We start from the raw sequence: 45608 nt of genomic DNA on the forward strand, positions 1-45608 counted from the left end.
CGCCATACCCGACTTTTTTGCTTTGTTACTGATGTTTTTTGCTATTAACTATCTATCTCTTATGTTTTTTTCTTATATTTGCATAGTATAAGGTATATACCAATTTGTAAAGAACAAAACATAACGAGTTATGAAAAGAACGATAATTGCCACATTCATAGCCATGCTGCTGTTGCCGATGGCAGCAATGGCAGACTCATACACATCGCTTTGGAAGAAATACGACGGCGCGGTGAGGAAGGACCATCCGCAGACGGTGCTGAAAGTGCTTGCGCAGATAAGCGGCAAGGCGGAGAAGGAGCGTGCCTACGGACATCTGCTCAAGGCGCAGGTGGCGCAGCTCGACTGGCTGTCGCAGCTCTCAAGAGACTCTATTCCGGTGGTTGCCGAACGTCTGAAGAGCTGTGGCGATGCTGCCGAGCGTAAGGGCGACCTTGTGCTGGCTGCCGTTTATCAGTCGGTGATGGGCAAGATGTACACCCAGTATCGCTACGCTTTCGACGACGCAAAGGAGCTTGGTGCCGAGTGCTTCCGCCGCTCTATGGAGCATCCCGAGGCGTTGGCTGCGGCTTACTGCACCAGCTATGTGCCGTTCGTCGAGGACGGTGTCGACTCGAAATACTACTACGACGACATGCTCCACATCATCGGCATCGCTGCCGGCGACTACCGCGGTATGCACGACTACTACGCTGCGCACGGCAAGCGCGAGGGAGCCTGTCTCACCGCTCTGCAGATGGTGAAGCAGAAGCACCGCAACGCCCAAGGCACACGCGTGAAGAAGTCGAAGTACATCATGTCGCTCGACTCGCTCATCAACGAGTACAGCGACCTCGTGGTGTGTGGCGAGGTGGCAATAGCTCGCTACGAGTTCATGAAGAACGCCGAGGATGTGACAGCCGAGGAGAAGAACAACTTCATCAACTACGCCCTTACCAAGTGGGGAGCATGGACACGCATGAACATACTGCGCAATGCTCAGCGCAGGCTGACACTGCCGTCCGTTCACGCTATGCTTGACGACGAGATAGCTCTGCCGGGCGTTACACGCAAGGTGATTGTCATGGGGGTAAACAACGTGGGCGAGCTGCGCCTTACGGCAAGCCGACTGGACATCACCGATGCTGATATGTACAACCTCAACAGCGATAAGGACTATGCCCGTTTGCGCCGTCATATCGTAGCCGGTGAGACACCTTCTACAGACGTGCGCCGATACGTCGGACTGCCGGCTTACAAGACCGTGAGCGACACGCTTGAGATTTCCGGACTGCGTTCGGGCTTCTATCTCGTAGAGCTTTCTACCGACAATGTCAACGTTCCGGTTGAACGCTGCCTGCTGCGCGTTTGCAATATCTATCCGCTCATAGAGGCTATGCCCGGCAACCGCTACCGCGTCGCAGTGGTCAACGCCACAACGGGCGAAGCAGTGCCTGGCGCAAAGGTCTCGATGAAATTTGCGAAGGACACAGCCAAGGACATACAGCTTGAGTCGCACTACGAGTGCGACACCAACGGCGAGGTGATTATCGACTTCGGCGACCGCGAGCCAGAGTCTTACTCAATATCCACTGCCGATGAGCCTGCCTTCCCCGTAACGCCTATCAACGACAGATTCTATTATCGTAAATGGAGAAGCGAGAGGGTAACTACAGCAACCGTCATCTACACCGACCGCAGTATCTATCGCCCTGGTCAGACCGTGCACGTAGCAGCAATCGCTTATAAGTATTACGGCGACAGTCAGCGTGGCGAGGTGCAGAAGCAGCAGACCATGTCACTCTGCCTATGCGATGCCAACGATGAAGAGGTGGCTACGACTACTGTCACGACCGACGAGTACGGCATGGCAGCTGCCGACTTCACCTTGCCACAGGTCGGAAAAACCGGAACCTATACGTTGTATAGCGATTGCGGCGATAGAGCGTACTGCGATTTCACCGTCGAAGAGTATAAGCGCCCGAAGTTCAGCGTGGAGATACAACAGCCTACTGTTCGCTATGCTGCCGGCGACACTGTGCGCCTTGCTGCCACGGCAAAGAGTTTTGCCGGTGTGCCTGTGCAGGGAGCGAAGGTGAGAGTGGAGGTAAAGCGCCTCTCGTCACGCTTCTGGCGTTGCAGGACTTATACCGATATGCCCAACGATAATGAGGCGACTACTATTTATACCGACACCTTACAGACCGCGGGCGACGGAGCGTTCACGGTGAATGTGCCTATAATAATGCCCGAACAGTACGATGAGTCGGTAAAGCGATACTTCAATTTCTTCGTTACGGCTTACGTCACAGATGTCTCGGGCGAGACACAGAGAGCAGAACTGTCGCTCCCATATAGCGACCGCCCCACATTGCTCACCTGCGACGTACCCGAACAGACACTCGCCGACGACCTGCGTACCATAAAGTTCACGTATCTCAACAACGCCGGCGAACCTATTGACGGCGACGTGACCTATTATATCGACAACGACCGCTACACATGCAAGGCTAACACCGAGGTAGCGTTTGACGGAAAGTCGCTCGCGTCGATGCGCCACCGCCTTGTGGCTTACTGTGGAACGGACACCCTGACGCAGTCGTTCGTCACCTTCACGCTGCAAGACCGCCGTGCGCCGATAGAGACACACGACTGGTTCTACGTGTCAGCGCGACAGTTCAAGAGCAAGTCGGCTCCTGTCTTCGTGCAGCTCGGTTCGAGCGACAGCATACAGCACGTTGTCTACACGCTCATTGCCGGCGATAAGATTATAGAGAACGGCAGAGCCGACTTGCGCAACGAGGTGCGCACTCGTGCGATAACATATAAAGAGGAGTGGGGCGACGGCATTACTCTCTCCGTAGCGTGGGTGAAGAACGGCAAGGCATATCTGCATACGGAGCGCATAGAGCGTCCGCAGCCCGACACACACCTCAACATCAAGTGGACAACCTTCCGCGACCGACTCGTGCCAGGACAACGTGAGACCTGGACACTGAACATTACCAACCCCGACGGTACACCGGCAAAGGCGCAACTTATGGCTACGCTCTACGACAAGTCGCTCGATCAGTTGAGGCAGCATAGCTTTAAGTTGGGTCTGCCTACGTACAACTATGTGCCATGGCTTTCCTGGAAGGCATACCGCTGCACCAAACTGCTCTTGTATAGCGAGATGCCGATGAAGTTCTTGTACGAACCGTCGATAGACTTCAGCCATTTCTACGACGTTGCGCGCTACATCGGAGTGGAAGAGTTGTGCTGTGTCACACGCTCCGACAACGCGAAGATGTATTCAAAGGCTGCCGTTTTGGAAAAAAGAGAGGCTTCTGATGCAGCAGAGGTAGGCGGTGAAGATACAAAGACAACCACTGCAGAGGTGCGTCAGAACTTCAGTGAGACGGCATTCTTCTTCCCCGGACTGCTTACCGACGACAAGGGCAACGTGCAACTGCAGTTCACACTGCCCGAGAGTGTCACCACATGGCAGTTACGCGCCCTCGCTCACGACGAGGCGATGAACAACGGCACAATCAGTGCTACGTCTGTAGCGAAGAAGACCGTTATGGTTCAGCCCAATATGCCGCGCTTCGTGCGTCAGGCAGACAAGGGTGTGCTCTCTACGCGCATCTTCAACACTTCCGAAAAGCAGGTCGGTGGCACGGTGCGCCTTGCGTTCCTCAACCCCGAAACCGAAAAGGAGGTATGGCATAAGGACGTGAAGTTCATGGTGGAGGCAGGCGGAACGTCAGTTGCCGACTTCGCTTTCGATATGTCGAAGATTGAGAACGACGGACTCCTTGTGTGCCGCGTGACGGCATCCGGTCGCGGATTTAGCGACGGCGAACAGCACTACTTGCCCGTTCTGCCCGACAAGGAGGTGGTTACAAACTCCCAGGCGTTCACCATGAACGAACCTGGGAAACTGAATATCGACCTCACAAAGCTCTTCACGGTGGCTGACAAGAACAACCGACTCACAGTAGAGTACACCAACTCGCCCGAGTGGCTGCTGATACAGGCACTGCCGTCGATGACCGCTGTTGAGGGCGACAACGCCATATCGTTGGTATCGTCGTATTTTGCCAATAGCATCAGTAACTTGTTGATGAATTCGTCGGACGCAATACGCAACATGGTCGAGCTTTGGAAAGAGGAGACAACGATTGGCGTAGATGAATTGCCGCTAAAGAGTAAGCTCGAGGGCAATGCCGAACTGAAGCAGACATTGCTCAGCGAGACACCATGGGTGATGGATGCTACACGCGAGACGGAGCAGAAACTGCGACTGATGGACTACTTCGATCCGGCTATAACGTATCTGCGACTCTACGACGACTTCTCGCGACTCTCTAAACTGCAGAACACCGATGGTTCGTTCTCGTGGTGGCAGGGCATGACTGGCTCGCCATACATGACGCAGAGCGTGCTCACAACGCTTGCGCGACTCGATAAGATGATGGGCGTGCAACCAGAGGTGAAGAGCATGATGGATGCTGCCTTCCGCTTCATGGACAAGCATATAGCACAGGAGGTGAAGGCGATGAAGGCAAGCAAGGACGTAAAGAACCTGCGTCCGAGCGAATTGGCTGTGGAGTATCTCTATGCTACGATTCTCGCAAAGCGCGAGCTCAAGGGCATGGTGAAGGACAACGCCAATTATCTCTTGAGGCTGCTCGCTCGGCAGACAGCGCAGTTTTCCATATACGGAAAGAGTGTGGCAGCCGTGGTGCTTGCCGGCAACAACTACCGTGCTGAGGCTGCCGACATGGTGCAGAGCGTAAAGGAATATACTGTATATAAGGAGCCAATGGGACGCTACTTCGACACACCGAAGGCACTCTACTCATGGTTCGACTACCGCATTCCGTCGCAGGTGGCTGCTATAGAGGCGTTGCAATCGGTTGCTCCGAACGATGTGCAGACCGTGAACGAGATGAAGCAATGGCTGCTGCAGTCGAAGCGTACACAGGCTTGGGACACACCTATCAACTCTGTGAATGCTGTCTATGCGTTCTTCGGTGGCGATTGCTCGTCGCTCGCTGCCAACAAGCCGATGGCTGTGCTGAAGCTCAACGGTCAGAAACTCGACATGCCGAAGGCTACGGCTGGTTTAGGCTATGTGAAGACCTCCAAGAGTGGCGACCGTATGAAGACGTTGAGCGTGGAGAAGCAGACAGAAGGCACGTCGTGGGGCGCAGTATATGCCCAGTTTGAGCAGCCTACAGCCGCTGTAGCTGACGCTGCGGAGGGCATGAGCGTAGTGCGCGAGGTGCTGAAGAATGGCAAGAAGATAAGTGCAGACGGCGCAACTCTCGCCGTTGGCGACCGCATAACGGTGCGCATCACCATAAAGGCGGAACGCGACTACGACTTCGTGCAGCTCGTCGACCGCCGTGCTGCCTGTCTGGAGCCGCTTGGTCAGCTCTCGGGCTACAACGGAGCCTACTACTGTGCGCCTAAGGACAACACCACGAACTACTATTTCGACCGCCTCTCGAAGGGAAAGCACGTCGTAGAGACCGAGTACTACGTAGATCGTAAGGGCGTTTATCAGACAGGCACGTGCGCAGTACAGTGTGCCTACAGTCCGGAGTTCGCAGCACGCACTAAGGCTATCGTGCTGAGTGTGAAGCGGTAGTTCTTAGTAGTTAAGGAGTTAAGAAGTTAAGGAGTTAAGGAGTTAAGGAAAGTAGTTAAGAAGTTAAGGAGTTGTCGCGCCCTACGGTCGCTAAGGAGTTAAGCCATTAGTTTTGCTTGATTTACAGCATTACAAGCATTTGGCTTAACTTCTTAACTTCTTAACTCCTTAACTCCTAAGAACTCCGTTTGCGAAACTTAAAAAAATACATATACATATGAAGAAGATATTTATTAGTGTCGCACTTTTGACGATGCCGCTCTTCGGAGCAATGGCGCAGAACATAGTGGCGACAAACGAGATAATCGACTGCGGACAGGTGATGTATCAATCGCCTGCCACCGCCGATTTTGAAGTGAGAAACAAGTCGAACAAGCCGGTCCGTATCATCGATGTGCGCACCAGTTGTGGCTGCACCAGTGTGGCATATCCGAAGGACAGAATAGAAGCAGGCGACAAGTTCATGGTCAGCGTCACTTACGATGCCGAGACAATGGGCCACTTCGACAAGTACGTCGGTATATATAGCGAGGGCGCAGACAAGCCGCTCGTGCTGCGCGTGCGTGGCAACGTGGTGCGCGAGATGGTCGACTATGGTGGCAACTACAACTTCATGCTGGGCAATATCAAGTCCGACTGCAACGACGTGGAGTTCGACGACGTGAACCGTGGCGACTGTCCGCAGAAGAAGATACACATCTTCAACGCAACGAGCACAACGGTGCAACCCGTGGTGATGCACCTTCCGCAGTATCTCACAGCAGATGTGTCACCCTCGAAGATTGCATCCGGTCATAGCGGCATTATCACTATGACACTCGACTCGCGCAAGCTCGGCGATATGGGACTGACGCAGACTTCGGTGTTCCTCGGTGCGTTCCCGGGCGACAAGGTGAACCGCGAGAAGGAGATAAGCGTCTCGGCAGTGCTTCTGCCCAAGTTCGACAACCTCACAGCGCAGCAGCTGGCCAATGCACCGAAACTCTACCTATCCACCGTAGAGCTTAACCTCGGCAAGTTCGACACGAAGAAGAAACTGAAAGGCGAGGTGGTAATACGCAACGACGGCAAGTCGGAACTGAAGATAAAGAGTCTGCAGATGTTCACCGTGGGCTTGCAGGTGTCGCTCAACAAGCAGACGCTGCAGCCAGGTGAGTCGGCTAAGCTGAAGGTGACTGCGGAGAAGAAGTTGTTGAAGACCGCACGCTCTAAACCACGTGTACTGATGATAACCAATGACCCCGACCAACCGAAGACAACCATTAAAATTGTAGCAGAATAGGCTCTGTACACGTTACTATAATAAGAAAGGTATTACGATCGTAATTGTAGCAGAATGAATTTAACAATAGAGATAGACGAGGGTAGCGGCTTCTGCTTCGGAGTCACTACCGCCATAAAGAAGGCGGAGGAGGAGCTTGCCAAGGGTAATGCACTCTACTGTCTGGGCGACATCGTACACAACGGCATGGAGGTAGAGCGACTGCACGAGCAAGGACTCGTCACCATTAATCACGACGACCTACGCCAGCTGCACGACGTGAAGGTGCTGCTGCGTGCGCATGGCGAGCCGCCGGAGACCTATGCCTTAGCGCAGCAAAACAACATAGAGATAATAGATGCCACATGCCCCGTGGTGTTGGCACTGCAGCGGCGCATCAAGCGCCAGTACGACGCGGCACCCGATGCGCAGATCGTCATCTTCGGCAAGCGCGGACATGCCGAGGTGCTCGGTTTGGTGGGGCAGACTGCGGGCAAGGCTATCGTGGTGGAGAAGGTGGAGGACGTGGAGCGCCTCGACTTCTCGCGCGACATCTACTTGTATTCGCAGACCACGAAGTCGCTCGACGGCTTCCATCGCGTCATCGACTACATACAACAGCACATTGAGGAGGGTGCCACGTTCCGCAGCTTCGACACTATCTGCCGACAGGTGGCTAACCGTATGCCGAACATCGCAGCCTTCGCCTCGCGCCACGACCTCGTTCTGTTCGTATCGGGACGCAAGAGCAGCAATGGCAAGGTGCTCTTCAACGAGTGTCGCAGCGTGAATGTGCGTAGCTATCAGATAGAAAGTGCCGACGAGATAGACATGGCATGGTTCACCGACGATGTGCACACGGTGGGCATCTGCGGTGCTACAAGCACTCCGAAGTGGCTCATGGAGCAGTGTAAGGAGCGCATCGCGCAGTATAAATAGACTGCCTCTCCGATGCGCACTGACCGTTGCGGATGTCTGCGCCGACCGATGCGGATGTCTGCGCCGACCGACGCGGATGTCTGCGTCGACCGATGCGGATGTCTGCGCCGACCGACGCGGATGTCTGCGCCGATCGATGCGGATGATAGAAATTGAGGTATAAGAATTATTGCTGTCCGCTAAAACTTTTCAAATAAAATAAATTAGGGCTGACACTTCTCACGAAGTATCAGCCCTTTTAGTTACATTTGTTTCTTGTAAATATTAATTCAAGTAACCATGAACAAAGGTACACATTTTAACGGACAGCCGATGTATGGGCAGCAATAGTTTTTTTAATGCAATTAACGTCTTTTATGTATAATGATTGGCTATATTAGAAAGAGTGTTGTATTTTTGCAAATAAACCGTTGCAGTTCGTTCTTATGGAACGCAAGATGAATGTCGGTCCTCAGGCAGGAAAGACCGTGCAGGTTGCTCACCCTCGCGCAAGTACTTCACGCTGACCGACGTTACCTACGAACAGACGACCGCCAAGCCCAAGAAAGGCAAGACCGAACCAACGCCAAAACTCAATGGAGGCGGTAGTTCAAGCGGTGACGACGGTCTTTAAATCAAGTTTTCGGAGTGATTGCCTCTTTCGGTATTCGCTCCGTGCCAATATTACATTAAAACTATAAACCCTAATAAAAAGAGGAATTATGAAACAGACAATTAAACCCATTGGGCAGGAAATCAATACTTTAGGTAAGGTGATTAACAACAAGGAACTTATGCTTGTACACCTGCATCTGAAAAGCGGAGAACAAATACCCTCACACGACCATAAAGGACAGGAAGTATTCTTCACTATTGTGGCAGGAACTGTGGAGGTTGTTCTTGACGATACCGAGATACATCGTATCAGCACAGGCACCGTTCTACATTTCCCCGGCGAAGCTCATGTAGGCGTAAATGCCATAGAAGAGAGTGATTTTTTCGTTTACCTCATCAACAGACAATAACGTTATGGATATGAAAAAACACCTGCCGAGTGCAGACCTTGAGAAACTCGGTAAAATACTCGAGATTAAAGAGGCATACCAACGAGGAGATATTTCATTGGAAGAGGGTAGAACCCGAATAAGAGAGCAAATAGGGGAAATCCGCCCTTATGAAATTGCATTGGCAGAACAGGAACTCAAAACCATAGAAGAGAACGAGTGCCGCAAGGAGGATATTCAAAAAATGATTGAGCTGTTTGATGAAGTGATGGACACCAATCGCCCAAATCTTCCTCTCAACCACCCTATCATGTGCTACTACAGAGAGAACGATGAAATGCGTCGCCACATGCTCGCCATAGAAGACCTTGTACAATATCCGATTATCAAGAATCAGTGGCTCGAATTGTACGACCAAATAGCGGCTTTTCGTACTCACCTTTCGCGTAAGCAGAACCAGCTCTACTCCATACTCGAACAGAAAGGATTTGACCGCCCCACGACTACGATGTGGCTGCTCGACGACTTTGTGCGAGACGAAATACGCGATGCTAAAAAACTTATTGAGGAAGACAAAGAAGAGGAATTTTTGGCGATGCAGTCTACCATTGTGGCAGATGTGCTGGATCTTTTACAGAAAGAAGAATCTGTACTCTACCCAACTGCTTTGGCAATGATTACTCCAGAAGAATTCGAACAGATGCGTTCGGGAGATTACGAAATTGGCTTTGCATGGATTGATGTAGAAGGATTCCAAAATACAGACAAAACAGAAACCCAGCCCACAACAGTCCCTGACGGTTTCGCCTCAGAACTATCTGCGCTTCTTAGTAAATATGGGCTGGGAGGAGGCGATACAGACCGAGTTTTCGACGTTACAACAGGCAAACTCTCCCTCGAACAAATCAACCTCATTTACAAGCATCTTCCTGTAGATATATCTTATGTAGATGAAAACGAACTCGTTCGCTTCTATTCAGATACCAACCACCGCATCTTCCCACGCAGCAAGAATGTTATCGGACGTGATGTGAAAAACTGCCACCCACGCACCAGTGTTCACCTCGTTGAGGAAATTATTGCCAAATTCCGCTCGGGAGAGCAAGATAGCGTAGATTTTTGGATTAACAAACCAGGTGTGTTCATCTATATTTATTATGTAGCCGTGCGTGATGCAGAAGGACGATTCAGAGGCGTACTCGAAATGATGCAAGATTGTAGTCGCATTCGTGAGCTTCAAGGTTCACGCACGCTGCTGACATGGTCAAATGACACACAAGGGGTAAAATCAATGGAGGATCAAAATTCTACTTCAGATGATACACCTGCTACAAAAGGAAACTCGGCAATAGAACTCTCTGCCAACACTCGCTTACAGGATTTGTTCAAAATTTACCCACAGTTACGGAAAGATTTGCCAAGCATGAATTCTGCTTTCAAAATGCTCAATTCGCCTCTTGCACGCATCATCATTCCTAAAGCAACTATTGCCATGATGAGCGAGCGCAGTGGCATTTCCCTTGATGACATACTTTTAATATTAAAAAAACTTATTGCTAAATATCAGAGAGAAAAATAAAATTCTTGTTTCCGAATAACAGAAAATAAGAGAGTGCAGATTGCAAACTGCCCCCTCGTTTTTCATTTCAGAGCCGTCTCAACTCACTGTCAAAAGTAACGAGGTGTTTTTCATTGGGGGGGCTTTGCTCCTTTCTTTGTCCGCCTGATGCTCACGAAAGAAAGGAGCGGTCGGCAGATTTGCCGACCGCTTTACTCTGTCTGTTCTTCTTGAACCGTTATCGGGTGAGCCTTGTTATCACTGAAATAATAAAGCAAAAGTTGTAATTTATAAAAACATCAATGAAAAATAGAGAATGCCCTTATTGTCATAAAAAGGTATCCTTAAGAAAATGCCTAAAGTATATAATAAAAGGAACAAAGTATTCTACCACTTGTAACCATTGTGGGCAACAATTATGGTTGGAAAAGGAACCGCTACCTTTTATGTATAGTGTTTCTGCAGGTTTTTTTATAATGTACTTGCCTATGCAATTTTTTCTCTATTATTGTAATCTGGGTTTTATTGATTCTGTTCTGTATTGCCTACCTATTGCTGTTGTTGCAGAGGCGATTTGTTCGATAGTGGTATTGTCTAAAATATATTTTAGGAAGTAAGTGCTAACCATAATTTAGTTGATTGCAAGTTGTACTGGATAGCAATAATAAGAAATATGTAGGGTTTCAAGTATAATAAAAAAGTCCGACAAGTGGATTGATCTTGTCGGACTTTTTGTATGTTATAAAAATGTATTCGTTAGAACTTCGCCATCTTGATAGCATCAATAGCGCATTCGTCGCCCTTGTTGCCATACTTGCCACCGCAGCGGTCGAGTGCCTGCTGCAGGTCGTTGGTGGTGAGCAAGCCGTAGATGATAGGTATCTCGCTTGTGGTGTTGAGGCGTGCGATGCCTGCCGTTACGCCCTGACAGATGTAGTCGAAGTGAGGAGTCTCACCGCGTATCACGCTTCCGAGGATTATCACGGCGTCGTAGCCTCCGTGGAGCACCATCTGGTGAGCACCGTAGATAAGCTCGAAGCTTCCCGGAACGGTCTTGATGTGTATGTTCTCGGGCAGAGCGCCGTGCTTCTCGAGAGTCTTTACGGCTCCGTCGAGCAGTGCGCCCGTTATCTCCTCGTTCCATTCAGCCACCACAATGCCGAAGCACATGTTACTTGCGTCGGGGATGGTGGTGATGTCGTACTGTGAGAGGTTATGGAGTGATGTAGCCATATTTGGTTATTCGATTACTCTGAAACGCGCTCGATGTACTTGTCGATCTCTGAGCTCTGTACCAAAGAAGAGTTTACGTACTTCTTCTTGATGTCCTGATAGAGCTTCAGAGCTTCGTCTTTCTTGTTCTGGCTTTCGAGAAGCTTGCCTGCCTGAAGGAGGAATGTAGGCGATATGCTGTTGTTTACGTCGTCAGCCTTGCTGTCTGCCATGTCGGCAGCCTTCTTCAGTGTGCTGATAGCCTTGTCTACGTTGCCTGTCTGTGCGTAAGCGTTAGCGAGAGCAGCTGTAGCGGTCGGGCTTACCATAGCGTCGCCCTTTGTAGAGAACTTCTCAAGGTATGTAACAGCCTCTGTGTACTTGCCGAGGTTGAAGTAGCTCAGACCTGCATAGAGGTTAGCGAGGTTGCCAGCGTCGGTGCTGCTGTAGTCGCTTGCGATCTTCACGAAGCCTACATAGCCTGCACCATCGCCGTTGAGAGCCTTGTCAAACTGCTCAGCGTTGAAGTACTGCTCGCCCTTTGCGATAGCTGTGCTTGCCTTGTCCTCACGCGGACCTGCTACGTAAGCGTTGTAAAGGATAGCACCTGCTACGACGAGGAGGATAGCTACCACACCGATGATTATCTGCTTTTTGAACTTCAAGAAGAAATCTTCTTTGTTGTTGGTGCTCTCTACGTGTGAGTTTGCACCAAAATCAATTTTGTTTGTCATTTGTTATTTTGTTTTTTTATTTTATCGGTTTATAGTTTGCAATGCAACACATTGCGAGGAGCAAAATTACTGATTTTATCTCATATATTGAAATTTATTCTGCCTTTTTTTCTTTTTTCAATAATAAATGGGGTAACTTTGCAGTAATACAACGTGTTGTTTCTATTTATAATGGCGACCCACGGTGGGTCTACAGGGTATATAATTACATGATATTACGCAATTTATCCATACTCAATTTCAAGAATATCGGTGAGGCTTCGCTTGAGTTCTCACCCAAACTCAACTGTTTTCTCGGTAGCAATGGCGAGGGCAAGACCAACTTGCTCGATGCTATCTATTACCTGTCGTTCTGTCGCAGTGCGTTCAATCCAATCGACTCGCAGATAATAAAGCACGATGCCGACTTCCTCATGCTTGACGCTGCGTATGCTACTGATGAGGATGAACCTGTGGCAGTGTACTGTGGCATGAAGCGTGGACAGAAGAAACAGCTGAAGCGCGACAAAAAGGCGTACAAGCGTCTTTCGCAGCATATCGGATTGATTCCGCTCATCTTCGTCTCGCCTGCAGACCAAACGCTCATCGCTGGTGGTAGTGAGGAGCGCCGCCGACTGATGGATATCGTGATATCGCAGTATGACAACACGTACATCGATGCTCTTAATAGCTACACGAAGGCACTTCAGCAGCGCAACGCTTTACTGAAGATGGAGCAGGAACCTGATGTTGCGCTGCTTGATATCTGGGAGCAGGAGATGGCACGACACGGTGAGACTATATTCCGTGCGCGTGAGGACTTCGTGGAGCGACTCGTGCCCGTGTTCCAACGCATATATCAGCACGTGTCGGATTGTAAAGAAATGGTATCGCTAAGGTATGTATCGCACGCGCAGCGTGGACCGCTATTGGACGTTATTCAGCGCGACAGGTTCAAAGACAGAGCTGTGGGCTACTCGCTGCATGGCGTGCATCGCGACGATTTGGAGATGATGCTCGGCGATTATCAGATGAAGCGCGAGGGCTCGCAGGGGCAGACAAAGACATTCGTGCTGGCACTGAAACTCGCGCAGTTCGATTTCCTGCGTCGCACAGCATCGCAGACTACACCGTTACTACTGCTTGACGATATCTTCGACAAGCTCGACTCGCATCGTGTGGAGCAGATTGTGAAGTTGGTGTCGGGCGACGGTTTCGGACAGATATTCATCACCGACACCAACCGCGAACACCTTGACCGCATACTCGATAGTGTAAGTTACGACTATCGCCTGTTCGACGTGAAGGGCGGTGAGATAGTTCCTCATCAACCGACTAATAAATAAAGTGTATGTTCAGACGTGACGTAAAGTCGATTAACGACTTGCTAAATATGTATCTGCGACGCGAAGGTCTTGAGACTCCTCTGCTGCAGCGGCGTGCTGTAGACGCTTGGGATAAGGTAGTAGGTGCAGGCGTGGCGCGGTACACTGGTGAGAAATTCATAAAGAACCAAACGTTGTTCGTAAAGATACAAAGTCCGGCACTGCGCCAGGACCTTACGATGATGCGCTCCCAATTGGTGAAGCGTATCAACGAGGCGGTGGGCAGCATGGTGATTGTTGACGTGCGTATTTATTAATAGCTGAACTTTCGAGAATTCAGGAGTTAAAGGAGTTAAGAAGTTAAGGAGTTAAGCCATTAGTTTTTTGTTTGATATGGCATTATAAGCAATTTAAGAAGTTAAGCCAAATGCTTTTAATGTTGTAAATCAAGCAAAAAAACTAATGGCTTAACTTCTTAGCGACCGAAGGGCGCGACAATTCCTTAACTTCTTAACTACTTTCGCTTGCGAAACTTAAGTTAATAGTATCTGCTGAGTGTTTCAGCATCAATCGCTGCATCCGTAAACACTTCAAGCAGCACGGGGCGATTGCCCTTGCGTGTCAGAAGTTCGCTTATTCCGTGTTGCATTTCTTCCTGATTGTGTGCCGCGATGTATTCCACGTTGTTCTGTGCGCAGATGCCCTTCGCCGTTGTCGTATGGCTTGCACCCACAAAGGTGTCAGCCACCGGACTGCGGTGGAGGTTGGGTAGCTGCTTGAAGATACCACCACAGGAGTTGTTGAGCAGCAGTATGCGTAGATTGCCACCTACGCAGTTGTTCCATAATGCGTTCTGATCGTAGAAGAAACTGAGGTCGCCGATGATGCAGACGTTCAGGTCGTGGTCGGTGAGCGAGAAGCCGGCAGCCGTTGACAGTGAGCCTTCGATGCCGTTCACACCGCGGTTGCACCACACGTAATGGTTGGCGTAGATGCAGGCGAGGCGCACGGCGGTGCTGTTGGCGTAGTGGGTATTCACGCATACGGCAGCCTCCTCTATCAGCTTCTCGAAGTATTTCACTACCGCCATCTGCGAGTATTCGGGCTCGTATGCGGCAGCGTGGTTTGCCCATTGACTGAGCAAGCTCTTCCACTTGTTCAGAAACATCGTTCTGCTCTCCTCGTTACGCCACGCCACTTCGTCGTCAGTGTGCAGGTCGCGGTGTGTATATATGTCGTAGAGCATGGGCATGAGCAGCGCAAGGTTGGCGTTGTCGCACGTCACGATGTGGCGCAACGACATGAGTGGGTCGCTCGCGTGCAGTGGGTCTGCCGTGATGAGGCACGACGGGGCATGTGTCTGCCGCAGCCATCGGCGCGTAGCCTTGCTGACCAGTGTGTCGCCAATATATATAATGTAGTCGGGCGTGTAGTCGGGAGAGAGTTCGGGATGCGCCGTGAGACACCTCACAGCCTCGTCGAAGTGGATTGTCTCGCCGCTGTTCGATAGCGGTTCGGCGAATACGACGAAGTGTTTTGTCAGCTCGTTGATGTCGAAGACGGAGCATCCGAAGCTGTCGGCAGCCATCTGTCCGACCACTATCAGCGGTCGTTTCGCCTGGTACAGTTCGTGTTGTAGAGCTTCGACGGTGGTGTCGGTGAGTGTCGCCTCGCTGTCGAGCATACGGAAGCGTCGCTCCTTCGGCAGTGAGGCAACGTCGAACGTGAAGAGCGGTTCGGTGATTGGCACATTGATAAGCACCGGAGCCGGCTGGCGGAATGTAGCAGCGTGCAAGGCTTCATTCACAAGACGGTTGCAGTACCAACGCTCCTCTTCGGTGCGCGGTTCGGGCAGCGACACGCTTCGGCGCACAAACCGATTGAGCGCATCGGGTTGTGGCAGAGTCTGACCGTCGAGCTGGTCGATCCATTGCTGCGGTCGGTCGGCTGCGACGACGATGAGCGGTACGTGCTGATAGTAAGCCTCTGCCACAGCCGGAGCGGTGTTGAGCAGAGCCGAACCCGATGTGACGCATACCACGGTGGGGTGCTTCGTGTTGAGGGCGATGCCCATGGCGTAGAACGCTGCCGAACGCTCATCGGTGATGGGGTGGCAGCGTATCGTGCCACACTCGTTGAGGTTGTGCACGATGGCAGCATTGCGGCTGCCCGGGCACACCACCGCATCCGTCACTCCCCATTCGAGGAGCAGCGATGTGAGTATGTTTATGTTTTCCTTGTTGCTGTACATTATTTCGTTTGTTGTCGCAAATGCTTTATATGTGCTTGAACAGTTGTCGCATGGTGTTCATCTTCGCCTCCGTCTCCTCCCACTCCGCCTGGCATTGGCTGTCCTTCAGCAGTCCGCCGCCGGCATACAGGCGATAGGCAGTGGCTTCGCTCTCGCCCTCTATCTGCATACAGCGCAGCGTGACGAAGAGGCGAGTGTCGCCGTTGGGGTCGAGCAGACCGGAGAATCCGCTATAGTAGTTGCGCTCTCCCGACTCGTTGTTGATGATGAAGTCGCGTGTGGCATCCTTCGGCATACCACAAACGGCAGGCGTAGGGTGCAGAGCGTTAATAAGATTGCCCAAATGCGCCGTGTCCTTCAGGTGGAAGCGTATATCGGAACGCAGGTGCACGAGGTCGCCGGCACGCACGGTGAACGGTCCTTCAACGTTTACGTCGTCGCTGAACTGCTCCACGCATTCGGTTATGTACGTCTCCACGTAGCGTTGCTCCTTTATGTTCTTTGTACTCCAGCGGATGTCGTCCTTGCCTATCGAACCACCCTCCACATCGAAGTCGAGGTTTGCGCCACTCAGCCGCATTGTTCCGGCAAGTGCCATGGTCTGCATTGCACCGTCGGTGCCGCTGATGAGAGTTTCGGGTGTGGCTATGAGCCATGTGCCGCTGCGCTCGGTTGAGAACAGCACTACGAACATGCGCGGATAGCGGTGGCAGGCACGTGCAAAGAGCGTGAGTGGGGAGAGTTTCTCCGTAGCGGTGAGTCGCGCACAGCGTGCCAGCACTATCTTCTGAAACGCATCATTCGTCAGCTGTCCGTGGTAATTGTGGAAGTCGACGGCATAGCGTTGGCGTTCCTTCTCGTAGTCGGCATCGAGCAGCATCGCTGATACGCCGTCGTTAGAGCTAAGATACGTTTGTTCGCCGTTCTGATTGTCTCCACTAAAGTTCAAGTCCACCTCCTCCCAATCGGTGGGCAACAGGAGTATAGGACAATCATCTGACGGGGTGAACGGAGCGATTACGAAGCCACGCCGTCCGTTCAGTTCGGCGAGCGACGCAATCTCTTCGGGTTCGGTCGACAGGCGGTTGCGGAAAACGTGCGTAGAGTGAGGCAGACGGAAATATACGTAGCTCATTCTATTTCGGTTTGTTCATCACAAAGTTAGTCACCTCTACCGACGAAATCAGATCGCCTGCCTCGTTGCGTATGTCCACATGCCACTGGTGCAGCGTCTTTCCTTTGTGTAGGATGCGCGCAGTAGCCGTCACGGTGTCGCCGTCGAGCACCGCTTTCACGTGACTGCCACTTACGTTGATGCCCACACATATATTGTTCGGACTGAGCGCAAGCGAGCCTACTCCAGCCAAGTTCTCGGCAAGAGCCAGTGAGGCACCGCCACTAAGAAAGCCGAATATCTGACGATTGCGTTCGTCTACTTTCATGCGACCTTGGCATGTGTCGGGGTCGGGTGTGGAGATGAACTCCATGCCGAGCGTGTTAGAGAGTCCGTCGCGTTTCAGTAGTAGTTCTTTTATCTTGTCTATGTTCATATCTGTTTGTTGTTAATTTCGTGTGATACAGTCAATATCCTTCTCTTATGAAGTCGAGTGCCTCGCGTATCTCCTCGTCGGTGGCGGTCTGGTTGATGCGTATGTCGCCGATGTCGTGGAGCAGTGTGAAGTTGATGGTGTCCGACGTGTTCTTCTTGTCGTGGCGCATGAGGTTGAGCAGAGTGGGGTAGTCGTCGCATGTGAACGCCATTGCACCGTAGTTCTCGCGTATGAAGCGAGTCGTTTGATGGAGACGGGCGGTTGGAAATCCGGCTTTGCGTGCACTGATGTATAGTTCGCCAATCAAGCCGAATGCTACTGCGTAGCCGTGCAGCAGAGTGTTCTTTGGTGCAGTTCTTGCTCTGGCAAGCGGCAATAGCTGAGCGGAGACAACTGCACCCCCTTTTTGTGCTTCTTGCTTTGTTGGTGCAGTTGAGACAACTGCACCCCCTTGTTGTTGCATTGAGAACTCCTCCAGGGCGTGACCGATGGTATGGCCGAAGTTGAGTGCTTTGCGGATGCCATGCTCGTGTGGGTCGTCGGCAACGATGTGTTCCTTCACGGCGATGGACGCAGCCACCATGCGCTGCAGTTCAGCGAGGTCGGGCTGCAGGATGTCGAAGTTGACGTGCTCTGCCCACATCTGCGCGTTGCTTATCAGCGAGTGTTTGAGCATCTCGGCGTAGCCCGAACAGAGGTTTGCGGTGTCGAGTGTGTCGAGGAAGCAAGTGTTGACGATGACGTAGCGTGCGTTGGCGAACGCCCCGACCTCGTTCTTCAGTCCGCCGAAGTTGATGCCCGTCTTGCCTCCCACCGCTGCGTCGACCATGGCGAGCAGCGTTGTGGGGATGTTGATGAAGTTGATGCCGCGCTTGAAGGTGGCAGCAGCGAAGCCGCCGAGGTCGGTCACCATGCCGCCACCGAGGTTCACGAGCAGCGAGTGGCGTGTTGCGCCGCCCCGTTGCAATGCTGTCCACACGTCGGCGAGCGTGGCGAGCGTTTTGTTCGTATCGTCGTGATGTATCGTTATGGTGGTGGCGTTGTGCTTGGCGAACAGCACTGCCACCTTCGGCAGGCAGCACTCCTGCGTGATGTCGTCGGTGAGAACGAAGACACGGTCGTGTTCCGTCTCGGCGATGGCTTGCGCCAGGTCGTGCTCTATGTCTTGGGATATTATCACTCGTTGTTGCATAAGTTCCTCATTCTTGTTATGTATTGGCTTGGTGTATTGCCGTCTGCTACGTTTTTGCTCACTTGCTGCCTATCTCCACGCGTGTCTTCTCAAATCCCATCGACCGCAACATCTGTCCGAACTGCTCCTTGGCGTTAAGTTGTGCAGCAGCGTAGTTCTTCTTTGTGAGGCAGCGTTGGCGCATCTTCTGGACAGCACGGTCGTACATCTCCTTACGGTCTACGCTCGACCACTTGCCCGAGGCGATGAACGAGCGTGTGCGTGTCTCGTCGATGAAGTCGTTGTCGAGCAGTCGCACGGGTGGAAGTTTTGCCACGAGCGTGTCGCCCGACATACTGAGCCATCCCTCTTTAGCGTCCTTCAGGTTGATGCCTAAGCGTAGCGTACCATAATATATGCGCACCAATTCGTCGTTGGAGAATATTCCGCGACGTACGGTGTCCACCAGTTCTTCATCGTTTATCTCGAGGAACGACCACTCGCCGATTTGTTCTATCGAACGTATCATAGTCGGTGTTACGTCAATCTTTTCGTTTTTCACTACATCCGGCACCGTGGTGTTGGTTGTTTTCACGACGGTCTTGATGCTGCTGATCAGATAGACGACGATGCTGACAATCAGCACGACGAATGTCAGTTTCAGCCATATAGATAGAGGTACACGTTTCAGAACCGCCATCAAGCCGAACCTCGATTTGTCAGTATGCGGCGTTGTTTGCTTATCTTGTTTTAGATTGTTCGTTTCCATCCTTTAGCCCTTATTTTATTCGTTCAGTTGTATAGATGTTTATCGCCTGTTCGCACCACCATTCTTCTTCTCTATGGTGCTTGCATCCACGAGCTGCTCAACCTCATGTGGTGTGAAGTTCTTGCGGAAGGAGATGATTATGTTCGGTTCGTCAAAGCCCAACTGGCGCAGCATGGGCATCAGAGCGTTAGTGGCTCCGATGCGTGCCTGCTCGATGATATTGCTTTTCGCTATGTCCTTGATGATGGCTTCGCGTCCCTGAAGCTCGTAGCTGGCAAGCTCCTCATCGCTGAAGTCGCGTCGCATCAGTGCCACATACTCCTTCACGTCATCGTGGTTGATGCGCGACGATGTGAGCACGATGTGTGGGTCGGGCAGTATCAGCTCTATGTGTGTCGGCGTGCGGCGCACATTGGCAGCCGAGAAGTCGGCGAAGTCGATGTAAGCCTTCATCGTAGCATCAATGGGTATTGCCACCTTTCGTTTGCCGAGAGGCAGGTTGATGTTATAATCCTTGCTGAACAGCTTGCCCTTCAGTGCGAGTTGGTCGTCGTGTGTCACAATCTTGTGCACACGATACTCCGTTGTGTACAGTCGCGAGCACTTCTGTACCTGCATCACCAGCATCGCGAGCGTATCTACACGCTCCTCCTGCTCTGGTCTTTTGGCAGGTGTGGGTGCTTCCGGTTGTTTTTCGTTGCCGCAAGAGAACAACAGTGCGACAGCAGAAAGGCAAAGTGTGAAATATAATTTCCTCATATTTATTTTTCTGATGTATATGCAAAAGTACGGTTTTTCTTTCAAAGGGCAAACGTATTTTATATGTATATGGAATATTTTTTATACCTTTGCCACTATACCAAACAAGATAAATATGAAAAAAGCAATAGGTTGTGTTGTGCTTTGTGCAGCAGCGATGCTTGTAGTGTCGTGTGCGGAGAAGCCGAAGAGCGACAACATAATAGTGCACAAACGTGCGAAAGTGCAGAAGAAAGGCACTCAGACAATGAGTGGCTATGAAGACAAACGTAATGTGGAATGGCTCGGATCTACGTATAAGGTGTGCGTAGAGCGTAAGTCGGACACCTCGTTGCCACAGGCGTTCGACGAGATGGGCAATAGCTACTACGACAACACCATCACGGTGTGCGTGCTGCGTAGCGACGGCTCGGTGTTCTTCGAGCGCACGTTCCTCAAGAGCGACTTTACGCAGTACATCAGCGATGCTTATGCCAAAGGGGCGCTGCTCGGTGTGGTATTCGACTGTGTGGAGGGCGAGAGTCTGCGCTTCGCAGCGAGCGTCGGTTCGCCCGACAGGATGAGTGATGAGTACGAACCGCTCGTGGTGAAGATATCGCGCATGGGTGCCGTGAGCATTGCGAAGGATACTAAGCTCGACACCGCAAGCGAGGACGAACTCGAAGACGAGGACGAAGGAGTATAAACAGGTCCGATTGGATGAGGATTTTTTTGTTGAAATGGCAAAGGTTTATAGGGCTGTTTTGTAGCTTCAAAGCAATGATAAAAACAAAGGTGACTAAAAGGGCTGAATTCCAAGCAAGGAATCCAGCCCTGATTTTTATGCTTAAAAAGTTTTAGCGGACAGCAATAATTATGAAGCGTTACTCGTCGAAATCAAATTCGTCGTCAAGGTCGTCGAAGCCGAACATAGCAGGCTCGGCGAAGGCATCCAGTGCTCGACGCTCCTTCTTCGTGGGGCGACCAGTGCCGCGTGCGCGGTCTACGAATCCGCTGATGCGACTCATCTCGAGCAGTTCGTACTGCTTTGCGTCGGTCACGTTCTCGTAAATCTCCGGCAGGAGCTTTGCGCCCACGCGCTGCTCTATCGTCTTCAATATCTTGAACGAGTAGGTTACTGGCGGCTTCTTCACGCTCACCACATCGCCCACCTTCACCGTGCGGCTCGGCTTCACGGTCACTCCGCCCAGCATGACACGACCGTTCTTGCAGGCGTTGGCAGCTATGGAGCGTGTCTTGAATATGCGCGCTGCCCATAACCATTTGTCTATACGTGCTACTTCCATGTTAAAAGTAAAAAAGACTTTTAAAAGTAAAAAAGTAAAAGAGTAAAAAGTAAAAAGCAAAGGCTTAGAAAGGTTTATTGAGGCTTAAAAAGGCTTAGCTAAACCTAACCTATTTGCTCTTCTTTCCGAGTTTGTTGAACTGGTTCATCGTGATGTTCAGTCCGGCAAGCACGAAACTTTTTATTATTTCCACCGCCTGGTCAATGCTCGGCTGCAGCGTCTCCATATCCTCGGCACTGTACTTGCCCAGCACCCAGTCTACCTGTGCACCGCGCTGGAAGTCGGCACCGATGCCCATGCGTAGACGGGCGTACTGTTGACCGATGAGCTGCTGTATGTTGCCCAGTCCGTTGTGTCCGCCGTTAGAGCCGTTGCCCTTCAGTCGGAAGTCGCCGAGCGGAATAGAGAGGTCGTCGACAACAACGAGTAGACGAGTCTGGTCGATGTTCTCCTTCTGCAGCCAGTAGCGCACGGCGTTGCCGCTGAGGTTCATGTATGTTGTCGGCTTGAGGATGAATACCTTTCTGCCCTTCAATGATGTCTCCGCCACGAAGCCGTAGCGTTTGTCTTCGAAGGTGGCACCTACTGACTTCGCCAGTTCGTCAACGACCATGAAGCCCGTGTTGTGGCGTGTGTGGTCGTACTCGGCGCCGGGGTTTCCCAAGCCTACTATTAAGAATTTGTCCATGATGTTGGGTTGTTGTGATGGGTTGTTATGTTGAGATGGTGAGATTTGTTATGTTGAGGTGTTGAGATTAGCAACATAATTAATCTCGACATATCTCAACACCTCAACATCTCTCACCATCTCACCAAATATAAAAAGCGCACGCGTCGTTGACGCATGCGCTTTTTATATTTCTATCTGATGTCATTAAGCCTGAGCCTGTGCAGCAGCAGACAGAGCGGCACGTGTCATCTTGATTGAGCAAACGATAACCTCCTTGCCTGTAACGATCTCAAGACCCTCGAAGTTGAGCTGACCAACCTTGATGCTCTTGCCAATCTGGAGAGCAGTAACGTCGATGTCGAGGTGCTCAGGAATCTGCTGATAAGGAGCCTTAACCTCAATCTTGCGGATAGAGAGGTTCATGCGACCACCGTCACGTACACCCTGTGCCAAACCTGTGAGCTTAACTGGGATACCGATTGTGATAGGCTTCTGGTCGTTAACCTCGAGGAAGTCAACGTGCAGAACTGCGTCAGTTACCGGGTGGAACTGGATCTCCTTGAGGATAGCTGTGCGTGACTCGCCGTCGATAACGAGGTTGATAACGTAGATGTGCGGAGTGTAGATAATCTTGCGGAGCTCTGTCATAGGAACTGCGAAAGCCATAGCTACTGGCTTGCCGTCCTGCTCTGCGAGGCCGTAAAGGTTGCAAGGAACAAGTCCTTCCTTACGCAATGTCTTTGAAGCTTTCTTGCCAAGGTCTGTACGCTTCTGACCTGTAACGTTAATCTCTTTCATTTGTGTTACTCTAAATTAAGTTGATAAAATAATGTTTATGCCTTAATTCGCCATCACACGAGAATTTTTATATTTCTGTACGGATGTGCTCAAAAAAGCGGTGCAAAGGTACGCATTTCTTCCGAATTGAGCAAAAAATACATTAAAAAATACACAATAATGTACGTTTCGCTTGGTGGTTCAGCCAAATTTAGTTATTTTTGCACCTGTTATTGAGACAAGGGTGTCGCAGTGTTTAGTCTGGTTTGCCCAGCGTTTCTTTAATCTATGCAAACAACAGCAAGATACGTATTTATAATAAAGTATATAAGAGAAGGATGATCAACCGCGAATTAATCAGAATTAAGATAGTTCAGTTAACCTACGCATACTATCAGAACGGAAACAAACTCATGGACAGCGCAGAGAAGGAATTGCTTTTCAGTCTGTCTAAGGCTTACGATTTGTACAATTATCTTTTGGAACTCATCGTTGCCATCACACAGGAGGAACGCAAGCGTGTAGAAGTAGCAACGCAGCGTGCATTGCGTGAGGGTGGAGAAATGCCGTCGCAGAAATTCGCTTATAACAAGTTCGCAGTGCAGCTTGAGGAGAACAAGCAACTCAACGAGTTTGCTGAGACACAGAAGCAGTCGTGGGCAAATAGTGTAGAGTTTGTGCGCGGTCTGTGCAATCAGATTGAGCAGAGCCAGGCATATATTGAGTATATGTCTGATACAGATAGCTCGTACGAGGCTGACCGCGAATTGTGGCGCAAGCTCTATCGTCAGCTCATCCAGGAGAACGAAGACCTTGACCAGCTCCTCGAAGAGCAGAGTCTTTATTGGAACGACGATAAGGAAGTGGTGGACACATTCGTGCTCAAGACTATCAAGCGCTTCGAGCCAGAGAATAAAGCAAAGCAGGAACTCCTGCCGGAGTATAAGGACATCGAGGACAAGGACTTCGCTGTGAAGCTCTTCCGCGCCACAATACTCAATGCCGATTTGTATCAGCGCTATATGAGCGAGACATCGCGCAACTGGGACTTCTCTCGTTTGGCATACATGGACGTAGTGATAATGCAGATTGCCATCGCTGAGATGCTTACGTTCCCGAACATTCCGGTGAGCGTAACCATCAACGAGTACGTCGAACTCGCCAAGCTCTACTCAACACCGAAGTCGGGCTCGTATATCAACGGTATGCTTGATGCCATAGCACGCTACCTCATGTCGACAGGCAAGCTCCTGAAGACCATTGAGGACCGTCCGCAGCGCCGTCAGGCACCACGTCGCCCAGCCACACCGCGTCTCAACCGCGCACAGCAGGCTCTCGAAGACGGCGAAGTGCTCCGCACACGCTACGCTGAGCAGGCTGAGCAGGCTGTTCAGGAGCAACAGGAAGAGAAGACAACCGACGCAGAGTAAGGCGGAAGACAAAGAGAGAATATCGCAAGAAAACAATAATATTAATGTTGTGATGGCGAAATGTTGAAGCGCAGGCAAATGTCAACGGCTCAACCGTTCAACACACAACTTACCTAAAACAAGAAAACAACAATGATTACAACAGTACTCGCTGCAGAAGCAGCACAGCAGGGTAGTGGCATGGGTATGCTCATAATGATGGTAGCTATCTTTGCTATTATGTATTTCTTCATGATTCGCCCACAGCAGAAGCAGCAGAAGAAGATTCGTGAGTTCCAGAATGCACTCAAGGAGGGCGACAATGTGATGGTAGGTGGTGGCATCCACGCTACAGTACGCCGTGTAGACCTCACAGCCGGCACCGTAGACGTAGAGATCGCTCGCGGCGTTGTCGTTACAGTAGACAAGGCAGGCGTGTTCGCTGACGGCACACAGCAGCCACAGAAGTAAAACGAAAGCCATAATAAAGGTCTTTGAATCGTTCCTTATAATAATATATAAAGGAGCGACGCTTAAGAGTCCGATTCATTAATAGAAACTTCGACCGCCAACGGCTTGAAGTTAATTCATTAATCGATGATTCGATGGAAAAACGCTTGACGCAAATAATCAATATGGTCAGAAACTTCCTGTTCAGCTCAGCTAACAGGGAGTTTCTGACTTTTTTCTTCTTTCTCGTATTGAGCACCATCTTCTGGCTGATGACCGCGCTCAACGAAACATACGAGAGGGAGATAGGCGTACCCGCGTACCTTGTGAACATACCGAAGAATGTGGTCGTTACAAGCGACATGGAGGACACCGTGCGCGTAACCGTGCGCGACAAGGGCTTTGCACTCCTTGCCTACACGTATGGCGAAGGCATACGCCCCATCAACGTAAACTTCCAGTCGGCTATCACACGTCAGTCGGGCTACGGCGTAGTGTCGTCGCAAGAGCTGATGAAAATGATTAATCAGCGCTTCAGCGGATCATCGAAGATAGTGCAGGTGAAACCCGATCGTCTCGACTTCCACTACAACTACGGACTGTCGCGTCAGGTGTCGGTAAAGATGGCTGGACACGTAGTGCCAGGCAAGTCGTTCTACCTCGCTCGCACACGCTTCTGGCCCGAGAAAGTCACAGTCTACGGCAGCAAGCAGGCACTCGACTCGCTGCGCTTTGTGAAGACTGTGCCAATCAACATCACCAACTTCAACGACACCGTCCTACGGACAGTAGCGTTGGAGACGATAAAGGGTGTGAAGATAGTGCCCAACACTGTGCGCATAGGGCTCTACCCTGATATCCTCACTGAGGAGAATATCGAGGTGCCAATCACGGCTATCAATATGCCTGAGGGCAAAGTGCTGCGCACCTTCCCACAGCGTGTGACGGTGAACTTCATCGTTGGCGCAAGTATGTTCCGCAGCATCTCGTCTGAGCAGTTCGCTGTTGTTGTCGATTACAACGAGATAATCGACCACCCGTCGGACAAGTGCAGCATACATCTGCGAGAAACTCCGCAAGGCGTGCGCAACGCCCGACTGAAGATGACGCAGGTCGATTATCTTATTGAGGAGCAGTAGGGTGTTGAGATGGTGAGGTGTTGAGATGTTTACATTTCAACTTCTAAAGATTATAAACAATGAAGATAGCAATAACAGGCGGAATAGGGTCGGGTAAGAGCTACGTCTGTCGGCTCTTGGAGCAGCGTGGCATAGCGGTGTACGACTGCGATGCGGCTGCTAAGCGACTTATGCGCACATCAACCACACTGCAGCAGCAACTAAAGACACTCGTTGGCGACGCAGTCTACTCAGCCGACGGTGTGCTACAGAAGCCGGTGCTTGCCGAGTTCCTACTCGCAAGCGAGGCGCATAAACTCGCCATCAACGATATCGTTCATCCCGCAGTGGCAATCGACTTCGCAACCTCGGGGCAGCAGTGGCTTGAGAGCGCCATACTCTTCGAGAGTGGGTTCGACCGCCGCATAGCGTTCGACTGCATCGTTTGCGTGACAGCACCACGTGAGATACGCATACAACGCATCGTACAGCGCGACGGCATTACCCCTGAGCGTGCAGCCGAGTGGATTGATGTGCAGATGAGCCAAGAAGAGATGGCAGAACGTAGCGACTTCCGCATCCAGAACGACGGCGTATGCGACCTGCAAGTGCAGATCGACGATATATTAAGACAAATAGCAATCAATAATCAATAATTAATAAATAAACATTAAAGACAATGGAAACAATTCTTTCAATAGCCGGCAAGCCGGGACTTTACAAACTCGTATCACGTGGCAACCGCAACCTCATCGTTGAGGCTCTCGACGCTACACACCGCCGTATGCCGGCTTTTGCTTCTGACCGTGTAACATCGCTCGGCGACATCGCTATGTACACCGACGCAGAGGACATCCCATTGTGGCAGGTGCTCAAGAACCTCGGCGAGAAGGAGCAGTCGAAGGAGTGTTCGCTCAACTACAAGAAGTGCTCGGCTGACGAGCTCCACAACTTCTTCGCAGAGGTATTGCCGGCTTACGACCGCGACCGCGTTCACGATTCGGACATCAAGAAGCTCATCCAGTGGTACAACATTCTCGTCATCAACGGCATCACCGACTTCGAGACTGTGCTTGCACCCACAGAGGGCGACAACATTGACGACCGTCAGGAGGCTGAATAATGGCGAAGGCGGTTAGACCGAAGAAGAACCTTGGACAGCACTTCCTCACCGATCTCGGCATAGCGAAGGCTATAGCCGACACGGTGGACGCTTGTCCCGACATACCGGTGTTGGAGATAGGACCTGGTATGGGTGTAATGACACAATTTCTTGTCACCAAGCCACGCCTTGTGAAGGCGGTGGAGATTGACAAGGAGTCTGTGGCTTACCTCAACGAGACCTTTCCGAAGCTCCGCGAGAACATCATCGGTAACGACTTCTTGCGTATGGATCTCAATGAGATATTCGACGGCAAGCAGTTCGTACTCACGGGCAACTATCCTTACGACATCTCGTCGCAGATATTCTTCAAGATGCTCGACTACAAGGAGCTTATCCCTTGCTGCACGGGTATGATACAGCGCGAGGTGGCTCTGCGCATCGCGTCTGCACCCGGCACAAAGGCGTACGGCATCCTGTCGGTGCTCATCCAGGCTTGGTACGACGTGGAGTATCTCTTCACGGTTGACGAGACGGTGTTCAATCCGCCTCCAAAGGTGAAGAGTGCAGTGATACGCATGACGCGCAACACTGTGACCGACCTCGGTTGCGACGAGCGTCTGTTCAAGCGCGTAGTGAAGACCGTGTTCAACCAGCGTCGCAAGATGCTGCGCGTTAGCTTGCGCCAGATATTTGGCGGTTCGGCTTCTGCCGAGTTCTACGCACAGGACATCATGACGAAGCGTCCGGAGCAGCTCTCCGTGGAGCAGTTCGTAGAGCTTACGAACATCGTGGAGGCAGAGATGAAGCGCCTTGAAATATAATAGGGGTGTACTTGTTTTTTTGTTGGTGCAGTTGAGACAACTGCACCCCCTGATAATAGCACATACTTCTTAGGGGGTGCACTTGTCTCAAGTGCACCAATTTATTAATAATACATACTTCTTAGGGGGTGCACCAACTTATTAATAATTCAAGTTTCGGATTTAGAATTTATGCCGTTTGAGCATACTCTCTAAGTGCAGCCAAGGCTCTTGTCATTCTCAATAATTTGGATGGTTAGTTCATCTGAGTCAGCACCAATGAGTTCTGAAACGACGGCTACCACCTCTATTATTAAAAAACTATGTAATATCCGCCGAATCACGTCACTTTATTTGTGCCCTGATCCGGCTCAGACTTGCCTGTGTTATGCCTAAATAGGTAGCAATGTTTCCCAACGGCAACCGTTGCAACAAATCGGGTTCTTTCTCTAACAACTCTTTGTATCGTTCCGAAGCAATGGCGGACAACATGGAAATTAGCCGTTCCTCGGTGGCAAGCAATTCCATCTCCGCATAACGCCGTCCCCAATTGGCAATATGCAAGTCTTCCGAAAACAATTCTTTCAGCTTTTTCCTCTCCAATACGTATAAGACAGAATCTTCCATCAGCTCCATCGTCTCATATCCCGGCTCATTGTTTACGTATCCTTTCATAGAAACAAGGGTCGCTCCTTCCTTGCCAACCCAAAATGTAATTTCTTTCCCGTCCACCGAAGTGTAAGCGCGGACAATGCCTTTCTTGATGAAAAAGATATCCTTTTCTATCTTGCCGCTTTCCAACACGCAGAATCCTTTTGGGTATGAAACCTCAGTCAGGCATTGCCGTAATCTATCCAAAGACGCATTCGGCATGGCATATCTTTGATTGATGATTTCCTTTATATCCATAACTCATTGTTGTATTCGGTGTGCAAAATTATAAAATAGCACATAGAAACGGGAATGAACGGCTGTTTTTTTTGCCAAATGCAAAATCAGTTTTTACCAAATGCAAAAAGCCATTAGAGATTACTTGCTTACTTTTGCACCTGAATTTAATAATTTATAGGTATGAATTGGATAATCTTATTATTGGCAGGATTGTTTGAGGTGAGCCTTACATTCTGCTTGGGTAAAACGAGAGCTGCGTCAGGACTTGCTTTTTATCTGTGGGGTAGTGGCTTCTTGGCTTCCACGGTATTGAGCATGACCCTGCTTGCCAAGGCGGTTCAGACTTTACCTTTGGGAACGGCATACGCCATTTGGACGGGTATCGGGGCGGTTGGTACGGTCTTGATAGGGATATTCGTCTTCAAGGAGTCGGCCACTCCCATCCGTCTTTTCTTCCTGTTCACGCTCATTGCTTCTCTGATAGGATTGAAAATCGTGTCATATTGAAAGGCGACGGAAGATGAAGTATGAATTGAGGGAGAATCAAGGTATTCCGGTGCCTTTGCTGGCGCTGATGGCAGTTGCTACCGGGCTTTCCGTTGCCAACTGCTATTATAACCAGCCTCTGTTGGGTAGCATGGCTAAGGATTTCGCGGTAAGCGACTTTTCCGCCAGCATGGTGGCGACATTGACCCAGATAGGCTATGTGGCAGGGCTTGTATTTGTCATTCCGCTTGGCGACCTGGTTTCGCGAAAGAGACTGATATTGACCAATTACATCGTTTCTTCGTGCGCCTTGCTTGCCATAGCACTCGCTCCGAACATCTATTGGGTGTGGGGCGCATCCTTGTTTGCCGGGGCATCTTCTGTCATGCCGCAGTTCTTCATTCCGTTGGTGTCGTATAATTCAGCTCCTGACCACAAGGTGCGCAACGTGGGGATTATACAGTCCTGTTTGCTCATAGGCATTCTTGGGTCACGGGTATTCAGTGGTTTACTCGCCGATATATGGGGATGGCGTTCTGTCTATTTTGTGGCTTGCGTGTTTATGCTCGGGTGTTTTCTGATGATTCACAAAATGCTGCCCGTGTTGCCTGCCCGTTCACAAGAAAAATATGCAGGGCTGATGAAATCCTTGTTGCGTCTACTTTTCAAATACCCGTACTTGCGTATCGCGTCGTTGAGGGCGGCATTGGCTTATGGCTCGTTCTTTGCCTTGTGGAGTTGCCTTGCTTTCCGAATGAAGCAAGAGCCTTTCTTTGCGAGCGACGATATTATCGGAGCACTCGGTTTGTGCGGATTGGCAGGTGCATCCACGGTGGTTTTCATCAGCGGATATATCCAAAAGTATGGCGCAAGATTCTTCTCCATTGTCGGAGGATGCGTCATCTTGTTTGCATGGTTGTTGGCATTTTGGGGAAATGACAGTTACTTGTGGATGATAATCGCCATCCTCTTGATTGATGCCGGAATGCAAAGCATCCATCTGTCAAATCAGACAAGCGTGGTCGCTCTTGACGCATCCGCCATCAACAGGGTCAATACCGTTTATATGACTATTTACTTCTTAGGAGGTTCTGCCGGTACATTTGTTTCAGGTTTATTCTGGCAACATTATGGATGGATGGGTGTGGTGGGGGTAGGAGTTGCCTTTACCGCAGCTTCCTTGCTTGCTAATTGCTTCAACTCTAAAACGGCATAAGGGTGGATGTCAAATTTCTTGTGCTTTTCCCAATCAAGTTTTTGTTTTCTACTGCTGTATATAATAAGTGTGTAGTTGAAAAAATCTGCCATATCTACCAGCATCTTACGCAACTCGCACATTATAAGCACAATAAAGGCTGGTAGATAAGTCGCCGGAAGCCTAAATCTTCCAGCCTATCTACCAGCCTTTTTTGTATATCTACCAGTCTATGCCGTTCTGTTTAGCGGCACAGGTGGGTTGTTTAAGCTGTTTTACTTCTGCAGATACTTCTTGCCGTTCACGATAACGATGCCCTTGTAGTCGGCACCTACACGCTGACCAGCGATGTTGTAGCGTACGTTGCTCTGCTGCTTAACGGTTGTCTGAACGCCGTTGATGCCAGCTGCCTCGTCGAATACGAAGAGCATCGGCTTAACAGCCTTGTCCTGAGCCTCTGTCCATGCACCGAATGTGGTGAATGTACCGTTGCCGTACTGTATGAACTGACCGTTGTTTGTGATGGTGAATGTGCCGTTCTCTGCAGGCTCTACAGTCCAAGCCTTAGCCTCGTTGCCGAGCTGGAATGAAGCGTGTTTGCCGTCCATGTAGAGGTAGTAGCCGTTAGCGTCCTTGATAGCGCAGCCGCCCTCAGCAGCCTCGAATGTGAATGCGTTTTTGTAAGACGACTTAATCTTGAGTTCGTCAACGATGCCGTCAACCTTGAACGAGTTGAGGTAGCCGTAAGGCTTCTCTGCGTTGTACTTGACAGGAGCAGCGTAGTATGTCTTGTTGTCGCGCTGAGCCACGATGAGATACTGCTTGCCAGCCTCTACTGCGGTAGCCTTCTTGTACACGTTCATGCGGTAAACATAAACAGTGCAGGTTGTCTTGCCAGCGTTGAAGTCGGCGTTCTCCTCTGCAGAAGCAGTGATGATAGCCTTGCCCTCCTTGCCAGTTGCTGCGATAACGCCCTCTGCGTTTACGGTAGCTACCTCCTCGTTGTCAGAAACGAACTTAACAGCAGCTGTTGTTGCCTTTGTGAATGTAGGAGCAGTGAATGTTGTGCCGAGCTCGTAGTCGACGGTTGACTCAGAGAACTTCAAGCCTGCTGACTTCTTTGTAGGACCTACTTCTCCGCCTACTGTCACCACGATGGTAGTAGCGCGAACCTGGTTAGACTCTGCTGTGAATTTAACTTCAGCAGCGTTGCCTACCCATGTGCCAGTCTTGCCCTCGTAAGAGTAGCCATCCTGAGCAGCGAAGCAGCCAGGACCCCACTTTACCTCATTGTTAGCTGTACATGTGAACACAATCTTGGTGATGTTGCCAACGGTTGAAGACACGGTCAGTATGTTGCCCTTGTAGATACGGAACTGCTGTCCGTTATACAGGTTGCCAGCACCAGATGTTGATGTGCCCTTGTCGATGGTGAGAGTGATACCATCCTGAGTTACTGTAGCTGTCTCGCCACCAGCGAAATCAGTGGCGTTGAGTGTGATGTCGCCTGCAAATGCAGTGCTGCAAACGAGCATAAGCATAGCCATGAATGTGTAGCGTAAAGTTTTAATCATAGTGTTTAATTTTAAGTTTATAGATGTTATTTGATAATGTTCGATTACGTTATTATTGACAATGCAAAGTTATATATTATATATGAGAAAAGCAATTACAATGAGGTGAAAAAAGTTCTACAATTCAAAAAACTTTAGCTTTTCTTTGGGAATTTCATTAAAATAGTTTAACTTTGCCAATGCGTTAATGCAAAGCAACTATATTTTTTAATTCATTAAACCCCTGTTTATTGCCTATCGAAGCACATTTACTTAACAAAAACCGATTAAGAAAATGAAGAATTTAAAGGATATGACCGACGAAGAGTTGGCCCTATCATACGTCGATGGGAATAACAAGGCTTTCGATTTGTTGCTTTCGCGCAATCAGCAGAACCTCTTCTCATACATTCTTTTCGTGGTTCACGACCGCGAAACCGCTGATGATATCTTCCAGGAGACCTTCATAAAGGTTATCACACGTCTTCAGGAGGGTCGTTATGTTGTCAGTGGCAAGTTCAGCGCGTGGGTGATGCGTATCGCCCACAACGCCATCATGGACTGGTATCGCGACCAGTCGTCGCGTTGCATCGTGAAAGCCGGAAAGGACAACGACCTCTCCAACATCGGAGGCGACGACCTCATGGAGGGCAACATCGAGAGCGCATACGTCAACCGTCAGGTGATGAACGACGTGCGCCGACTTCTCGATATGCTGCCACCCATTCAGCGCGAGGTAGTGTACATGCGCTATTATCAGCAACTCTCTTTCAAGGAGATTGCCGACACCACGAGTGTGAGCATCAACACCGCCCTCGGCCGTATGCGCTATGCCCTGCTCAACATGCGTCGCATGGCGAAGAGCAACGGCATCTCGCTCCAATTAGCGTAATTTCAGGGGCACTTATAGGGGGTGCACTTGTCTCAAGTGCACCAATAAATCTCAACTGCACCCCCTATGGGTTACTTACAGTGCTTCAGTCCGTGAATTGTAGCGATAGGGTCTGCAGCCTTGAACACGTAGCTGCCGCTCACGAGCACATCGGCACCAGCCTCTACGAGCAGCGGAGCCGACTTGTCGTCTACGCCACCATCAATCTGTATGAGAGCCTTGCTGCCCGACTCGTCGATGAGGTGGCGCAGGCGCTTCGTCTTCTCCACCGAGTGCGGTATGAACTTCTGTCCGCCGAAGCCAGGGTTCACGCTCATCAGCAGCACCATGTCCACGTCGCAGATGATGTCCTCGAGCACGCTCACCGGAGTGTGTGGGTTGAGTGTCACGCCAGCCTTCATGCCCGCAGCGTGAATCTCCTGGATGGTGCGGTGCAGGTGGGTGCACGCCTCGTAGTGTACGTTCATCATCATGGCGCCCGTTGCAGCCACCTCCTTGATGTAGTGTTCCGGATGCACAATCATAAGGTGAACGTCGAGCGGTTTCTTGCACTCCTTAGCCACCGCCTGGATGACGGGGAAGCCGAACGAGATGTTAGGCACGAACACGCCGTCCATGATGTCCAGATGCAGCCAGTCTGCCTCGCTGCGGTTTATCATGTCGATGTCCGAACGCAAGTCGATGAAGTTCGCTGAGAGAAGCGAAGGTGATATGAGAGTTTCCATTTCCTTTTTTGTTTCCTTTCTTTTGTTTTCGATTTTGTAAGTTCTCAACTTGCGCGAGCTGACGAGCCGGCAAGTTGACGAGGGTGTTGTTTTCTTTAACTAACGCAATACGGTTTGTTGCGGTTGTTCGCCTGCGCCAATCTGTAGGAGTAGGCAATCTGTCGGATGAAGCTCAATGTCTTTTCCGAAGGCTGTAGTTCTTCTTGAGTAAAATACTTCATAGGCAAAGCTATTTTATATGTTTTGGAGATGTTTTTATATTTAGTAAACGCAGCCGTTCGGTGTTTATTACATATTGTAGCGAATATTTTTTTCTTGCAGTTTCAGCTCTTTTGTCATCCGCGTCGGTCGGTGCGTATGTCTGCGTCGGTCGATGCGTATGTCTGCGTCGGTCGATGCGGATGATGTTTGCATATTAAAAAAGGTAGCGTAAGCAGAACTATTCCACGGTTCTGCTTGCGCTACCAATCATTTTAGGTGCCTGGTGGACAGTATTTATTGCTGTCTGTTAGGATGCAACAATTGTATAAGTACTATTTTGTTTCGCCACTATAATTAATCTATTTCTTTATAGGCATTTTATAACAATCGTCCCAGCGTCCATAATTATTACCTTCGCAATTACTACCTCCGCTATAACTACTAAATTGAAAATAATAGCGATAATAGAAGGGTTTGTCTGCTGGTGAACCATAATCAGTTTTTGTTCTGACATAAAGCCCCTTATTTCTAATGTCAGCCATTTTACATGGCTTAACCGGATAAAAGAAGCTGTTTATCTTTTCATTGTTCTTTGCTGGATATATAACAATTCCATATTGTTGATCGTTTTCTACAGCATTTATAGCCTTTACTCTTTGCATAGAACAATATTTAGCAAGTTTTTTAGCCTGTTCTACTGATGGTGTTGTAGATGCGTCTAATTCATACTCGTGTTTTATTAAACTACCTAATTCATCGTTGATATCTAAATACGAATTTCCATCAGAATCTTTAACAAAAACTCCTTTCTGCCATTTTGTGCCTGCAAGATATATACATCCGTCAACCTCTTTACCGTCTTCGGATGTGTCGTAGTCACTGATAGTTTCTTTACTTACTTCAAATTGCAAATGTCCCTTCAAAGTGTATTCAGCAATCTCATTTTTTATGGTTAATGTTGGGTTACCAGAGAGATTTGCAATGTCGTACAAGTTGATGTCGCAATACATGCTGCCGTCATCAGCAATGGTTAATGAGTAGCTCTTTTCACCAAAGGTAACCTTTGCTGTAGATATCTTATTTATAGATGCTACGTCCTGTTTTTTAATAATATTGACACAATATCGTACTACGTCATAGTTGAGCGGATTTGTCTGTATAGAGTCTGCAAACTCAGGGGCAAAATCCATTGTTGTGTATTTTATCTCCTTACTGCATACACTTCCGTCTTCTCCGTTTATTGTAGCTATAGTAGATATTTTTACGTTTGCATTAAGTGGTATGTTGAGCTCGGCAGAGTAGAAGTCGTTATTGCCTTTTTTGGCGGCAACTATTTCCTGACCATTAGGACTTTCTACCTTGAAGGCAACTTTAGATACATTGGGGGTTGCTGTCAGTTCTTTTACAGGATGTCCGTATTTTATCTTGCACGAAGTAGGGGTTGCAGATATCACCTTCTGTTCGTACTCACCATCTATTTGTGTGACGAATATATCCGATTTGGTGTATCTTACGGATCTGTCACACTGTAAATTTTCATCTTCCCCGTTTATGGTTGCTATAGTAGATATAGTTACATTTCTGTCATACGGGATATCTATCTCAGCATAGTAGAGGTCGTCATCACCTTTTTGTGCATCTACAAACTCATCTTCTCCTTTTCCATTCAGTTTGAAGATCACCTTTGAGAGCTTCGGTTTACCTGCCACGTGTTTTATGGTCTGTCCGTATTTTATTTTGCAGGAAGTGTGATTTGCAGAAATTACGTCTTGAAGACATGTGTCGTTTGTTGTGACAATATATCCTACTTCGTCATCATAGCTGTTGCAGGAGATAGCTGCAAAGCAGACCAATAGTATAAAAAGATATTTCTTCATGATTAGTTGCGTTTTTTGTTTTTATGGATGCTGATGCCTAAGCCTATGTATGGGTCGTGATGCCACTTGGTGTCGCCGAATTTTCCGGTCAATATTGAGGCATATCCAACCTGCAGCAGCAGGGCTTTATACTTTACAATTATACCGATATCTCCAGCTACGCCTTTGGCACCAGATATACAACGCTCTGTACTGTAATTAGGCTCTTCGTTGTCAGTGTCTATTATTTGTTCGTATGTCTGTCCGAATTCTCCGTATCCAGCTCCTACGTAAGCGAACAAGTATTTGTGGCAACGTTTCATAACTCCGGCTGTAACGGTTGCGTATGTCTGATTCTTCTTCTTGTATATGCCAGTGCCGTAATACCCGTCTTTATAATAAGGCTTTGGATAACCCTCATCTTGACCAAACTCTCCGCCTGCATTGGCAATTCGTAGGTATGCACCCCAGTTGCGACACAAGGCGAGTGTCGCGCCGAAAGCGTTGCAGCCAGTGTAGTTGGCTATCACCATGCCGTACAGGCGTGGCGGACGCTTCTTTAGTGTGTACGAGAAGTCTTTCTTCTCGAACGGGTTGATAGTGATTTGGTCGCTAATGTCGAAGTACTCTTTCTCGTCGCCCTTGATTTTGATGTTGTGTGTGCCGACGATTTTTAGAGTTTGAGGAGTCAGTCCTTGTGGTATGCCGTCCATGATGATTGTGGCTTTTGGCATACTGCTGATATTAGCTTCACCTTCGATAAGGAAAGAGAATTCGGTGTTGCCGGTAGTGCTGACTTCGATAGGGTAGTTCTTTTCAAATAAGCTGCCATATCTTACGGTTACGTTGTGTTGTCCGGTTGCTACTTTTGTGTACATTATGTTGGTTGACGACCAATCGCCGTCAATGGCGATATCCGCACCAGCTGTTGTTTGCAGCTTGATTCTTACCGAGTCGTTGGCAGTCTGCGCTTGTGTAGCGCAGACCGTCATTAGAAGCGATAAGATAATAAGTCCTATTCGTTTCATTGTTCTTGTATTGATGTTTATTCGATGTTGAAATTCATTCGCCAGATGTTGTATTTGCTTTCGCGGTTAGCTCTGGTCGAGAGGAAGTAGATGCTGCGTCCGTCTTTAGCCCAAACCGGACACATATCGCAGCTCGGGTTGAAGGTGAGCTGTGTCAATCGCGAACCATCGGTTCTTACCACGAAGATGTCGGTGTTCACCACGTTGTTGATAGACGATGTAGAGTTGCCTTCAACTGCGAGCCACTTGCCGTCGGGCGAAAGAGCAGGGTTGGCGAAACTACGTTTTTCGTCAGTAAGGATAAGTGTCTCCTGACCTTTAATATAATTGATATACCATATCTCGCTGCGTCCGGCAGAAGAGTTTCTGACGCAGTAGAAAGCTTCCGGGTCATTAGGGATAAGGCAAACGTTGTAGCCGGAAGCGCACGATGTGAGTGTGCCGTCCTTTCTGTCGAGCGACCATACCGACGGACCATTAGCCGACTGGCGTGAGAAGAATACTTTCTGACCGTCGAGTGAGGCAGGGTTCCAATCCGCCACCGAACCGTTGGTTATCTGCTGCATCATGCTTCCCTGGTCGGCGTTGACAGAAGAGATGTAATAGTTGACACCGTTCTGATCGGAGAAGTAGAGTTTGTTGTCCTTTGCCCACGAGAACGAGAGTACGTCGCGGAATGTGCGCTGTGTGGCAGCACCCTGGGCACCTGCGTTTCTCACCATGATGTTTGTCTGACCGTTAGCCTTGTAGAGGTATGCCAGTTTGCTGCCATCGGGCGAGATAGCGAGAGTGCGTAACGGACACCACTTGAAGTGGGCTTCGGCACTGTATGCCCAGCTCGAGTTCTTGTAGTAAGCACGATTGGCCCATGCTGGCTCCTTAGTTGAGTTGCCGGAGATGATACTGTTGGTCGACTCGTCGGTGAGCTTCACAAGGTTAAGACCGCTTTCCTCGGGGGTGAATGCCTCAAGATAGTTGGCTACTTTACTCGAACCGCATGATGCGAGTAATACAGAAACGGCTGCAAAGCCTAATACTTTTACTGATGTTTTCATAATGTGTTGATTTTAGTTGCTTGTTGGTGATTCGTTCGTTGGTGATTGGTTTGAATTGGATGTACCGTTTTGCTGAAGTTGTTTATCAAGTGCCTGTTGGTACTTTGAAGTAGCGCAACTTGCTGCTCCAATCACAAAAACTGCCGCAACGATGCACGAGCAGATAAGCTTTAAAGACATGCTTTGTGTCATAATTATAGTTTTTTTGTTAGTAAATAAATGATGATTGCGATTGAGTAAGACGTTAAGTCGAGAATATCCCATGTGCCGCTGGCAAGCCCCATGAGTTGACAGAACTCGTGCGCTATGATAGCCACTGGCATAGCCCAAACGAAAAATAACCGTATGTGTTTGCCGTCGTTGTTCCATATGAACTCCATTGCAAACATGTATGACAACAACCACATTCCGTCGGGTAGGCTATAGACAACCCATTCAGGAACCGTCTCTATAGGCGGAAGCCAATGTGCAGACCTTAAGGCTCTGAGATCGTCGAGCAAGCCCATCTGCTCAAGCGGTTTAAACATATAGAGCGTTAGCGGTCTATACAGAATGTAAACCAGTTCGCTGATTGATATGAGTAGGGCTGATAGTAATATGTAAGTTTTTCTTTTAATAGTTATAATACCAGACTCGCCGTCTCCAAGAAGTCTATTAAAAATAAAAACTCAGTGATGACCGATATAAAAAAAGGACGTGGAGACTCTATCCGTTACTCGCTCCACAGCTTGAGGCCCTAGGAATTGCCCATTGTAGTCGAAACGAGCAACCCAAGACCCCACGCCGATATGAACGTAGCAGCCTCATCGTATATGTATATAGTCATAAGTGCATACTTACGTGAATGTAAGTACACATTATATATTAATATAATATACCAATGAGGGCTGACAATAGTGTCATACCCCGTGGCATCTATCGTTGCCATGTCCCTTGACCACAATTTGAGAGTTTCCTAGGCTTTCAAGCTGTCAGTGAACAAAGCGCGTGATAAACGCCTTTCCATATATGGTATCTCCACGACACGCAGCTAACCGAATAGCGTTGTCTTTCCCGGCACTTAAAGTGTCATCGGCGTAGAGACAATGCAAAATTAGTGTATTTTTTTGAAACTGCAAATTATTAAAGCTAATTATTTTTATTACTTGTGTACACTGCGGTCTCGTTAAAGCAGACTGACAATCCGTTGGTTTCGTGTTCTTGGTATTAGTTTTATGTGATTACAATATATGCAAAAAACTTTGCATAAGTCGTTCGCAATACGGAAAAAATACGTAACTTTGTCTTCTGCGATAATAGCTGTCGCAGTATGTAAGCAGTTAGTTTTGGAACAACGATAACAACCGAAATATGAAGACAATCAACACACGTCGCAGCATACGCAAGTACACCGATGCTGCGGTAAGCGACACGCTGCTGCGCCGCCTGCTCAGCGAGGCGGAGCGCACGCAGACAATGGGCAACCTGCAACTTTACAGCGTAGTGGTGACACGATCCGATGAACAGAAGCACCGCCTCGCGCCGGCACACTTCAACCAGCCGATGGTGGAGGGAGCGCCCGTAGTGCTCACGTTCTGCGCCGACTTCCGTCGCACTACGCTTTGGGCGGAGAACCGCAGCGCCGACCCGGGCTACGACAACATGCTCTCCTTTCAGAACGCAGCCACCGACGCGCTGCTTTTCTGCCAGACCTTCTGCAACCTTGCTGAGGAGGAAGGTCTCGGATGCTGCTTCCTCGGCACAACGGTGTACATGCCGCAGATGATTATCGACGTGCTGCAGCTGCCTCGCCTTGTGGTGCCCGTGGCTACTATCACGCTCGGCTGGCCCGACGAGCAGCCTGCGCTCACCGACCGTCTGCCCCTCGATGCCATCATGCACGAGGAGACTTACTGCGACTATACCCCCGAGCGCATTGACCGCTTCTATGCCGAGAAGGAAGCGCTTGAGGAGAACCGCGAGTTCGTGCGCTTGAACGGCAAGCAGACCCTCGCGCAGGTGTACACCGACTGCCGCTACACACGCAAGGACAACGAGGCTATGTCTGCAGGACTGCTGGAGGTGCTCAAGAAGCAGGGCTTCTTACGTTGATGGGCTCCGACCCACAAGCCGAAACCATAACAAGTATTTAGATATAACAATGAACAAAGACACGTTCGATAAGCCGCTCTCGCTCCTCGAACTTAACTCGCTCGTTGCAGCTGTCGTTGACATCAGTCTGCCCGATGAGTACTGGGTGGAGGCTGAGCTGTCGGAAGCACGCGAGGTGCGCGGGCATTGCTACATGGAGTTGGTGGAGAAGGACGAATTCTCCAACACGCCCACGGCACGCGCCTCAGCCAAGTGCTGGGCATCGCGCTGGTCGCTGCTACGCCCCAAGTTCGAGCGCATCACTGGTCAGCGGCTGCACGCAGGCATGAAGGTGATGCTGCGCGTGCGTGCGCAGTTTCATGCCGCCTACGGCTTCTCGTGGATAGTGAGCGACATCAACCCCGAGTACACCATGGGCGATCTCGCACGCCGCCGCCAGGAGATAGTGCGCCAGCTGAAGGCAGAAGGCGTGTTCGACCTGCAGAAAGAGCTTCGGTTGCCGTTGTTTGCGCAGCGCATAGCCGTCATATCGAGCGAAGGAGCAGCCGGCTACGGCGACTTCTCGCGCCAGCTGCACGACAATCAAGGAGGCTATATATATAAGGTGGAGCTATTCGCTGCCGTGATGCAAGGAGAAGCCGTGGAGCAGAGCGTGATAGCCGCCCTCGGACGCATATACGAGCGCGTGGATGACTTCGACGCGGTGGTGGTGATACGCGGTGGCGGAGCCACGAGCGATATGTCGGGCTTCGACACGCTCGCTTTGGCGGAGAACGTAGCCAACTTCCCATTGCCCGTCATTACCGGCATCGGTCACGAGCGTGACGAGTGTGTGCTCGATATGGTGGCGTTCGCACGCATGAAGACCCCAACGGCTGCTGCGCAGTTCCTCATCGACAACCTGCAGCGCACCGCCTTGCGCCTCGACCAGCTTGCAGACCGCATTGCCGACCGTGTGCAACGCCGCATGGATGTGGAGCGTGTGCGCCTCGTGTCGCTATCGGAGCGTATTCCCATGCTCTTCTCGCTCGTGAAGACGAAGGAGTGGGGCAGAGCCGACCGCCTTATGCAGCGCATAACGACGGCTGCGAACAGGCAACTCGTGACGGCGGAGACCTATGTCAACACCTTGCAGCGCACCATAGAGGTATCCGCAAGACGAAAGATAGACAACGAGCACCACCGGCTCGAGCTGCTCGCACAGCGCGTTGAGGCTGAAAACCCCGACCGTCTTCTGCGCCGCGGTTATAGCATCACGACGTACAACGGCAAGGCGGTGCGCGATGCCGCACAGCTGCCGCAGGGTGCGCTGGTGGAGACGCGGGTGGAGAAAGGAACATTCAAATCAAGAGTGGAATAGTAGGAGGGTATGGCATCCTGCCATACCCACGCTGCCTTTCGTAGCGGAGGTTTACTAATTATTAAACAAGAAGATATGCCCAAAGAACAGAAATATGAAGCAGCGATGCGCCAGTTGGAAGACATCGCAGCAAAGATGGAGAACGGCGAGCTCGATATAGACTCGCTCAGTGAGCAACTGAAGACCGCGCAGAAGCTGATAAAGCAATGCAAGGACAAACTCACGAAAACCGACGAGGACATACGCAAGATACTCGGCAGTGAGGATTGACAACGCAAGTCGTTGTCTGCTTTTTTGTGCTAATAATGTCTAATATCGCACAAATAGTTGCACGTTTGTTTTATTATTATTACTTTTGCCTGCGGTTAGGGGAGCATATCCCCGCTATGAAAAAGAAACGTATTAAAACCTAAAGTTTTATGAAAGATATAGCATGGTCAGAGTTGTCGTTCGGCTATATGCCTACCGACTATAACGTGCGCTGTTGCTACCGCAATGGCAAGTGGGGCGAGATAGAGGTCTGCTCCGACGAGTATATTAAGCTCCACATGGCAGCCACCTGTCTGCACTACGGACAGGAAGCCTTTGAGGGACTGAAGGCATACCGTTGCCCCGATGGCAAGGTGCGCGTGTTCCGAATGGAAGAGAACGCAGCACGTCTGCAGTCGACATGCCGCGGTATCATGATGCCAGAGTTGCCTACAGACCTCTTCGTTGAGATGGTGAAGAAGGTAGTGCGCCTCAACCAGGAGTACATCCCGACATACGAGAGCGGTGCTACGCTTTATATCCGTCCACTCCTCATCGGTACATCGGCACAGGTAGGCGTTCGTCCGGCAGAAGAGTACATGTTCATCATCTTCGTCACACCGGTAGGACCTTACTTCAAGGGTGGTTTCTCTACCAACCCGTACGTCATCGTGCGCGACTACGACCGTTCGGCTCCGCTCGGCACAGGCATCTACAAGGTGGGTGGCAACTATGCAGCATCGCTCAGAGCCAACCATCTCGCTCATGAGAAGGGCTACGCTTGCGAGTTCTATCTTGACGCAAAGGAGAAGAAGTACATGGACGAGTGTGGTGCTGCCAACTTCTTCGGCATCAAGAACAACACATACGTCACACCGAAGTCGACCTCTATTCTTCCGTCAATCACCAACAAGAGTCTTATGCAGCTCGCTGAGGACTTCGGCATGAAGGTAGAGCGTCGCCAGATTCCTGAGGAAGAACTCGCTACATTTGAGGAGGCAGGTGCTTGTGGTACAGCAGCCGTAATCAGCCCGATCTCTTACATCGACGACCTCGACACAGGTCAGCGCTTCACGTTCAGCGAGGACGGCAAACCAGGTCCCGTTTCAACCAAGCTCTACAATCACCTGCGTGGCATTCAGTATGGCACGGAAGAGGATAAGCACGGTTGGACAACAGTAGTAATCGAGTAAAAATTGATTAGGTAAATATTCAGAGTAAGGGTGCAGCGGTTTTTGCCGCTGCACCCTTATTTGTATATATAAACCAACCCAAATTCCACTTTTAACCCTCCGAATTTGTCTAATCGTCCTTTATTTCGTAACTTTGCATTTTTGAAGTGTCGATGACTTATATTGACGAATTTTTAAAAATACTTCTTTCTGAAGTGAATTAAAAGACAACAATGGGCAAAGGAAAACTGGCGAAGTTCGCTGATATGGAGCGATACGAGAACGTGTTTCAATATCCGTTCTCGGTAGCAGATAATGTGCCGTTCGACATGAAAGGACGATGGCGCGAGATATATTTCAAGAACGACAACCCGATTGTGCTCGAGTTGGGCTGTGGCAAAGGCGAGTACACGGTGGGGCTGGCAAAGATGTTCCCCAACGTGAACTTCATCGGCGTAGACATCAAGGGCGCACGCATGTGGACAGGTGCCACGCAGGCACTCGGTGAAGGCTTGAAGAACGTGGCGTTTCTGCGCACGAACATAGAGATAATCGACCGCTTCTTCGCAGAGGACGAGGTGCAGGAGATATGGCTCACGTTCAGCGATCCGCAGATGAAGAACCCGCGCAAGCGTCTCACCTCTACCTACTTCATGGAGCGCTATCGTCGCTTCCTGCAGGACGGCGGCACGATACATCTGAAGACCGACTCCAACTTCCTCTTCACATACACCACATACATGCAGCAGCGCAATAATCTGCCACTGCTCTTCCGCACCGAAGACCTCTATCATACGGAAGGCCTCGACGCACAGACAAACGAGATTCTCGGCATACAGACCTACTACGAAAGTATGTGGATAGAACGCGGACTGAACATCAAGTACATGAAGTTCGCATTGCCGCACGACGGCGAACTGTACGAGCCAGAAGTTGAGATACCGCTCGACGAGTACCGCTCGTATCACCGCGACAAGCGTAGCTCTAAAACGACTGCAGTATAAGTTTTGAGTTTTGAATTTTGAGTTTTGAATTGTCGGCTACGCCGATTTTGAATTAATCAATTCAAAACTCAAAACTCAAAACTCAAAATTGCGACGCATGTCGCAACAATTCAAAATTCAAAACTCAAAATTCAAAACTCAAACATGACACTATACCCGAAACTCATTACTGACGCACTCGCAACAGTAATATATGCAGGTACAAAGAAAAACCTAATAGAAAGTAATATGCTTGCCGACGATGTGCGCATCAACGGCATGAAAGTGAAGTTTACACTCGTATTCCCACGCGATACCGACCCGTTCATGAAGTCGACTATCAAGGCGGCTGAGGCTGCCATCCACTATCACGTGTCGAAAGATGTGGAGGTGACCATCGAGACCGAATTCCTCTCGAAGCCGCGCCCGGAAGTGGGCAAGCTGCTGCCGCAGGTGAAGAATGTCATCGCCGTAAGCTCTGGCAAGGGCGGCGTGGGCAAGAGCACCGTCGCTGCCAACCTCGCCATCGCCTTGGCACGTCTTGGCTACAAGGTGGGTCTGCTCGACTGCGACATCTTCGGTCCGTCGGTTCCGAAGATGTTCCAAGTAGAAGACGCACGCCCCTACGCCGTGAAGAAAGACGGTCGCGACCTCATCGAGCCAATCGAGAAGTACGGCATCAAGTTGCTCTCTATCGGCTTCTTCGTAAACCCCAATACCGCAACACTGTGGCGCGGTGGCATGGCATCGAACGCTCTTAAGCAGCTCATCGCCGACGCTGACTGGGGCGAGCTCGACTACTTCGTGCTCGATACACCTCCCGGAACAAGCGACATACACCTCACACTGCTCCAGACTCTCGCCATCACCGGTGCGGTAATCGTCAGCACACCGCAGAAGGTGGCGCTCGCCGATGCTCTCAAGGGTATTGACATGTACGAGAATGACAAGGTGAACGTGCCTATCCTCGGACTCGTGGAGAACATGGCGTGGTTCACACCAGCCGAACTGCCGGAAAACAAGTATTACATCTTCGGCAAGGAAGGCTGCAAGCAGCTTGCGCAGGAGAAGGGCTTGCCTCTGCTCGCGCAGATACCGCTCGTGCAGGGCATCTGCGAGAATGGCGACGCTGGTACACCTGCCGCTCTCGACAGCAACAGCATAACAGGTCTGGCGTTCATCAACCTCGCACAGGCTGTTGTTACCGTCGTGAACCGTCGCAACAAGGAGCAGCAGCCCACAAAAATTGTAGAGGTTACGAAGAACTGATAGAGCTGAACGTACAAAAAATAAGTCTGAACGTACAGGAATCTATTTGTATTACAATGACTAAAGAGAAAGAAATATTCAAGCGCGCCGAACTGCTCATGGGCGAAGACGTGATGAAGGCGTTGGCATCGAAGCGCGTCATCGTCTTCGGTGTGGGCGGTGTAGGTAGCTGGTGTGTAGAGTGCTTGGTGCGCTCGGGCATACGTCATATCACGATAGTCGACTGCGACTGCGTGTGCGCTTCTAACGTAAACCGACAGCTGATGGCTACGTCCTCTACAATAGGACGTGTGAAGGTGGAGGCACTGCGCGAACGTCTGCTCGAGATAAACCCCGACTGCGAGGTCAACGCCCTGCAGAAGATGTACACCGACGAGACTGCAGCCGAGTTCCATCTCGACGAGTACGACTATATCATCGATGCTATCGACTCGCTGAAGGACAAAATATCGCTCATAATGCGTGCCTGCGAGACCAATGCCGTGTTCTTCTCGTCGATGGGTGCCGCACTGAAGATGGACCCGACGCAGATACGCGTGGCGGAGTTCTGGAAGGTGCGCGGCTGTCCGCTCGGATCGGCGCTGCGCAAACGCATGAAGCGCGCAGGTTTGAAACCAGCGCACAAGTTCCTGTGCGTATACAGCGAGGAACTGCTTGACAATCGCGGCAGCGACACAGGCAACGACCCCTGTCTGATACAGAAGGCGCAGACAAATGGATCTATGGCGCACATCACGGCTATATTCGGCTTTACTATAGCCGGACTTGTGCTTAAAGATGTGTATCAGAAGACACTTGGCAAGCTGTAATACAATAAAACAACTAAAATAGAGTTATATAAAGAAAAACCCGTTGGCGGAATTAATTTAGCGCATA

At 50.1% G+C, this 45608-nt stretch carries 46 protein-coding genes; 25 read left to right on the top strand and 21 right to left on the bottom strand.

Annotation, left to right across the window (positions count from 1 at the left end; genetic code table 11):
* The first annotated feature begins 130 nt into the window (after positions 1 to 130).
* The 6 genes from HMPREF0673_RS04460 to HMPREF0673_RS04480 all read left to right on the top strand — a co-directional run bounded on the left by HMPREF0673_RS04460 (position 131) and on the right by HMPREF0673_RS04480 (position 10382).
* Positions 131 to 5620 (top strand): alpha-2-macroglobulin family protein, encoded by a 5490-nt coding sequence (locus HMPREF0673_RS04460; protein ID WP_007898605.1) that lies wholly within the window; start codon positions 131 to 133, stop codon positions 5618 to 5620.
* A 217-nt stretch (positions 5621 to 5837) separates the two neighbouring features.
* Positions 5838 to 6902 (top strand): DUF1573 domain-containing protein, encoded by a 1065-nt coding sequence (locus HMPREF0673_RS04465; protein ID WP_007898607.1) that lies wholly within the window; start codon positions 5838 to 5840, stop codon positions 6900 to 6902.
* Positions 6903 to 6956: 54 nt separating this feature from the next.
* A complete protein-coding gene (locus HMPREF0673_RS04470) occupies positions 6957 to 7820 on the top strand; it encodes a 4-hydroxy-3-methylbut-2-enyl diphosphate reductase (protein WP_007898609.1) in 864 nt (287 codons plus the stop codon).
* Between the two features lie 12 nt (positions 7821 to 7832).
* Positions 7833 to 7976, top strand: a complete 144-nt coding sequence (locus HMPREF0673_RS14140) for a hypothetical protein (RefSeq protein WP_157591631.1) — start codon at positions 7833 to 7835, stop codon at positions 7974 to 7976.
* Between the two features lie 545 nt (positions 7977 to 8521).
* Positions 8522 to 8824 (top strand): cupin domain-containing protein, encoded by a 303-nt coding sequence (locus HMPREF0673_RS04475; protein WP_007898611.1) that lies wholly within the window; start codon positions 8522 to 8524, stop codon positions 8822 to 8824.
* 4 nt (positions 8825 to 8828) lie between these two features.
* A complete protein-coding gene (locus tag HMPREF0673_RS04480; RefSeq protein WP_007898612.1) occupies positions 8829 to 10382 on the top strand; it encodes a DUF438 domain-containing protein in 1554 nt (517 codons plus the stop codon).
* Between the two features lie 735 nt (positions 10383 to 11117).
* On the opposite strand, the gene ribH is transcribed toward HMPREF0673_RS04480, so the two are convergent.
* Both ribH and HMPREF0673_RS04490 read right to left on the bottom strand, forming a co-directional pair.
* Complete coding sequence (gene ribH, locus HMPREF0673_RS04485; protein ID WP_007898616.1) at positions 11118 to 11594, bottom strand: 6,7-dimethyl-8-ribityllumazine synthase; 477 nt, start codon at positions 11592 to 11594, stop codon at positions 11118 to 11120.
* Positions 11595 to 11608: 14 nt separating this feature from the next.
* A complete protein-coding gene (locus HMPREF0673_RS04490) occupies positions 11609 to 12307 on the bottom strand; it encodes a tetratricopeptide repeat protein (RefSeq protein ID WP_007898619.1) in 699 nt (232 codons plus the stop codon).
* A 209-nt stretch (positions 12308 to 12516) separates the two neighbouring features.
* Between HMPREF0673_RS04490 and recF the strand changes: the two genes are divergently transcribed.
* Positions 12517 to 13632 (top strand): DNA replication/repair protein RecF, encoded by a 1116-nt coding sequence (gene recF / locus HMPREF0673_RS04495; RefSeq protein ID WP_040596410.1) that lies wholly within the window; start codon positions 12517 to 12519, stop codon positions 13630 to 13632.
* Between the two features lie 5 nt (positions 13633 to 13637).
* On the top strand, positions 13638 to 13928 hold the full coding sequence (locus tag HMPREF0673_RS04500) for a DciA family protein (protein ID WP_007898621.1): 291 nt from the start codon (positions 13638 to 13640) through the stop codon (positions 13926 to 13928).
* 221 nt (positions 13929 to 14149) lie between these two features.
* Here the strand turns inward: HMPREF0673_RS04500 and menD are convergent, their stop codons facing one another.
* From menD to HMPREF0673_RS04530, 6 genes are read right to left on the bottom strand one after another with little or no spacing between them, the layout of a single operon-like run.
* Positions 14150 to 15862 (bottom strand): 2-succinyl-5-enolpyruvyl-6-hydroxy-3-cyclohexene-1-carboxylic-acid synthase, encoded by a 1713-nt coding sequence (gene menD / locus HMPREF0673_RS04505; protein WP_007898622.1) that lies wholly within the window; start codon positions 15860 to 15862, stop codon positions 14150 to 14152.
* Between the two features lie 25 nt (positions 15863 to 15887).
* Positions 15888 to 16997, bottom strand: coding sequence for a chorismate-binding protein (locus HMPREF0673_RS04510; RefSeq protein ID WP_007898623.1), 1110 nt, complete (start codon positions 16995 to 16997; stop codon positions 15888 to 15890).
* 1 nt (position 16998) lies between these two features.
* Entirely contained in the window at positions 16999 to 17412 is a 414-nt protein-coding gene (locus tag HMPREF0673_RS04515) for a PaaI family thioesterase (RefSeq protein WP_007898625.1), read from the bottom strand.
* 31 nt (positions 17413 to 17443) lie between these two features.
* Entirely contained in the window at positions 17444 to 18604 is a 1161-nt protein-coding gene (locus HMPREF0673_RS14845; protein WP_007898627.1) for a 3-dehydroquinate synthase, read from the bottom strand.
* 58 nt (positions 18605 to 18662) lie between these two features.
* Entirely contained in the window at positions 18663 to 19352 is a 690-nt protein-coding gene (locus tag HMPREF0673_RS04525; RefSeq protein ID WP_007898628.1) for a DUF4230 domain-containing protein, read from the bottom strand.
* Positions 19353 to 19391: 39 nt separating this feature from the next.
* A complete protein-coding gene (locus HMPREF0673_RS04530) occupies positions 19392 to 20111 on the bottom strand; it encodes a DUF4230 domain-containing protein (protein WP_007898629.1) in 720 nt (239 codons plus the stop codon).
* Positions 20112 to 20226: 115 nt separating this feature from the next.
* Between HMPREF0673_RS04530 and HMPREF0673_RS04535 the strand changes: the two genes are divergently transcribed.
* Complete coding sequence (locus HMPREF0673_RS04535) at positions 20227 to 20796, top strand: DUF4738 domain-containing protein (protein WP_040596412.1); 570 nt, start codon at positions 20227 to 20229, stop codon at positions 20794 to 20796.
* A 178-nt stretch (positions 20797 to 20974) separates the two neighbouring features.
* Here HMPREF0673_RS04535 and HMPREF0673_RS04540 read toward each other — a convergent pair whose 3' ends face one another.
* The 3 genes from HMPREF0673_RS04540 to HMPREF0673_RS04550 form a co-directional block, all read right to left on the bottom strand.
* Positions 20975 to 21397: an RNA-binding S4 domain-containing protein gene (locus HMPREF0673_RS04540; protein ID WP_007898632.1), complete on the bottom strand. Its 423-nt coding sequence runs from the start codon at positions 21395 to 21397 to the stop codon at positions 20975 to 20977.
* Between the two features lie 109 nt (positions 21398 to 21506).
* Entirely contained in the window at positions 21507 to 22085 is a 579-nt protein-coding gene (gene pth / locus HMPREF0673_RS04545; protein WP_007898633.1) for an aminoacyl-tRNA hydrolase, read from the bottom strand.
* 186 nt (positions 22086 to 22271) lie between these two features.
* Positions 22272 to 22865: a 50S ribosomal protein L25/general stress protein Ctc gene (locus tag HMPREF0673_RS04550; RefSeq protein WP_007898634.1), complete on the bottom strand. Its 594-nt coding sequence runs from the start codon at positions 22863 to 22865 to the stop codon at positions 22272 to 22274.
* A 317-nt stretch (positions 22866 to 23182) separates the two neighbouring features.
* On the opposite strand from HMPREF0673_RS04550, the gene nusB reads away from it, so the two are divergent.
* The 6 genes from nusB (at position 23183) to rsmA (ending at position 27747) form a co-directional block, all read left to right on the top strand.
* Positions 23183 to 24274, top strand: coding sequence for a transcription antitermination factor NusB (gene nusB / locus HMPREF0673_RS04555; RefSeq protein WP_007898635.1), 1092 nt, complete (start codon positions 23183 to 23185; stop codon positions 24272 to 24274).
* Positions 24275 to 24406: 132 nt separating this feature from the next.
* The gene (yajC, locus tag HMPREF0673_RS04560) at positions 24407 to 24724 is read left to right on the top strand and encodes a preprotein translocase subunit YajC (RefSeq protein WP_007898636.1); all 318 of its coding nucleotides are present in this window, start codon (positions 24407 to 24409) and stop codon (positions 24722 to 24724) included.
* Between the two features lie 134 nt (positions 24725 to 24858).
* On the top strand, positions 24859 to 25842 hold the full coding sequence (locus HMPREF0673_RS04565) for a CdaR family protein (RefSeq protein WP_007898637.1): 984 nt from the start codon (positions 24859 to 24861) through the stop codon (positions 25840 to 25842).
* A gap of 59 nt (positions 25843 to 25901) precedes the next feature.
* Entirely contained in the window at positions 25902 to 26477 is a 576-nt protein-coding gene (gene coaE / locus HMPREF0673_RS04570; protein ID WP_007898638.1) for a dephospho-CoA kinase, read from the top strand.
* Between the two features lie 23 nt (positions 26478 to 26500).
* Positions 26501 to 26944: a DUF5606 family protein gene (locus HMPREF0673_RS04575; RefSeq protein ID WP_007898639.1), complete on the top strand. Its 444-nt coding sequence runs from the start codon at positions 26501 to 26503 to the stop codon at positions 26942 to 26944.
* Positions 26944 to 27747, top strand: a complete 804-nt coding sequence (gene rsmA / locus HMPREF0673_RS04580; RefSeq protein ID WP_007898640.1) for a 16S rRNA (adenine(1518)-N(6)/adenine(1519)-N(6))-dimethyltransferase RsmA — start codon at positions 26944 to 26946, stop codon at positions 27745 to 27747. Before HMPREF0673_RS04575 ends, rsmA begins: the two co-directional genes overlap by 1 nt.
* Positions 27748 to 28071: 324 nt before the next feature.
* On the opposite strand, the gene HMPREF0673_RS04585 is transcribed toward rsmA, so the two are convergent.
* A complete protein-coding gene (locus HMPREF0673_RS04585; protein WP_007898642.1) occupies positions 28072 to 28635 on the bottom strand; it encodes a Crp/Fnr family transcriptional regulator in 564 nt (187 codons plus the stop codon).
* A 162-nt stretch (positions 28636 to 28797) separates the two neighbouring features.
* On the opposite strand from HMPREF0673_RS04585, the gene HMPREF0673_RS04590 reads away from it, so the two are divergent.
* Both HMPREF0673_RS04590 and HMPREF0673_RS04595 read left to right on the top strand, forming a co-directional pair.
* Positions 28798 to 29124, top strand: a complete 327-nt coding sequence (locus HMPREF0673_RS04590; protein ID WP_007898643.1) for a DMT family transporter — start codon at positions 28798 to 28800, stop codon at positions 29122 to 29124.
* Positions 29125 to 29137: 13 nt separating this feature from the next.
* Positions 29138 to 30319 (top strand): MFS transporter, encoded by a 1182-nt coding sequence (locus HMPREF0673_RS04595; protein ID WP_007898644.1) that lies wholly within the window; start codon positions 29138 to 29140, stop codon positions 30317 to 30319.
* Positions 30320 to 30573: 254 nt separating this feature from the next.
* Here HMPREF0673_RS04595 and HMPREF0673_RS04600 read toward each other — a convergent pair whose 3' ends face one another.
* A complete protein-coding gene (locus tag HMPREF0673_RS04600; RefSeq protein WP_007898645.1) occupies positions 30574 to 31872 on the bottom strand; it encodes a hypothetical protein in 1299 nt (432 codons plus the stop codon).
* Positions 31873 to 32146: 274 nt separating this feature from the next.
* On the opposite strand from HMPREF0673_RS04600, the gene HMPREF0673_RS04605 reads away from it, so the two are divergent.
* A complete protein-coding gene (locus HMPREF0673_RS04605) occupies positions 32147 to 32743 on the top strand; it encodes an RNA polymerase sigma factor (RefSeq protein ID WP_007898646.1) in 597 nt (198 codons plus the stop codon).
* Positions 32744 to 32814: 71 nt separating this feature from the next.
* Here HMPREF0673_RS04605 and rpe read toward each other — a convergent pair whose 3' ends face one another.
* The 8 genes from rpe to HMPREF0673_RS04630 all read right to left on the bottom strand — a co-directional run bounded on the left by rpe (position 32815) and on the right by HMPREF0673_RS04630 (position 38135).
* On the bottom strand, positions 32815 to 33468 hold the full coding sequence (rpe, locus tag HMPREF0673_RS04610; RefSeq protein ID WP_040596414.1) for a ribulose-phosphate 3-epimerase: 654 nt from the start codon (positions 33466 to 33468) through the stop codon (positions 32815 to 32817).
* A 95-nt stretch (positions 33469 to 33563) separates the two neighbouring features.
* On the bottom strand, positions 33564 to 33689 hold the full coding sequence (locus tag HMPREF0673_RS14975) for a hypothetical protein (RefSeq protein WP_007898656.1): 126 nt from the start codon (positions 33687 to 33689) through the stop codon (positions 33564 to 33566).
* Between the two features lie 67 nt (positions 33690 to 33756).
* The gene (locus tag HMPREF0673_RS14980) at positions 33757 to 33882 is read right to left on the bottom strand and encodes a hypothetical protein (RefSeq protein WP_007898657.1); all 126 of its coding nucleotides are present in this window, start codon (positions 33880 to 33882) and stop codon (positions 33757 to 33759) included.
* 146 nt (positions 33883 to 34028) lie between these two features.
* A complete protein-coding gene (locus tag HMPREF0673_RS04615) occupies positions 34029 to 35546 on the bottom strand; it encodes a hypothetical protein (RefSeq protein WP_007898659.1) in 1518 nt (505 codons plus the stop codon).
* A 2-nt stretch (positions 35547 to 35548) separates the two neighbouring features.
* On the bottom strand, positions 35549 to 36553 hold the full coding sequence (locus HMPREF0673_RS04620) for a PEGA domain-containing protein (protein WP_007898661.1): 1005 nt from the start codon (positions 36551 to 36553) through the stop codon (positions 35549 to 35551).
* 17 nt (positions 36554 to 36570) lie between these two features.
* Positions 36571 to 37608 (bottom strand): TolB family protein, encoded by a 1038-nt coding sequence (locus HMPREF0673_RS04625; protein ID WP_007898663.1) that lies wholly within the window; start codon positions 37606 to 37608, stop codon positions 36571 to 36573.
* A gap of 12 nt (positions 37609 to 37620) precedes the next feature.
* Complete coding sequence (locus tag HMPREF0673_RS14155; RefSeq protein ID WP_007898665.1) at positions 37621 to 37800, bottom strand: hypothetical protein; 180 nt, start codon at positions 37798 to 37800, stop codon at positions 37621 to 37623.
* Positions 37801 to 37802: 2 nt separating this feature from the next.
* Positions 37803 to 38135: a hypothetical protein gene (locus tag HMPREF0673_RS04630; protein WP_007898667.1), complete on the bottom strand. Its 333-nt coding sequence runs from the start codon at positions 38133 to 38135 to the stop codon at positions 37803 to 37805.
* 823 nt (positions 38136 to 38958) lie between these two features.
* Between HMPREF0673_RS04630 and HMPREF0673_RS04635 the strand changes: the two genes are divergently transcribed.
* From HMPREF0673_RS04635 to HMPREF0673_RS04665, 7 genes are all read left to right on the top strand, one after another.
* Positions 38959 to 39699 (top strand): nitroreductase family protein, encoded by a 741-nt coding sequence (locus HMPREF0673_RS04635; RefSeq protein ID WP_007898670.1) that lies wholly within the window; start codon positions 38959 to 38961, stop codon positions 39697 to 39699.
* A 49-nt stretch (positions 39700 to 39748) separates the two neighbouring features.
* Positions 39749 to 41059 (top strand): exodeoxyribonuclease VII large subunit, encoded by a 1311-nt coding sequence (xseA, locus tag HMPREF0673_RS04640; RefSeq protein WP_007898685.1) that lies wholly within the window; start codon positions 39749 to 39751, stop codon positions 41057 to 41059.
* Positions 41060 to 41134: 75 nt separating this feature from the next.
* A complete protein-coding gene (gene xseB, locus HMPREF0673_RS04645; RefSeq protein ID WP_022430090.1) occupies positions 41135 to 41329 on the top strand; it encodes an exodeoxyribonuclease VII small subunit in 195 nt (64 codons plus the stop codon).
* 149 nt (positions 41330 to 41478) lie between these two features.
* Positions 41479 to 42501, top strand: coding sequence for a branched-chain amino acid aminotransferase (locus HMPREF0673_RS04650; protein WP_007898688.1), 1023 nt, complete (start codon positions 41479 to 41481; stop codon positions 42499 to 42501).
* Between the two features lie 212 nt (positions 42502 to 42713).
* Positions 42714 to 43484, top strand: coding sequence for a tRNA (guanosine(46)-N7)-methyltransferase TrmB (gene trmB, locus HMPREF0673_RS04655; protein WP_007898697.1), 771 nt, complete (start codon positions 42714 to 42716; stop codon positions 43482 to 43484).
* Positions 43485 to 43628: 144 nt separating this feature from the next.
* The gene (locus tag HMPREF0673_RS04660) at positions 43629 to 44732 is read left to right on the top strand and encodes an Mrp/NBP35 family ATP-binding protein (protein WP_007898704.1); all 1104 of its coding nucleotides are present in this window, start codon (positions 43629 to 43631) and stop codon (positions 44730 to 44732) included.
* 56 nt (positions 44733 to 44788) lie between these two features.
* Positions 44789 to 45541 carry a tRNA threonylcarbamoyladenosine dehydratase gene (locus HMPREF0673_RS04665; protein WP_007898706.1) on the top strand — a complete coding sequence of 251 codons (753 nt, stop codon included), beginning with the start codon at positions 44789 to 44791 and terminating at the stop codon, positions 45539 to 45541.
* Positions 45542 to 45608 lie beyond the last annotated feature (67 nt).

Source organism: Leyella stercorea DSM 18206 (assembly GCF_000235885.1).
Classification (GTDB): Bacteria; Bacteroidota; Bacteroidia; order Bacteroidales; family Bacteroidaceae; genus Prevotella; species Prevotella stercorea.

What these genes read in the sequence shown, in the direction of transcription:
- HMPREF0673_RS04550 (WP_007898634.1), bottom strand. Translation starts at nt 22,865, where the DNA reads ATGAAAGAGATTAACGTTACAGGTCAGAAGCGTACAGACCTTGGCAAG.
- menD (WP_007898622.1), bottom strand. Translation starts at nt 15,862, where the DNA reads ATGTACAGCAACAAGGAAAACATAAACATACTCACATCGCTGCTCCTC.
- HMPREF0673_RS04665 (WP_007898706.1), top strand. Translation starts at nt 44,789, where the DNA reads ATGACTAAAGAGAAAGAAATATTCAAGCGCGCCGAACTGCTCATGGGC.
- HMPREF0673_RS04660 (WP_007898704.1), top strand. Translation starts at nt 43,629, where the DNA reads ATGACACTATACCCGAAACTCATTACTGACGCACTCGCAACAGTAATA.
- coaE (WP_007898638.1), top strand. Translation starts at nt 25,902, where the DNA reads ATGAAGATAGCAATAACAGGCGGAATAGGGTCGGGTAAGAGCTACGTC.
- HMPREF0673_RS04585 (WP_007898642.1), bottom strand. Translation starts at nt 28,635, where the DNA reads ATGGATATAAAGGAAATCATCAATCAAAGATATGCCATGCCGAATGCG.
- HMPREF0673_RS04575 (WP_007898639.1), top strand. Translation starts at nt 26,501, where the DNA reads ATGGAAACAATTCTTTCAATAGCCGGCAAGCCGGGACTTTACAAACTC.
- HMPREF0673_RS04630 (WP_007898667.1), bottom strand. Translation starts at nt 38,135, where the DNA reads ATGTTTAAACCGCTTGAGCAGATGGGCTTGCTCGACGATCTCAGAGCC.
- HMPREF0673_RS04595 (WP_007898644.1), top strand. Translation starts at nt 29,138, where the DNA reads ATGAAGTATGAATTGAGGGAGAATCAAGGTATTCCGGTGCCTTTGCTG.
- xseA (WP_007898685.1), top strand. Translation starts at nt 39,749, where the DNA reads ATGAACAAAGACACGTTCGATAAGCCGCTCTCGCTCCTCGAACTTAAC.
- rpe (WP_040596414.1), bottom strand. Translation starts at nt 33,468, where the DNA reads ATGGAAACTCTCATATCACCTTCGCTTCTCTCAGCGAACTTCATCGAC.
- pth (WP_007898633.1), bottom strand. Translation starts at nt 22,085, where the DNA reads ATGGACAAATTCTTAATAGTAGGCTTGGGAAACCCCGGCGCCGAGTAC.
- HMPREF0673_RS04535 (WP_040596412.1), top strand. Translation starts at nt 20,227, where the DNA reads ATGAAAAAAGCAATAGGTTGTGTTGTGCTTTGTGCAGCAGCGATGCTT.
- HMPREF0673_RS04525 (WP_007898628.1), bottom strand. Translation starts at nt 19,352, where the DNA reads ATGGAAACGAACAATCTAAAACAAGATAAGCAAACAACGCCGCATACT.
- HMPREF0673_RS04475 (WP_007898611.1), top strand. Translation starts at nt 8,522, where the DNA reads ATGAAACAGACAATTAAACCCATTGGGCAGGAAATCAATACTTTAGGT.
- HMPREF0673_RS04490 (WP_007898619.1), bottom strand. Translation starts at nt 12,307, where the DNA reads ATGACAAACAAAATTGATTTTGGTGCAAACTCACACGTAGAGAGCACC.
- HMPREF0673_RS04620 (WP_007898661.1), bottom strand. Translation starts at nt 36,553, where the DNA reads ATGAAACGAATAGGACTTATTATCTTATCGCTTCTAATGACGGTCTGC.
- HMPREF0673_RS04540 (WP_007898632.1), bottom strand. Translation starts at nt 21,397, where the DNA reads ATGGAAGTAGCACGTATAGACAAATGGTTATGGGCAGCGCGCATATTC.
- HMPREF0673_RS04650 (WP_007898688.1), top strand. Translation starts at nt 41,479, where the DNA reads ATGAAAGATATAGCATGGTCAGAGTTGTCGTTCGGCTATATGCCTACC.
- HMPREF0673_RS04465 (WP_007898607.1), top strand. Translation starts at nt 5,838, where the DNA reads ATGAAGAAGATATTTATTAGTGTCGCACTTTTGACGATGCCGCTCTTC.
- HMPREF0673_RS04515 (WP_007898625.1), bottom strand. Translation starts at nt 17,412, where the DNA reads ATGAACATAGACAAGATAAAAGAACTACTACTGAAACGCGACGGACTC.
- HMPREF0673_RS14845 (WP_007898627.1), bottom strand. Translation starts at nt 18,604, where the DNA reads ATGCAACAACGAGTGATAATATCCCAAGACATAGAGCACGACCTGGCG.
- rsmA (WP_007898640.1), top strand. Translation starts at nt 26,944, where the DNA reads ATGGCGAAGGCGGTTAGACCGAAGAAGAACCTTGGACAGCACTTCCTC.
- HMPREF0673_RS04500 (WP_007898621.1), top strand. Translation starts at nt 13,638, where the DNA reads ATGTTCAGACGTGACGTAAAGTCGATTAACGACTTGCTAAATATGTAT.
- HMPREF0673_RS04460 (WP_007898605.1), top strand. Translation starts at nt 131, where the DNA reads ATGAAAAGAACGATAATTGCCACATTCATAGCCATGCTGCTGTTGCCG.
- HMPREF0673_RS04605 (WP_007898646.1), top strand. Translation starts at nt 32,147, where the DNA reads ATGAAGAATTTAAAGGATATGACCGACGAAGAGTTGGCCCTATCATAC.
- HMPREF0673_RS14155 (WP_007898665.1), bottom strand. Translation starts at nt 37,800, where the DNA reads ATGACACAAAGCATGTCTTTAAAGCTTATCTGCTCGTGCATCGTTGCG.
- trmB (WP_007898697.1), top strand. Translation starts at nt 42,714, where the DNA reads ATGGGCAAAGGAAAACTGGCGAAGTTCGCTGATATGGAGCGATACGAG.
- HMPREF0673_RS14980 (WP_007898657.1), bottom strand. Translation starts at nt 33,882, where the DNA reads ATGCAAACATCATCCGCATCGACCGACGCAGACATACGCATCGACCGA.
- HMPREF0673_RS04615 (WP_007898659.1), bottom strand. Translation starts at nt 35,546, where the DNA reads ATGAAGAAATATCTTTTTATACTATTGGTCTGCTTTGCAGCTATCTCC.
- HMPREF0673_RS04470 (WP_007898609.1), top strand. Translation starts at nt 6,957, where the DNA reads ATGAATTTAACAATAGAGATAGACGAGGGTAGCGGCTTCTGCTTCGGA.
- HMPREF0673_RS04530 (WP_007898629.1), bottom strand. Translation starts at nt 20,111, where the DNA reads ATGAGGAAATTATATTTCACACTTTGCCTTTCTGCTGTCGCACTGTTG.
- HMPREF0673_RS04565 (WP_007898637.1), top strand. Translation starts at nt 24,859, where the DNA reads ATGGAAAAACGCTTGACGCAAATAATCAATATGGTCAGAAACTTCCTG.
- HMPREF0673_RS04590 (WP_007898643.1), top strand. Translation starts at nt 28,798, where the DNA reads ATGAATTGGATAATCTTATTATTGGCAGGATTGTTTGAGGTGAGCCTT.
- nusB (WP_007898635.1), top strand. Translation starts at nt 23,183, where the DNA reads ATGATCAACCGCGAATTAATCAGAATTAAGATAGTTCAGTTAACCTAC.
- HMPREF0673_RS04600 (WP_007898645.1), bottom strand. Translation starts at nt 31,872, where the DNA reads ATGATTAAAACTTTACGCTACACATTCATGGCTATGCTTATGCTCGTT.
- HMPREF0673_RS04510 (WP_007898623.1), bottom strand. Translation starts at nt 16,997, where the DNA reads ATGAGCTACGTATATTTCCGTCTGCCTCACTCTACGCACGTTTTCCGC.
- HMPREF0673_RS14140 (WP_157591631.1), top strand. Translation starts at nt 7,833, where the DNA reads ATGCGCACTGACCGTTGCGGATGTCTGCGCCGACCGATGCGGATGTCT.
- ribH (WP_007898616.1), bottom strand. Translation starts at nt 11,594, where the DNA reads ATGGCTACATCACTCCATAACCTCTCACAGTACGACATCACCACCATC.
- HMPREF0673_RS04635 (WP_007898670.1), top strand. Translation starts at nt 38,959, where the DNA reads ATGAAGACAATCAACACACGTCGCAGCATACGCAAGTACACCGATGCT.
- recF (WP_040596410.1), top strand. Translation starts at nt 12,517, where the DNA reads ATGATATTACGCAATTTATCCATACTCAATTTCAAGAATATCGGTGAG.
- yajC (WP_007898636.1), top strand. Translation starts at nt 24,407, where the DNA reads ATGATTACAACAGTACTCGCTGCAGAAGCAGCACAGCAGGGTAGTGGC.
- HMPREF0673_RS04625 (WP_007898663.1), bottom strand. Translation starts at nt 37,608, where the DNA reads ATGAAAACATCAGTAAAAGTATTAGGCTTTGCAGCCGTTTCTGTATTA.
- HMPREF0673_RS04480 (WP_007898612.1), top strand. Translation starts at nt 8,829, where the DNA reads ATGGATATGAAAAAACACCTGCCGAGTGCAGACCTTGAGAAACTCGGT.
- HMPREF0673_RS14975 (WP_007898656.1), bottom strand. Translation starts at nt 33,689, where the DNA reads ATGAAGTATTTTACTCAAGAAGAACTACAGCCTTCGGAAAAGACATTG.
- xseB (WP_022430090.1), top strand. Translation starts at nt 41,135, where the DNA reads ATGCCCAAAGAACAGAAATATGAAGCAGCGATGCGCCAGTTGGAAGAC.